Annotated in this window: 52 protein-coding genes (2 of these 52 cut by a window edge); 25 read left to right on the top strand and 27 right to left on the bottom strand. The window is 72.0% G+C overall.

The features are described from left to right. The 4 genes in view from BM314_RS14300 to BM314_RS14315 are tightly spaced (at most 16 nt apart) and all read right to left on the bottom strand, a layout consistent with a single transcriptional unit that may run on beyond the window. Positions 1 to 748, bottom strand: partial view of an acetyl/propionyl/methylcrotonyl-CoA carboxylase subunit alpha gene (locus BM314_RS14300; protein WP_091978543.1) — the start only. 1271 nt of this gene lie to the left of the window's left edge; the window shows 748 of its 2019 coding nt (coding positions 1–748); it begins with the start codon at positions 746 to 748; its stop codon lies off the left edge, out of view. 10 nt (positions 749 to 758) lie between these two features. Next, the gene (locus tag BM314_RS14305; RefSeq protein ID WP_091978544.1) at positions 759 to 1547 is read right to left on the bottom strand and encodes an enoyl-CoA hydratase-related protein; all 789 of its coding nucleotides are present in this window, start codon (positions 1545 to 1547) and stop codon (positions 759 to 761) included. Between the two features lie 10 nt (positions 1548 to 1557). Beyond that, positions 1558 to 3165: a carboxyl transferase domain-containing protein gene (locus BM314_RS14310; RefSeq protein WP_091978545.1), complete on the bottom strand. Its 1608-nt coding sequence runs from the start codon at positions 3163 to 3165 to the stop codon at positions 1558 to 1560. Positions 3166 to 3181: 16 nt separating this feature from the next. Next, on the bottom strand, positions 3182 to 4351 hold the full coding sequence (locus BM314_RS14315; RefSeq protein ID WP_091978546.1) for an isovaleryl-CoA dehydrogenase: 1170 nt from the start codon (positions 4349 to 4351) through the stop codon (positions 3182 to 3184). Positions 4352 to 4523: 172 nt separating this feature from the next. Here BM314_RS14315 and BM314_RS14320 point away from each other — a divergent pair, with 172 nt between their 5' ends. Beyond that, a complete protein-coding gene (locus BM314_RS14320) occupies positions 4524 to 5126 on the top strand; it encodes a TetR/AcrR family transcriptional regulator (RefSeq protein ID WP_091978547.1) in 603 nt (200 codons plus the stop codon). Between the two features lie 30 nt (positions 5127 to 5156). Here the strand turns inward: BM314_RS14320 and BM314_RS14325 are convergent, their stop codons facing one another. After that, positions 5157 to 5354: a hypothetical protein gene (locus tag BM314_RS14325; protein WP_056530425.1), complete on the bottom strand. Its 198-nt coding sequence runs from the start codon at positions 5352 to 5354 to the stop codon at positions 5157 to 5159. Between the two features lie 270 nt (positions 5355 to 5624). Here BM314_RS14325 and BM314_RS14330 point away from each other — a divergent pair, with 270 nt between their 5' ends. Continuing rightward, a complete protein-coding gene (locus BM314_RS14330) occupies positions 5625 to 5843 on the top strand; it encodes a DUF6894 family protein (RefSeq protein WP_020094827.1) in 219 nt (72 codons plus the stop codon). A 636-nt stretch (positions 5844 to 6479) separates the two neighbouring features. Continuing rightward, the gene (locus tag BM314_RS14335; RefSeq protein WP_020094826.1) at positions 6480 to 6848 is read left to right on the top strand and encodes a response regulator; all 369 of its coding nucleotides are present in this window, start codon (positions 6480 to 6482) and stop codon (positions 6846 to 6848) included. Positions 6849 to 6967: 119 nt separating this feature from the next. Here BM314_RS14335 and BM314_RS14340 read toward each other — a convergent pair whose 3' ends face one another. Further along, positions 6968 to 7174: a hypothetical protein gene (locus BM314_RS14340; protein WP_020094825.1), complete on the bottom strand. Its 207-nt coding sequence runs from the start codon at positions 7172 to 7174 to the stop codon at positions 6968 to 6970. 158 nt (positions 7175 to 7332) lie between these two features. Further along, a complete protein-coding gene (locus BM314_RS14345) occupies positions 7333 to 7884 on the bottom strand; it encodes a PAS domain-containing protein (RefSeq protein WP_244539938.1) in 552 nt (183 codons plus the stop codon). A 478-nt stretch (positions 7885 to 8362) separates the two neighbouring features. On the opposite strand from BM314_RS14345, the gene BM314_RS14350 reads away from it, so the two are divergent. Then, a complete protein-coding gene (locus BM314_RS14350; protein ID WP_091978548.1) occupies positions 8363 to 10237 on the top strand; it encodes a hypothetical protein in 1875 nt (624 codons plus the stop codon). 18 nt (positions 10238 to 10255) lie between these two features. Continuing rightward, positions 10256 to 11215 (top strand): UDP-glucuronic acid decarboxylase family protein, encoded by a 960-nt coding sequence (locus BM314_RS14355; protein WP_091978549.1) that lies wholly within the window; start codon positions 10256 to 10258, stop codon positions 11213 to 11215. A gap of 134 nt (positions 11216 to 11349) precedes the next feature. On the opposite strand, the gene BM314_RS14360 is transcribed toward BM314_RS14355, so the two are convergent. After that, entirely contained in the window at positions 11350 to 11706 is a 357-nt protein-coding gene (locus BM314_RS14360) for an ArsR/SmtB family transcription factor (protein WP_091978550.1), read from the bottom strand. A gap of 106 nt (positions 11707 to 11812) precedes the next feature. On the opposite strand from BM314_RS14360, the gene BM314_RS14365 reads away from it, so the two are divergent. Both BM314_RS14365 and BM314_RS14370 read left to right on the top strand, forming a co-directional pair. After that, on the top strand, positions 11813 to 12559 hold the full coding sequence (locus BM314_RS14365; protein ID WP_091978551.1) for a glucose 1-dehydrogenase: 747 nt from the start codon (positions 11813 to 11815) through the stop codon (positions 12557 to 12559). A gap of 187 nt (positions 12560 to 12746) precedes the next feature. Then, positions 12747 to 13256 carry a lipocalin-like domain-containing protein gene (locus BM314_RS14370; protein WP_170868115.1) on the top strand — a complete coding sequence of 170 codons (510 nt, stop codon included), beginning with the start codon at positions 12747 to 12749 and terminating at the stop codon, positions 13254 to 13256. Between the two features lie 145 nt (positions 13257 to 13401). Here BM314_RS14370 and BM314_RS14375 read toward each other — a convergent pair whose 3' ends face one another. Then, entirely contained in the window at positions 13402 to 14142 is a 741-nt protein-coding gene (locus BM314_RS14375) for a 3-oxoacyl-ACP reductase family protein (protein WP_091978552.1), read from the bottom strand. A gap of 207 nt (positions 14143 to 14349) precedes the next feature. On the opposite strand from BM314_RS14375, the gene BM314_RS14380 reads away from it, so the two are divergent. After that, entirely contained in the window at positions 14350 to 14925 is a 576-nt protein-coding gene (locus BM314_RS14380; protein ID WP_091978553.1) for a TetR/AcrR family transcriptional regulator, read from the top strand. A gap of 224 nt (positions 14926 to 15149) precedes the next feature. On the opposite strand, the gene BM314_RS14385 is transcribed toward BM314_RS14380, so the two are convergent. Then, the gene (locus BM314_RS14385; RefSeq protein WP_091978554.1) at positions 15150 to 15563 is read right to left on the bottom strand and encodes a hypothetical protein; all 414 of its coding nucleotides are present in this window, start codon (positions 15561 to 15563) and stop codon (positions 15150 to 15152) included. Between the two features lie 884 nt (positions 15564 to 16447). On the opposite strand from BM314_RS14385, the gene BM314_RS30615 reads away from it, so the two are divergent. Further along, positions 16448 to 18370 carry a hypothetical protein gene (locus BM314_RS30615; protein ID WP_170868116.1) on the top strand — a complete coding sequence of 641 codons (1923 nt, stop codon included), beginning with the start codon at positions 16448 to 16450 and terminating at the stop codon, positions 18368 to 18370. 104 nt (positions 18371 to 18474) lie between these two features. Next, a complete protein-coding gene (locus tag BM314_RS14395; protein ID WP_020094539.1) occupies positions 18475 to 18714 on the top strand; it encodes a hypothetical protein in 240 nt (79 codons plus the stop codon). A 126-nt stretch (positions 18715 to 18840) separates the two neighbouring features. Here BM314_RS14395 and BM314_RS14400 read toward each other — a convergent pair whose 3' ends face one another. Next, positions 18841 to 19143, bottom strand: a complete 303-nt coding sequence (locus tag BM314_RS14400) for a hypothetical protein (protein WP_234083300.1) — start codon at positions 19141 to 19143, stop codon at positions 18841 to 18843. Between the two features lie 130 nt (positions 19144 to 19273). Further along, the gene (locus tag BM314_RS14405) at positions 19274 to 20971 is read right to left on the bottom strand and encodes a methyl-accepting chemotaxis protein (protein WP_091978556.1); all 1698 of its coding nucleotides are present in this window, start codon (positions 20969 to 20971) and stop codon (positions 19274 to 19276) included. A 687-nt stretch (positions 20972 to 21658) separates the two neighbouring features. On the opposite strand from BM314_RS14405, the gene BM314_RS14410 reads away from it, so the two are divergent. The 3 genes from BM314_RS14410 (at position 21659) to BM314_RS14420 (ending at position 24435) form a co-directional block, all read left to right on the top strand. After that, on the top strand, positions 21659 to 22594 hold the full coding sequence (locus BM314_RS14410) for a site-specific integrase (protein ID WP_091978557.1): 936 nt from the start codon (positions 21659 to 21661) through the stop codon (positions 22592 to 22594). 262 nt (positions 22595 to 22856) lie between these two features. After that, entirely contained in the window at positions 22857 to 23849 is a 993-nt protein-coding gene (locus BM314_RS14415) for an alpha/beta fold hydrolase (protein ID WP_244539939.1), read from the top strand. A gap of 166 nt (positions 23850 to 24015) precedes the next feature. Beyond that, positions 24016 to 24435 carry a RidA family protein gene (locus tag BM314_RS14420; protein WP_026605155.1) on the top strand — a complete coding sequence of 140 codons (420 nt, stop codon included), beginning with the start codon at positions 24016 to 24018 and terminating at the stop codon, positions 24433 to 24435. Between the two features lie 41 nt (positions 24436 to 24476). Here BM314_RS14420 and BM314_RS14425 read toward each other — a convergent pair whose 3' ends face one another. Next, on the bottom strand, positions 24477 to 25271 hold the full coding sequence (locus BM314_RS14425; RefSeq protein ID WP_020094533.1) for an ABC transporter permease: 795 nt from the start codon (positions 25269 to 25271) through the stop codon (positions 24477 to 24479). Positions 25272 to 25377: 106 nt separating this feature from the next. After that, positions 25378 to 25959, bottom strand: a complete 582-nt coding sequence (locus BM314_RS14430; protein WP_091978558.1) for a DUF308 domain-containing protein — start codon at positions 25957 to 25959, stop codon at positions 25378 to 25380. Between the two features lie 165 nt (positions 25960 to 26124). Here BM314_RS14430 and BM314_RS14435 point away from each other — a divergent pair, with 165 nt between their 5' ends. Continuing rightward, the gene (locus BM314_RS14435; protein ID WP_091978559.1) at positions 26125 to 27024 is read left to right on the top strand and encodes a helix-turn-helix transcriptional regulator; all 900 of its coding nucleotides are present in this window, start codon (positions 26125 to 26127) and stop codon (positions 27022 to 27024) included. Between the two features lie 51 nt (positions 27025 to 27075). On the opposite strand, the gene uraH is transcribed toward BM314_RS14435, so the two are convergent. Then, the gene (gene uraH / locus BM314_RS14440; protein ID WP_020094530.1) at positions 27076 to 27441 is read right to left on the bottom strand and encodes a hydroxyisourate hydrolase; all 366 of its coding nucleotides are present in this window, start codon (positions 27439 to 27441) and stop codon (positions 27076 to 27078) included. 276 nt (positions 27442 to 27717) lie between these two features. On the opposite strand from uraH, the gene BM314_RS14445 reads away from it, so the two are divergent. Genes BM314_RS14445 through uraD form a run of 3 tightly spaced genes read left to right on the top strand, consistent with a single transcriptional unit; the run spans position 27718 to position 30482 of the window. Continuing rightward, a complete protein-coding gene (locus tag BM314_RS14445) occupies positions 27718 to 28977 on the top strand; it encodes a urate hydroxylase PuuD (RefSeq protein WP_091978560.1) in 1260 nt (419 codons plus the stop codon). Positions 28978 to 29019: 42 nt separating this feature from the next. Next, positions 29020 to 29976 carry an allantoinase PuuE gene (puuE, locus tag BM314_RS14450; RefSeq protein ID WP_091978561.1) on the top strand — a complete coding sequence of 319 codons (957 nt, stop codon included), beginning with the start codon at positions 29020 to 29022 and terminating at the stop codon, positions 29974 to 29976. Continuing rightward, positions 29973 to 30482, top strand: coding sequence for a 2-oxo-4-hydroxy-4-carboxy-5-ureidoimidazoline decarboxylase (gene uraD, locus BM314_RS14455; RefSeq protein WP_091978562.1), 510 nt, complete (start codon positions 29973 to 29975; stop codon positions 30480 to 30482). Before puuE ends, uraD begins: the two co-directional genes overlap by 4 nt. Positions 30483 to 30492: 10 nt before the next feature. Here the strand turns inward: uraD and BM314_RS14460 are convergent, their stop codons facing one another. From BM314_RS14460 to BM314_RS14485, 6 genes are all read right to left on the bottom strand, one after another. After that, entirely contained in the window at positions 30493 to 31422 is a 930-nt protein-coding gene (locus BM314_RS14460; protein WP_091978563.1) for a LysR family transcriptional regulator, read from the bottom strand. A gap of 238 nt (positions 31423 to 31660) precedes the next feature. Then, positions 31661 to 32677 carry a hypothetical protein gene (locus tag BM314_RS14465; RefSeq protein ID WP_091978564.1) on the bottom strand — a complete coding sequence of 339 codons (1017 nt, stop codon included), beginning with the start codon at positions 32675 to 32677 and terminating at the stop codon, positions 31661 to 31663. A 25-nt stretch (positions 32678 to 32702) separates the two neighbouring features. Next, complete coding sequence (locus BM314_RS14470; RefSeq protein WP_010686659.1) at positions 32703 to 34031, bottom strand: c-type cytochrome; 1329 nt, start codon at positions 34029 to 34031, stop codon at positions 32703 to 32705. A gap of 8 nt (positions 34032 to 34039) precedes the next feature. After that, the gene (locus BM314_RS14475) at positions 34040 to 34585 is read right to left on the bottom strand and encodes a (2Fe-2S)-binding protein (RefSeq protein ID WP_020094523.1); all 546 of its coding nucleotides are present in this window, start codon (positions 34583 to 34585) and stop codon (positions 34040 to 34042) included. Beyond that, complete coding sequence (locus BM314_RS14480) at positions 34582 to 37419, bottom strand: xanthine dehydrogenase family protein molybdopterin-binding subunit (RefSeq protein WP_091978565.1); 2838 nt, start codon at positions 37417 to 37419, stop codon at positions 34582 to 34584. The genes BM314_RS14475 and BM314_RS14480 overlap by 4 nt, the downstream gene beginning before the upstream one ends. Before the next feature lie 11 nt (positions 37420 to 37430). Further along, positions 37431 to 38822: a nucleobase:cation symporter-2 family protein gene (locus BM314_RS14485; protein WP_091978566.1), complete on the bottom strand. Its 1392-nt coding sequence runs from the start codon at positions 38820 to 38822 to the stop codon at positions 37431 to 37433. 440 nt (positions 38823 to 39262) lie between these two features. On the opposite strand from BM314_RS14485, the gene BM314_RS14490 reads away from it, so the two are divergent. Then, positions 39263 to 40621 carry an 8-oxoguanine deaminase gene (locus BM314_RS14490; RefSeq protein WP_091978567.1) on the top strand — a complete coding sequence of 453 codons (1359 nt, stop codon included), beginning with the start codon at positions 39263 to 39265 and terminating at the stop codon, positions 40619 to 40621. A 354-nt stretch (positions 40622 to 40975) separates the two neighbouring features. On the opposite strand, the gene bhcD is transcribed toward BM314_RS14490, so the two are convergent. The 4 genes from bhcD to bhcA form a co-directional block, all read right to left on the bottom strand. Further along, on the bottom strand, positions 40976 to 41941 hold the full coding sequence (bhcD, locus tag BM314_RS14495) for an iminosuccinate reductase BhcD (RefSeq protein ID WP_091978568.1): 966 nt from the start codon (positions 41939 to 41941) through the stop codon (positions 40976 to 40978). 145 nt (positions 41942 to 42086) lie between these two features. Beyond that, complete coding sequence (gene bhcC / locus BM314_RS14500; RefSeq protein ID WP_091978569.1) at positions 42087 to 43250, bottom strand: 3-hydroxy-D-aspartate aldolase BhcC; 1164 nt, start codon at positions 43248 to 43250, stop codon at positions 42087 to 42089. Between the two features lie 13 nt (positions 43251 to 43263). Then, the gene (bhcB, locus tag BM314_RS14505; protein ID WP_091978570.1) at positions 43264 to 44223 is read right to left on the bottom strand and encodes a beta-hydroxyaspartate dehydratase BhcB; all 960 of its coding nucleotides are present in this window, start codon (positions 44221 to 44223) and stop codon (positions 43264 to 43266) included. Between the two features lie 11 nt (positions 44224 to 44234). After that, the gene (gene bhcA, locus BM314_RS14510) at positions 44235 to 45425 is read right to left on the bottom strand and encodes an L-aspartate--glyoxylate aminotransferase BhcA (RefSeq protein WP_020094516.1); all 1191 of its coding nucleotides are present in this window, start codon (positions 45423 to 45425) and stop codon (positions 44235 to 44237) included. 187 nt (positions 45426 to 45612) lie between these two features. On the opposite strand from bhcA, the gene bhcR reads away from it, so the two are divergent. Beyond that, on the top strand, positions 45613 to 46473 hold the full coding sequence (gene bhcR / locus BM314_RS14515; RefSeq protein ID WP_091978571.1) for an HTH-type transcriptional regulator BhcR: 861 nt from the start codon (positions 45613 to 45615) through the stop codon (positions 46471 to 46473). A gap of 23 nt (positions 46474 to 46496) precedes the next feature. On the opposite strand, the gene BM314_RS14520 is transcribed toward bhcR, so the two are convergent. Next, entirely contained in the window at positions 46497 to 46742 is a 246-nt protein-coding gene (locus BM314_RS14520; protein WP_091978682.1) for a hypothetical protein, read from the bottom strand. 257 nt (positions 46743 to 46999) lie between these two features. Between BM314_RS14520 and BM314_RS14525 the strand changes: the two genes are divergently transcribed. From BM314_RS14525 to BM314_RS14540, 5 genes are all read left to right on the top strand, one after another. After that, positions 47000 to 47629 carry a phospholipase A2 family protein gene (locus BM314_RS14525; protein ID WP_026605148.1) on the top strand — a complete coding sequence of 210 codons (630 nt, stop codon included), beginning with the start codon at positions 47000 to 47002 and terminating at the stop codon, positions 47627 to 47629. Between the two features lie 105 nt (positions 47630 to 47734). Next, positions 47735 to 50047, top strand: coding sequence for a CHASE domain-containing protein (locus tag BM314_RS14530; protein ID WP_091978572.1), 2313 nt, complete (start codon positions 47735 to 47737; stop codon positions 50045 to 50047). Positions 50048 to 50190: 143 nt separating this feature from the next. Beyond that, entirely contained in the window at positions 50191 to 52230 is a 2040-nt protein-coding gene (locus BM314_RS14535) for a YgiQ family radical SAM protein (protein WP_091978573.1), read from the top strand. A gap of 103 nt (positions 52231 to 52333) precedes the next feature. Next, positions 52334 to 52678, top strand: a complete 345-nt coding sequence (locus BM314_RS30620; RefSeq protein ID WP_170868117.1) for a hypothetical protein — start codon at positions 52334 to 52336, stop codon at positions 52676 to 52678. 11 nt (positions 52679 to 52689) lie between these two features. Then, positions 52690 to 53970 (top strand): hydantoinase/carbamoylase family amidase, encoded by a 1281-nt coding sequence (locus tag BM314_RS14540; protein WP_170868118.1) that lies wholly within the window; start codon positions 52690 to 52692, stop codon positions 53968 to 53970. On the opposite strand, the gene BM314_RS14545 is transcribed toward BM314_RS14540, so the two are convergent. Then, entirely contained in the window at positions 53945 to 54637 is a 693-nt protein-coding gene (locus tag BM314_RS14545) for a winged helix-turn-helix transcriptional regulator (protein WP_091978577.1), read from the bottom strand. The two genes, BM314_RS14540 and BM314_RS14545, sit on opposite strands and share 26 nt — an antisense overlap. Positions 54638 to 54736: 99 nt before the next feature. Here BM314_RS14545 and BM314_RS14550 point away from each other — a divergent pair, with 99 nt between their 5' ends. Next, positions 54737 to 55516 carry the 5' portion of a VOC family protein gene (locus BM314_RS14550; RefSeq protein WP_091978579.1) on the top strand. It continues 12 nt past the right edge of the window, so only the first 780 of its 792 coding nucleotides appear in the window; the start codon lies at positions 54737 to 54739; the stop codon falls past the right edge of the window.

Raw genomic sequence — 55516 nt, forward strand, 5'->3', positions numbered from 1 at the left:
CCGGATCCATCCCCGGGGCGGGCGCCTCCTCGATCACCTTCTGGTGGCGGCGCTGGATCGAGCAGTCGCGCTCGAACAGCGAGACGATGTTGCCGTGGCTGTCGGCGAAGACCTGGATCTCGATGTGCCGGGGGCGGGTCAGGTACGCCTCGATCAGCACCCGGTCGTCGCCGAAGGACGCCCGCGCCTCGCGCTGGGCGCCGGTCAGGGCGGACTCGAACGCCGCGGCCGCCTCGACGACGCGCATGCCCTTGCCGCCGCCGCCGGCCGAGGCCTTGATCAAGACCGGGTAGCCGATCCGGGCGGCCGCCTCCTTCAGCGCCGGGACATCCTGCGCGGCGCCGTGATAGCCCGGCACCAGCGGGACCCCGGCGCGCTCCATCAGCGCCTTGGCCTCGGCCTTGGAGCCCATGGCGCGGATCGCCGCCGGGGGCGGGCCGACGAACACGAGGCCGGCCCCGGCGCAGACGCCGGCGAAGTCCGCGTTCTCCGACAGGAAGCCGTAGCCCGGATGGATCGCCTCCGCCCCGGCGCGCCGGGCGACGTCGAGGATCCGCTCGGCCACGAGGTAGCTCTCGCGCGCCGGGGCGGGCCCGATCGGCCACGCCTCGTCGGCCATCCGGGTGTGTCGGGCGCCGGCATCCGCCTCCGAATAGACCGCGACCGTGCCGATGCCGAGGCGCCGGGCAGTGGCGATCACCCGGCAGGCGATCTCCCCGCGGTTGGCGATGAGGATCTTGCCGAACATGGCCGCCCCCTCAGTCCCGCCGCCACGGGGCTAAGCGCTTGTCGAGGAAGGCGGCGATGCCCGCCTGCCCCTCGTCCGAGGCCCGGCGCCGGGCGATGCGCCGGCCCGTCTCGCGCCCCAGGTCGGCGTCCACCGGCCGCCCCTCGCACAGGAAGACGAGGTCCTTGGCCTCGGCCTGCGCGCCCGGGGCGCCCCGGAGGATGTCGCGCAGCACCTCCGCGCCGGCCGCCTCCAGCCGGTCGTCGGGCACCACCTCGTGCACGAGGCCGATCGCCCGGGCGCGCTCGGCGGAGAAGACCTCCGCGGTCTGGAACAGGCGCCGGGCCCAGCGCGCGCCGATCGCGTTGACCACGTAGGGGCCGATCGTCGCCGGGATCAGGCCGAGCCGCACCTCGCTCAGGCAGAACCGCGCGCTCTCGGCCGCGATGGCGACGTCGCAGCACGCGGCGAGCCCGACGCCGCCGCCGTAGGCCGCCCCGTGCACGAGGGCGAGCGTCGGCTTCGGCAGCCGGTCGAGACTGTGGATCAGCCCCGCGAGCCCGGCGGCGTCGGCGAGGTTGCTGTCGAAGGACTGGCCGGCGATCCGGCGCATCCAGGCGAGGTCGGCGCCCGCCGAGAAGCTCTGGCCCGCGCCCGCCAGGACGACCGCCCGGATCCCGGGGGCGGCGCCCAGCCGGTGCAGGGACGCGGTGAGGGCGGCGATCAGGCCGTCGTCGAAGGCGTTGTGCTGCTCCGGACGGTTGAGGGTCAGGGTGGCGACCCCGCGTTCGTCGACCGTCTCCAGCAAGGTGCCGCTCATCCCGCGCCTCCTACATCCGGAACAGGCCGAAGCGGGTCTCGGGAATCGGCGCGTTGAGGCTCGCCGAGAGACCGAGCGCCAGGACGCGGCGCGTGTCGGCCGGGTCGATCACCCCGTCGTCCCAGAGCCGGGCGCTGGAATAGTAGGGGTGGCCCTGCTCCTCGTACTGCGCCCGGATCGGCGCCTTGAACGCCGCCTCGTCCTCCGCCGACCACGTGCCGCCGCGGCCCTCGATACCGTCGCGCCGGACCGTGGCCAGGACCGAGGCCGCCTGCTCGCCGCCCATCACGCCGATCCTCGCGTTCGGCCACATCCAGAGGAAGCGCGGCCCGTAGGCCCGCCCGCACATGCCGTAATTGCCGGCCCCGAAGCTGCCGCCGATCAGGACGGTGAATTTCGGCACCGCCGCGGTCGCGACGGCGGTGACCATCTTGGCCCCGTCCTTGGCGATGCCGCCGGCCTCGTAGCGCCGGCCGACCATGAAGCCGGTGATGTTCTGGAGAAACACCAGGGGCACGGCGCGCTGGGCGCAGAGCTCGACGAAGTGGGCGCCCTTCAGGGCACTCTCCGAGAACAGGATGCCGTTGTTGGCGACGATCCCCACCGGGTAGCCCCAGATATGGGCGAAGCCGCAGACCAGGGTCTGGCCGTAGAGGCGCTTGAACTCGTCGAAGTCGCTGCCGTCCACCAGCCGGGCGATGACCTCGCGCACGTCGTAGGGCGTCCGGCGGTCGGCCGGCACCGCCGCGTAGATCTCCTCGGCGGCGTAGCGCGGCGGCTCGGGCTGCCGCGGCGCGGGCGCGGGGCGCTTCACCGCGTTCAGGTTGGCCACGATGCGGCGGGCGATGCCGAGGGCGTGCGCGTCGGTCTCCGCCATGTGGTCGGTCACGCCCGAGATCCGGGCGTGCACGTCGGCGCCGCCGAGTTCCTCGGCGCTGACCACCTCGCCGGTCGCGGCCTTCACCAGCGGCGGCCCGCCGAGGAAGATCGTGCCCTGGCCGCGGACGATGATCGACTCGTCGCACAGCGCCGGCACGTAGGCGCCGCCGGCGGTGCAGGAGCCCATCACCACGGCGATCTGGGCGATGCCCTGCGCCGACATCGTCGCCTGGTTGTAGAAGATGCGGCCGAAATGGTCCCGGCCCGGGAAGACCTCGTCCTGGCTGGGCAGATGCGCGCCGCCGCTGTCGACGAGGTAGAGGCAGGGCAGCCGGTTCTGCTGCGCGATCTCCTGCGCCCGGAGGTGCTTCTGCACCGTCATCGGGAAGTAGGTGCCGCCCTTCACGGTCGCGTCGTTGGCGACGATCACGCACTCGCGCCCCGCGACGCGGCCGATGCCGGTGACGATCCCGGCCGAGGGGACCTCGCCGCCGTAGAGGCCGTGCCCGGCGAGCTGGCCGATTTCCAGGAAGGGCGAGAACGGGTCGATCAGCGCACGGATCCGGTCCCGGGGCAGGAGCTTGCCGCGGGCGCGATGGCGCTCCCGCGCGGCCTCCCCGCCGCCGAGCCGGACGCGGTCGGCGGTCGCGCGCAGGTCCGCCACCAGGGCGCGCATGGCCTCGGCATTGGCGCGGGCCTCGGGCGCGCGCGGATCCAGAGCGGATTCGATCACCGGCATGGGGCCCGCTCCCCGCTCAGGCCGTCTCGGCGAACAATTCGCGGCCGATCAGCATCCGCCGGATCTCGCTCGTGCCGGCGCCGATCTCGTAGAGCTTGGCGTCGCGCAGCAGCCGGCCGGTCGGATAGTCGTTGATGTAGCCGTTGCCGCCGAGCGCCTGGATCGCGTCGAGGGCCACCGTGGTCGCGCGCTCGGCCGCGAACAGGATCGCGCCCGCGGCGTCCCGGCGCGTCGCCCGCCCCCGGTCGCAGGCCCGCGCCACCGCGTAGACGTAGGCCCGGGCGGCGTTCGTCGCCGTGTACATGTCGGCGATCTTGCCCTGCATGAGCTGGAACTCGCCGATCGGCCGACCGAACTGCCGGCGCTCGTGGAGGTAGGGCAGCACGACGTCGAGGCAGGCGCGCATGATGCCGAGCGGCCCGGCGGCCAGCACGGCGCGCTCGTAGTCGAGGCCCGACATCAGCACCCCAACGCCGCGCCCGACCGCGCCCAGGACGTTCTCCTCCGGTATCTCGCAGTCCCGGAACAGCAGCTCGCAGGTGTTCGAGCCGCGCATGCCGAGCTTGTCGAGCTTCTGCGCGGTGGAGAAGCCGGGAAAATCCTTCTCGACCAGGAACGCCGTGATCCCCCGCGGGCCGGCCTCGGGATCCGTCTTGGCGTAGACCACCAGGACGTCGGCGTCGGGACCGTTGGTGATCCACATCTTGGTGCCGTTCAGGACGTAGCGATCGCCGCGCCTGTCGGCCCGCAGCCGCATGGAGACGACGTCGCTCCCGGAGCCCGGCTCGGACATCGCGAGCGCGCCGACATGCTCGCCCGCGATCAGCTTCGGCAGGTAGCGCCGCTTCTGCGCCTCGGTGCCGTTGCGGCGGATCTGGTTCACGCAGAGGTTGGAATGCGCGCCGTAGGACAGCCCGACCGAGGCCGAGGCCCGGCTGATCTCCTCCATGGCCACCGCGTGCTCGAGGTAGCCCATGCCGGCGCCGCCATAGGTCTCCTCGACGGTGACGCCCAGAACGCCGAGGGCGCCGAGCTTGCGCCAGAGGTCCGCGGGAAACGCGTTGCTGGCATCGATCGCCGCCGCGCGGGGGGCGACCTCGGCGCGCGCGAAGCGCTCCACCTCGGCGCGCAGGGCGTCGGCCGTCTCGCCCAGGCCGAAGTCGAAATCCTGCAGGCCGATGGGCATCGCGCGTCTCCTCGCCTGAGAATCGGGCACTCGCCTCTTTGAAACGAACGTACGTTCGTTAAGCGGTGCTGGCAAGGCGATTTACGAACGGTTGTTCGTTAGCCTATAGCGGGGGTCGGCGTGAGCATTCCCCGGTGTCTGTTGCGCTCTGAACTGTCTTCGGAGTGTCTTCGTGGGTCGCACCGCCGGATCGAACGGGCCGCGCACGGCCGCCGCCATCCGCCGGGCCGGGCTTCGGCTCATCTATCGCCACGGCTACGAGGCGATGACCCTGCGCGCCCTGGCCGCCGAGGTCGGGATCCAGGCGGCCTCGCTCTACAACCACATCCGCAGCAAGCAGGATCTGCTGTTCGACATCGTCCGCGACCACATGGAGACGCTGCTGGCGCGGACCGACGCGGCGCTGGCGACGGCGACCGGCACCCCGACGGACCGTCTCCGCGCCTTCGTGGCGCACCACGTCACGTACCATCTCGAGAAGAAGCAGGAGGTCTTCATCGCGAATTTTGAGCTGCGCTCGCTCGACCCGCCGCATTACGCGGCGATCGTCGCCCTGCGCCGGGCCTACGAAGACCGATTGGTCGCGCTGCTCGAGCGGGGATCGGAGGCGGGGGAGCTGGACATCCGGGATGCGCGGGTTGCCGGCTACGCGATCCTCGGGATGCTCACCAGCGCCTGCACGTGGTACCGGCCCGACGGCCGGATGACCAAGGCGGAGATCGTCGCCCTGCACACCGACATGGCGCTGCGGGGTTGCGTCAGGCGTCAGCCATAGACCCCGTCGCGCCGGGGAACGGCGGTCGCCTCAGATCAGGCCGCCCGGCGGTGCGGCGGTGAGGGTCCTGCCGGCCCGCGTGACGAGCTTGGCGAAGGCCAGCGCCGCCGCCGAGGCCTGGGCTTCCGAGGGGAAGGTGCGGTCCGATGTCAGGACGGGCATCTGCGTCGCATCGAGGAGGACCCAGGTCCACAGACGGGTGTCGGTCGCGCGGATCTCGAAATGCATGGCGAACTCGTCGGGCAATGGCACATGCCCGCACAATGCGGCGCGAAAAGGCCTGACGCGTTAAGAGCTTGACCAGCGCAACAACCTGCGTCGGCGCGCACCGGCCTTGCCCCCGACATCCTCGCAGATCACAGGCGGGAACCTGCGCCGCCCAGGGCGGATCTCGCCACGATCTGCCCCGACTTGGCATGCCAGCTTGGCTTTATCCGGCCATTCGATGCTACCCTCGCGCGGTCGGCATGCCGTGCCGACGGCGTGAGCAGGAGCGACATGGTAGAGCGGTACCATTTCCGCCTGAGGGGGCCGGACGAGGTCATCGAGGACGAGGAGGGCGTGCTGGCAAACTCGATCGAGATCGCCGTGGCCGAGGCGACGCAGCTGATCGCCGAGATGCACGCACGGGGCGAGTTGCCCGATCCGGACGAGCGCTGGTGCGTGGAGATCCACACCACCGACGGTGTCGTGCTTCGTTCCCTTCAGCTGTACTGAGCGCTGGGCGCGGGGCGCGGGAGCTTGCGCAGGATCAGGCGGATGTGTTCGCGGAGGGTGATCGCCTCAGGCGGCGGACCGGCACCCGGAGGCTCGACCGCTATCTCCGGACCACCCAGCACCGAGGCGTACATCGAGCTCTCCACGCTTTTCGCGAGCAGTAACCATCAGCCGTAGCAAACCGTTGCAAGCATCATAAGTCAGGTTTCGCCCTACAGGACGCGGCCGCTTCTACGTCGACAGGGGCACCCGGCTCGATGGGCGACTTCCGGATATGAAGTCTCTCGCAGACGAGGCACATATTTCGGCGGCCGCGAGGCCGGCTGAGTCAGGTATTCGCCTGGACAGGTCGGCACGGCACTGGAGGCGCGTGCCGCATCGGTCGAGGACGAGGCTGCGGCGGCGCACGCTGATCTCGGCGACGGCGCCCGGAAGCCCGGCAAGCGCGGCGATGACTTGCCGGATCGGTGACCGAAGCGTCCGGCTGGGGTCGCGCAGGGTTGGCCTCGTGCGCCGCGTGCGCGGTCGGGAGGTCGACAGCGCCGCCGGCGAGCCGGATCTGTCGAAAGGGTCGCAGGCGTCGGAAAATCCCCGGCCACGCTGAAACAGGCGACCCGGCGATGCAGTTGCCGCTGCATGTCAGGACCTCGCCCCATCGCCGTCCTCGCCGAGGACGAAGAGTTCAGCCGCCTCGTCGCGGCCGACATGCTGACGGCGTTGGGGTTCGAGGTGCTGGAGGCGGAACACGCCCAGGGCGCGCTCCAGCATCTGGAGGCATGTGACGGGGCCGTCCTGCTCTACACCGACATCAACATGCCCGGCACGATGGACGGCCGCGCGCTCGCGCACGCCGTCCGGGCACGCTGGCCGGAGACCCGGATCATCGTCTGCTCGGGCTGCGATCCGCGCGAGGCGACCGCGCTGCCCGAGGAGGCCCATTTCATCGCCAAGCCCTGCGGGGAGAAACTGGTGCGCAAGGCGCTCAAGGCCCTGCACCTGCACTAGGGCCGCTCCCGACCGGGTCGGGCGAGGGGGCATGTCGCGGCTGTCTCGACCGGCGACACCTGTCCTCCAGCCGTCGCAGCACGGTCGAGAACGGCCCGCGCTGCGCTGTCTGGGCGGCCTCAGCTCGCGAGGAAGGCGGCCAGCCCGGCCAATCCCGAGAGGGAAGCGCGGCTTTCCTCCAGGCACCGCGCGTTCAGGTCCGCGGCCAAACCGTCGAGCTTGGCCTGGAGCAGGCCGATGCTGGCCGGGGACAGGTTGCCGGGGAGCAGGACGATCACGTCGCCTTCGTCGAGGTGTATCGTCTCGCGGATCGCAGCATCAGCCATCGGAGCCTCCACCGGGAATACTGATCTCTCGGCCTGTCGGTAAGCTCTCACGGGCCGAGGCCGCCGACCGTGCTCAGGCACACGCCCTCGAACACTGACTCGCGTCCGTGGCAATCCGGGGAGATCCGCGCCGGCGTCCCGCGGGCAGGACCGTCCGGCTACGCCCGAGCGCGCCGCGCCAGCGCTCGCCCGACCTCGAACAGCGCCAGATCCGACACCTGTTGCAGCCGCTGGTGGCCCATCGCGACGATCGCCGCGCGCGCCTGCAGGAGGTGATCGACCGCGATGACCATCGGGTCGTCCGCCGGCAGATCGCCCGCCGCGCTCGGAAGGAAGGGGCCGCGGTGGCTGTCCGTGGTGTCGATGATGATGCCGCGACCGCGCATCCGTCCCGCCGGATCGGGCGTGAGGCTGCCACGGTCGAGAACCCATCGAACCTCGCCGCCGTCCGTGAGGACGCGGTACTCGGCCGAGACGGGGCCGCCGGTCTGGCGCACCCGGGCGATGCGCGCGAAGACCCAGTCGCGATCGTCCGGATGGGTGCATCGAAGGGCGATCTCGATGGGCAGCGGGCGCCCGGCCAGGGTCGCATCCCCGGCGAGCAGCGCCGCCGTCCCCTCGTCGAGGAGGGATTGTCCCGCCGACACGTCCGCTGTCCAGGCGCCGACATAGCCGGCCGCGCGCAATGCAAGATCAGCCGTAGTCTGCAACAGCCTGGCCTCCTCCGGCGCAAATCGGTTCGCACAAACCCGATCTCTGGTAGCGATATACCAAAATCGATATTCGGTACCAGTATCATACCGCCCGTACCGGAAATTTGGCAACTTCTAGTATCTGCATGACCCGCAGATATACAACTCTCTGCAGCAGATCGTGTCGGCCAGGATCGGCGCGACGCGCGGCAAGAACTCCTCGGCGCCGCCGCAACAATGTGTGAGTGCTCCCGGCGACCCGACAGCGCCGTCAACGATCGAAGCGCGCCGCGGCACCCCGCTCTGCTATGTCGGCGGGACAGGTGATCGCGGGCCGCCTAGCAGCCTTCACCCCGTCGACGGGACGCGGGTCCGCTGCGGGCGCGCCGGGTGCATCCGATCGGATCGGCCTGTTCCGGGGGCGCGCCCACGGGCCTCCTTGTGGCAACGCCCGAACTTCGACAAACCCGGACGGAGCTATCGAGGACGGGCGCCCATGATCATCCGCCACACCCGCAGGCTGCAGCGATCGGGCGAGGCGGTCGCGAGCCGCGATGGTCGGCTCGTCGCGCCTGCCCCGACGGAGCCCGACTGGGATGTCCTGAGTCTGATCGATCTCGGCGGGCGCGTCACGGTGGTCGCGCTCCTGGGTCCGAACGACGCGCGCGCGTTCCGATTCCTGAACCCGGACGGCACACCGCTGGCGTTCTGCGCTGCGGATTTCCTCGCCGCGCCGTGGGACGGCGCCGGCCCGCTCGACTGGCAGGCCGAGGCGCTCCACACCGACGACGGCGACGCGTCGCACACGCGGGCCATGATCGAGGATCTCCACCTCCTGATCGAAGCCCTCGCGCGCGCGGCTGCCGCGAGCCCGGAGCACGCTGTCCGGGTCGTCACGGGCGGCGGTTCCGATCCGCGGGCGCAGGCGATGCACGCGGCGCTGGCACGCCTCAACGCCGCACCGGCGGGGGCTCCGCCCCACCTGCCCGAACTGGTGACGAAGGCGATCGTCGCGCGCGGCGGCCAGGAGACGGCCCATCCGGACGGCGGCGATCTGCGCTTCTCGATCTACCTGCCCATGCCGGGCTTCCGCTTTGTCGGCTACGCGGCGGACAGGAACGAGACGCTGTGCACGCTGATCGGCAAGAACTCGCGCCTCGCGTCGGCCCTGCTGGACGTTCGGGCGAACACGGCCTACGCCCGGCCGAACCTGGGAAGCGTCGGGTTCGACGCCGCGACCCTGGTGCAGGTCCGGTTGTGGCGGCAATACCTCCTGCCGGCGCTGATCGACGGCGCGGCGCGGTCGACGCGCGTCGGGGTGGTCTTCGAGCACGCGCACATCAGTCACGCCATCTGGAACGAGCTGGCCGCGGTCGACGACGTGCTGTCGCTCGGTCGCGCGCCGGCGGTGTTCCTGTTCGCGAGCTGCAACGAGCCGATCTCTCCCGTCGACGCCGTCTTCCCGGAGCTCGCCGGGCACGTGTATCGCGGGATCGAAGGCCCGCTGCCCCTGCTGCAGGCCGCCGTCGCCGGCGCGGCGACCTTCCTGCCCTTCCGGTCCTACCGCGTGAGCCAGCGATTGGCCGATCGTCTCGCGGCCCTGGCGCGGAGCGCGGAACCCGCGCTCGATGCCCGCCTGACGGACGCGGCGCGCCGGGCCACGATCGTCCTGATCGGGCTGCGCCTGGAGAACCGCCAGTGGGTCCGGCAGCTCGACGGCTACGTGGCGCTGATCCGACGCCTCGGCCGGCGGCGCGGCGAGAGATTCCTCGTCATCGTCGACGGGCACAACACGCTCGCGGGCACTGCGGGCGGCTACGTCGAGAGCTACTGCGAGAGCCTCGTGCCCGCGGAGGGGACCGTGCCGTCCATCGTCCGGAAGGAGCTCGACCTGATCGGGGCGCTCCGCGCACGGGTCGCCGATGTCTCGAACGTGGAGTTGATGCCGCTCGTGCCCTGCTCGATGGGGGCGAGCCTCGTGGCCGCGCTCCACACCGACCTGTTCGTGACGCATTTCGGGGCCGGGCTCGCCAAGTATAAGTGGGTCGCCAACGCGCCCGGATGCGTCATATCGAGCCGATCCGTGCTCAGCGGGAAGGACGATCTGCGCATCTACGACACCGAGATCTTTCGCGAGAACGTGTCGGCCTGTCACTACTTCCCCGCCGAGCGGGTGACGGACCTCGACACCTCGACCAACGCCCTGCATGTCCCCGGCAGCCGAGAGCGCGAGGATTTCGATCTCGACCTCGAAGAGTTCGCCAGCTTCGTCGAGCGGAACCTGCCCGAGCGGCGCGCCGCGCGCCCGCACTGGCTGAGACGGCTCACCCTCTTCGGGACCCGCGCCGCCACCGACGCGGCCAGGCTCTGAGCGCCGGGAGCATCACGGATGAGCGATCGGATCCTGATCACCGGCGGCGGCGGCTTCATCGGCTCGCACCTCAGCGAGCGCCTGCTGGAGCAGGGCCACGAGGTGCTCTGCGTCGACAATTTCTTCACGGGCCGGAAGAGCAATATCGCCCACCTGTTCGACAATCCGCGCTTCGAGCTCATACGGCACGACGTCACGCACCCGCTCTTCGTCGAGGTGGATCGGATCTACAATCTCGCCTGCCCGGCATCCCCGATCCACTACCAGTTCGACCCGGTCCAGACGACCAAGACCAGCGTCATGGGGGCGATCAACATGCTGGGGCTGGCGAAACGGCTCCGCGTGCCGATCCTCCAGGCCTCGACCTCGGAGGTTTACGGGGATCCGCTCGTGCACCCGCAGCCCGAGGGCTACTGGGGGAACGTCAATCCCCTCGGCCCGCGCTCCTGCTACGACGAGGGCAAGCGCTGCGCCGAGACCCTGTTCTTCGACTATCACCGGCAGCACCGCGTCCCGATCAAGGTGGTGCGGATCTTCAACACCTACGGCCCGCGCATGCATCCCAGCGACGGGCGGGTCGTCTCCAACTTCGTCGTCCAGGCCCTGCGCGGCGCGCCGATCACGATCTTCGGCGAAGGGCATCAAACCCGCTCGTTCTGCTACGTCGACGACCTGGTCCTGGGGCTGCAGGCGATGATGGCCACGGACGCCAAGATCACCGGCCCTGTCAATCTGGGAAACTCGGACGAGTTCACCATCCGGCAGCTCGCCGAACTCGTCGTCGACTTGTCGGGCTCGCGCTCGAAGCTCGTGCACGCCCCGCTGCCGGTGGACGACCCGCGCCAGAGGCGGCCCGACATCGCCCTGGCCGCGCAACTCCTCGACTGGCGCCCGACCGTGCCGTTGCGGGACGGGCTCATGAGAACCATCGCGTATTTCGAGACGCTGCTGGCCTCGGAGCCGATCGGGCCGCGCTGATCCGGCGCGCGTGACGGCGAGATCGGCCGTCCCGCCGTGTCTCGGCGGGATCGGTCCTGACCGACCGCCGGCCGCTCCGGGCGAGCGGCCGTGCGCGCTCGAGGCGCCCGCGGCGGCCGACCCGGGCCGGGCCCCTATCGCGGTCCGGCAGCCTCTGCGGCGGGGCTGGCCTCCGCCGCGTAGGCGTTGATGATGCCCATCAGCAGGCCGGGAAAGCGCGCCTCCACCTCGGCCCAGCGGGAATGGTTGCGCACCTCGACGCCGTGACGCTCGCTGCGGATCAACCCGGCCTCGCGCAGGACCTTGAAGTGGTTGGACAACGAGGATTTCGGGATGACGCGGTCCCCGAGCGCCGACACGGCCGAGCAGGCCTCGACGCATCCCGCCCGCATGATCCTGGCGAAGATGGCCGCGCGGCTCGGGTCGGCGAGGGCGTGCAGGATGGCCTCGGGTCGCACGTCCTCGATGGCGGGGTGAAACAGCGGTCTCATCTTTCGTCCATATGGGGTCTTGAACGACACTCCGTTAGTTCCGAAGTTCCGAACTATGGGACTCAGGCCGCCATCCCGCGGCCGGCCCATGTCGGAGATAGGACACATGTCGAAGCTTGCGGGCAAGGTCGCCGTCGTGACCGGGGCATCGAAGGGCATCGGTGCGGGGATCGCCAAGGCGCTGGCGCGGGACGGCGCCGCCGTGGTGGTGAACTACGCGTCCAGCAGGGCAGGGGCCGACGCCGTCGTGGCCGCGATCACGTCCGCCGGCGGCCGGGCCGTCTCGGCCCAGGGCGACGTGTCCCGAGCGTCCGAGGCGCAGGATGTGATCGAGGCCGCGATCCGCGCGTTCGGGCGGCTCGACGTGCTGGTCAACAATTCCGGCGTCTACGAGTTCGCGGCGATCGAGGAGGTCACCGAGGAACACTATCGCCGCCAGTTCGACGTCAACGTGCTCGGCGTCCTGCTGGCGACGCGGGCGGCGGCGAAGCATCTCGGCGAGGGCGGGAGCATCGTGAACGTCTCCTCGGCGATCACGCACGTCCACACGCCGGCGGCGGCGGTCTACGCGGGGACCAAGGGGGCGGTGAACGCCATATCGGGGGTGCTCGCCAACGAGCTGGCCCCGCGCAAGATCCGCGTGAACGTCGTCAGCCCGGGCTACGTGGTCACCGAGGGCACGCACGCGGCCGGGATCTCCGGCTCGGAGATGGAGGCCGGGATGGTCGCGCAGACGCCCCTCGGCCGGGCCGGCGAGCCGGACGACATCGCCACCGTCGTGGCCTTCCTCTCCTCGGACGACGCGCGCTGGCTCACCGGCGAGAACATCACGGCCAGCGGCGGCATCCGCTGATCCACGGCGCTGCGCCTGCGCGCGTGTCGGTGCCCGACCGCGCGCCGGGGCAGCGTCGCGGAGACGATGACGCGACGACGATGACGCGACGACGATGGCGTCTTCGTCCACGGGGGCGGCTAGGGTGGAGCGCCGCGCCGTCCATGTCGGTCGCGGTGCCTGCCGCGGGCAGAAGGGGAGGGGAGGGATGATCCGATCGAGATGGGGCCTGGCCGTGCTCGCGGCGGCGCTCGTGACAGCGCTCGCGGCGGCATCGACCGCCAGAGCCGATCCCGCCAACCAGGTGCTGGGGACGTGGCGCATGGTGTCCGCGCGGCTCGATCCGGAGGGGCGCAACGCGCCGGCCTACGGCGCGCGCCCGAGCGGGCTGCTGGTGTTCACGCGCGACATGCACTTCGTCGAGGTGCTCACGGACGCCGACATTCCCCGGTTCGCCTCGAGCGCGCGCGGTCAGGGGACAGCGGAGGAGAACCGGGCGGCCATGGCCGGCAGCATCGGGTTCTTCGGCACCTACACGGTGGACGCCGACGGCGCGTTCAGCGGCAACCGCGTCGAGGGCTCGACCTTCCCGAACTGGGTCGGCGACGTGCGCACGACCGAGCAGCTTCGCCTGACCGTCGAAGGGGACCGGCTGAGCGAGAGCTTCCGGCGCCCGGACGGCACGCGGATCGCCATCACGTGGGAGCGCGTCCGCTGAGCCGAAGCCGTGCGCGCGACCCGGGGCTTCGGCCCGGGAGGGCCGCGCAGGAGGGCCGCGCAGGTGGGCCGCCCCGACCGGGGGCGGGGCGGCCATCGGCGGATCGACGCGACGGAGCCCGCGTCCGGCGGTCCGCCGCGGAGGTTCACGCGTTGGCGCCGCCGTCGACCGTGAGGGTGGTGCCGGTGATCTGGCGCGCGGCCGGGCTCGCCAGGAAGGCCACCGCGGCCGCGATATCGTCCGGCGTTCCGTAATGGCCGAGGGCGGTCATCGCCCGCTGCATGTCCGCCTGCGCCCCGTCGGACGGGTTCATGTCGGTGTCGGTCGATCCCGGCTGCACGAGGTTCACCGTGACGGCGCGCGGCCCGAGTTCGCGCGCCAGACCCCGCGTGAACGAGAGCAGGGCGGATTTCGACATGGAGTAGACCGTCACCCCGGGGAACGGGACCCGCTCCCCGAGACAGGAGCCGATGGAGATGATCCGGCCGCCCTCCTTCAGGTGCGGGATGGCCGCCTGCGACGCCAGCACGACGGAGCGGACGTTGACGTCTAGGATGGCGTCGATGTCGGCGAGGCTCATCTCCGTGACGGGGCCGCCGCGGGCGATGCCGGCGTTGTTGACGAGGATGTCAAGCCCGCCGAGGCTCTCGGCCGCCTCGTCGACCGAGCGCTTCACCGCCGCGGCGTCGGCGCTGTCGGCCTGGATGGCGCGCCCGCGGCGGCCCTTCGCCTCGATGGCGCGGACGATCTCGGCCGCCCGCTCGGCGGACCGCTCGTACGTGATGGCGACGTCCGCGCCCCGGTCCGCGAGCGCCAGGGCGATGGCCGCACCGATGCCGCGTGATGCGCCCGTCACCAGGGCGCGCTTGCCTGCCAGCTCACTCACGTCCGCCTCTTTCTGTAATGAACGACACAGAAATGGCTAGATGCGTTGCCGGCCCGGGTCAAGCGGTTTATATAACGATCGATGCAAAAATCCGCTTCGATCCAGGCAGGGGACCAGGCAGGGGATCAGGCAGGGGACCGGGCCGCGCCCGCCCGCGGTCGCGGCCGGCCCCGCGCCTTCGACCGGGAGGCGGCGCTCGATCAGGCGATGCAGCTGTTCTGGCGCCGCGGCTTCGCCGCGACATCCATCTCGGATCTCACCGCGGCCATGGGGATCGGGTCGCCGAGCCTCTACGCGGCGTTCGGCTCGAAGGAGGCGCTCTACGCCGAGGCGCTGCGCCACTACGGCGACCGGTACGGCGGGATGGTCTGGGCCAACTTCGACGCTGCCGCATCGGCGCGCGAGGCCGTCGAGGCGCTCCTGATGGATTCGGCCGCCGCGCTCACCGGCGCCTGCGGCCGCATCGAGCCGCTCGGCTGCATGGTGACGCTCTCGGCTGCCGGCAGCGAGGGACAGCCGGAGCTCGGCGCGTTGCTGCGCGCGGCCCGCGCCGAGGGACGCCGACGGGTCGCGGAGCGGCTCGCGCGCGCGGTCGCGGCGGGCGAGATCGGCGCCGCCGTCGACGTCGCCGCACTCACCCGCTTCGTGCTCACGGTGCAGAACGGCATGTCGCTCCAGGCCCGCGACGGCGCGACCCGGGAGGAGCTCGAGGCCGTCGCCCGGCTGACGATGGCGGGGTGGGACGCGCGGGTCGGGGGTGAGGGCGACCGTCCGCTCCGGTGACGGTTCGGCACGCGCGGCCCGCCGGCGGCCCGATCGTCTGGGGGAGGGCGTGCGGCGTCCTCAGGCGTCCGGCGGGAAGTCGGCGATGCCGTCTTCGATGAGAAGCTTCGAGCCGCTGAAAGATATTCGCATAACAAACATTATGGAATGCGGCGATGAACGCCGCATTATAGGCACTTATACTACGATCTGACCCCCGGAGTCATCGCGAAGTCATCGCGAAGTCATCGCGAAGGGCGGCTGCAGCCCGCGACCAGGGCGGCGAGACCGGTCCGGGCGCCGGCCAGAGGGATCCGCTGCGTGTCGCCAGAGAGCGTCACGCGAAGGGTCTTGCCGGACAGGATCCGCACCCAGTCTTGCGTCAACGTTGTCGTGGTCTGGAGCACGATCTGGTCGTCGAGTTCCAGCTGTTTCGCCCGCATCGGCAGCGAGAGCGTACCGCCCTCCGAGGCGAACTCGACCTCGGCCCGGGTGCCGTCCCGAGCGCGGTCTCTGTCGTCGTAGTAGTCGACACTCAGCTGTCCGCCCCGCGTGTCGCAGGTGAGCGCGAGGCTCTGCGCGCCGCTGTCCGGAATCTCGTAGGCAAGATGGACGCGACCGTCCCCTTCCCGCTTCTGCCAGCGCATCTCCTGCGCCATTGCAGGGACTCCAAGACAAGACCCTAGAATTGCCACGGTAAGAAAAGTGATCTCACGGCGCATGGCCTTCGATGTCCTCACGCTTCGTCCATGGAGATGCTGCATGATGGGTGGATTCTGTTCCGAGCGTGTATCCGGCCGGTGGCGCGTGCTCGATGATGCTGCGTGCCAGGACGGAAGGCCGTGGAAGCCCCCGGCGCTGTCGGGCGGCCTGTCGTCGCCCGACATGTGACCGTCTTCGTCGACGCCGGGTCGAGCGCCAGCCCTTGTCCGCATGGTCGAAGGCGTGTGCCTCGGGCGATCCGGGGGCCGCCGTCGATCGCGCGGAGCGCCAGAGCCGTCACGATCGCGTCCGGGAATGCGCCGAACCCGTCTTCATTCCTGTCACACGCGCCCTGCGGCCGTACGGCTGCGCGCCGGCGTTGCCTCACGGTGGCGCTCCCTCTGTCATGCGAACCGCAGCCAGCAGAACAGAGCCACGGTGCCCAAACCTGTCCGATGGCATCGTCGGAGCCGGTGGCCCTGTCCAGAGGACTAGCTCATCGCCGCGCCGTGACGTTCGCTGCAGCGCGGGGTACCATACGAGGGCGCTAGACATGGACAAGCCCCGTGCTCTTCCGGCGCAACACCGGCCGGACCCGGAGCCGACGGCACGGATGCTGCCGGCGCGCTGTGCGAGATGGATGAAGTCTTTGGGAAGCGTCCGGGACGCGTCGGCGGGATCTCGACAACGGTGCAGGACCGGCTCGACCGCCCGCCCCTCGATCCGTGCGAGGCACGGGGAGATGCGGGTCACAGCGCCCTCCCCTCTCCGCGGCCATCGGGCGTCTCCGGAGGGCGGCGTGCCCGCCGACCGAACGTTCCGGCGCTGACGAGGATCGAGCATGCCCCGTTTGGCGATCACCGGCACTGAGCAGCGATACAACACGGTCGCGGCCGTCGAAGACGGCGGGCGGTGGCGCATGATCCTGCCCTTTCCGCAGGACTCGATCCGGGCCGCCGCCCTGGTCGGCGCCGCGGGGCTGGTCTGCCTGTCCGATGACGGGGAACTCTGCCTGATCGACTGGCGGGCGGGCCGGGATCGCGTGCGGCGCCGCTTGCCGGGCGAGGGACCCTTCAATCACAAGCTGTTCGTCACCCGCGATGCCGACCGGATCGCGGTCTATCGGAGCCATGGTCCGAAGAACGACGAGCAGTACCTCGACGACATCGTCGTCCTGCGGGCGTCGGATCTCGAGATCCTGCAGCACGGGCGCGGACTCGTCTGGCATGCCGATGGCCCTGTCGGGTCCCTGTCGCCCGAGGAGGCCTATCCGCCGCGCCCGGACGGGCCGACCATCCTGACCATTCACGGCGACCTGTTCGAGGATCCCGGTGGGCGACTGGCCTTCATCGGCTTCCGGTGCGGGCCGGGCGGGTCGGCCTACGGGCTGTGTCGGCTCGAACGGGCCGGCGCGACGCTGGGCTACGACCCGCTGCCGGACGCGGTGAAGCCCTACTGGTTCAGCCCCAGCGGCCGCTACGCCGTTACGCCGCACTCCGATCCCGCGCGCGGGGGCCCACCGGAGGCAGCGGCCGATACGGGGGACGCCGGCCCTCCCCGCCTCGGACAGGCCGTCGAACTCTGGACGACCGGGCCCGTCGCCCGCGCGGCGACGCTCGTCGCGCGGCCCGGCTCCGAGCCTCCGCGCGCGATCACCGAGGTGGCCTGGGAGCCCGACGAGCGGGCGTTCTGGATCAAGTCGGGGTATTTCTGGGATCGGACCACGGACTTCCAGCGCATCGGCCTGGACGGCACGCGCTCGCCCGTCTTCTCCTTCGCGCGCTACGACGGCGCGAAGGCCGTCTCCGCCTTCGCCGACGTGGCGGATGCGGAGCGGGTCGAGATCCGCTTCTTCAGCGACTCCGTCTACATCCCGCGCGCTCGGTGCGCCGACGCGGCGCCCGCCCGGACGATCACCCCGGAGGAGGACGGCTATCGGCCCCGGCCGTCGGCAGGCCCGAGCGCGTCGGCGGTCCGGCGCTTCCTGGCGCGCTCGCAGCCGGTGGTCACCGTCGCGGCGTTCTCGGCCGCCGCCATCGCCGAAGCCCTGGACGCGCTCACCGGCCGGATCCGAGCGGATCTGGGGGGGCTCCTGCGGGGTGACGTGCTCGCGTTGACCTTCGAGGTCGGCGGGCGGGCGATGACGGAATCGGCCTTCTTCGCGCGCATCGCCCGCGAGCGCGTTGCCGTGGTTCCGGCGCTGCGCGCACTCCTCACGACTTATCTCGCGGTCCAGCCGGGGGTGGTGGAGGCCAGGAAGCTGTATCGCCAGCTCTGGGGGCCCGAGGACGATCAGGGTGCGCTGGCACCGGCCATGCAGGCGCTGCTCCACCTCGATCCGACGGCCCACGACGTCTTCCGCGACTACCTCGCCCAGCGCGACGGGGAGCACGAGGTCTACTCCACCGACGTGATGATGAGGACCTACATCGCCGAGGCGGGCTGGCGCGACCGGGCCATGATCCGGTTCGGCGTCTATTTCGCGCTGATCCGGTACAGGGATGGCCTGATCACCCTGAGTGGCGGATTCCTGGAGGAGTACGGCGTCCTCGATGCCGCCGAGGGCCTGCTGGAGCCCGCCGAATTCGCCGCGCTCATCCTCGAGGAACTCGACGGGTTCGCGGCGCGCCCGGATCTCGACTGTCGCCTCGGGAGGGACGACCTCTACCGCGAGCTCCGCGCGAGCCTCGCGACCACCGCTTACGGGCGAACGGTCCTGACGGCGCTCGCGGCCCGATCCGCCGCGTCGTCCCGCCTCGCGTGAACGACCCGCGCGCATCGCGCGGCGGTCCAGCACCCGCGGGGCTGCCGGCCGAACCGACCTGTCCCCACTGACGTCCGGGCCGACAATCGATACGGTGGCGGGCGATGTACAAGCTCCCGCCCGGCAGCCTCTACCGGCTCCGCACCCTCGCGCAGACCGGCGCCCGCTTCTATCAGGTCAGCGGCTACATGCGGCGCATGGAGGTTCTGGGACTGGTTCTCGCGACGGGTCGGACGGATCCGGACGCGAAGACCGTCGAGTACCGCATCACCGAAGCCGGCCGAGCCGAACTCGAGGAGCGTCACGGTCCGGCCTGGCCCGGCTCGGCCGAGGACGAGGCCTGACGCGCGGCGACGATGCGACCCGAGCGCGATGGCCGGTGTCGCAGCCGCCGCGCGGCGCGAGCGGTTCAGGGAGAGGCCGCCGGCAACGGGGCCGTGACCGGGGCCGTGCCGGCGGATCGTCGACGGCTATCGGCTGCTGCCACCGCTGCCGCCCTGCGGCGACGGGCGCTCCGGCTGGTTGGCGTTGCCCGCGGCTGAGGAGCTGTTGGAACGCGTGTCGGCGGCTTGCCCGGTCGGCGACCCCGTCACCGCGCCCGGCGCGCCGGTCGCGCCCGATTGAGGCGTGACGACGCCCGAGGAGGTCGGCGGCGCGCCCGGCGCGGTGGCCGGCGCCTGCGCGTAGGCTGTCCCGGCGAGGACGGCCGCGAGCGGCGCAGCGGCCGAGAGAGTACGCAAGAGAGTACGGTGTTTCATCGGGACCTCAATCATGGATTGAAGTCTTCAACGCCGGATGCGGGAAGAAGGTTCAGGGCGGACGAGAGCCGCCTTCGCGGATCTCGGTCCTGAAACGGCCCCGTCCGGCGATGAGCCGGACGGGGGCTCGCGGGTCGCCCCCGGATCAGGCGGCTCGGACGGTGGCCATGAAGCGCCCCACCTCGGCAGCGAGATGCTCGGATTGGCGCGACAGCTCGGAAGCCGCTCCCAGAACCTGGCTCGCCGCCGCGCCCGTCTCCTCGGCCGCGCCGGCCACGCCGGCGATGTTGCTGGTCACTTCGCCGGTGCCCATCGCGGCCTGGCTGACGTTGCGGACGATCTCCTGCGTCGCCGCGCCCTGCTGCTCCACGGCCGCGGCGATCGAGGTGGCCACGTGGCTGATCTCCTGGATCCGCACGGTGATCGACCCGATGGCCGATACGGCCTGACCGGTGGAGGCCTGAACCCGGGCGATCTGCCCGGTGATCTCCTCGGTGGCCTTGGCGGTCTGCTCGGCCAGAGCCTTCACCTCCGTCGCCACGACCGCGAAGCCGCGGCCGGCGGCACCCGCGCGGGCCGCCTCGATGGTGGCATTCAGGGCGAGCAGGTTGGTCTGTCCCGCGATGGTCGAGATCATGCCGACGACGTCGCCGATGCGCGCGACCGACGCGCTCAGTTCCTGCACCAGCGCGCCGGTCTGGTCGGCCTCGTTGACCGCCACCCGCGCCATGTCGGCGGAGCCGTCGACCTGCCGGCCGATCTCCTGAACCGAGGAGCCGAGTTCCTCGGCGGCGGCGGCGACCGTGTTGACGTTGCTGGCGGCCTCCTCGGCCGCGGCCGCCACGGTGGTCGACCGGCCAGCCGTCTCGGTGGCCGTCGCCGTCATCGTCTGCGCCGTGGCCTGGAGTTCGGTGGCCGAGGACGAGACCATGCCGATGATCCCGCCGACCGCGCGCTCGAAACCGTCGGCGAGCTCGACCATCGTCCGCTTGCGTTCGACGGCCGCCGCCGCGTCGGCAATGCGCCGGATCTCGGCCTGCTCGGCGGCCTTCTGGGCCACCATGGCCTTGATGCCCTCGACCGCCTTGCCGACGGCACCGATCTCGTCGCCGCGGGCGGCCTCCTTGATCTCGGCGTCGACCTCGCCCCTGGCCATCCGCTGCAGCACGCCGACGAGGCTGGCCAGCGGCCGGTTGATCCCGAACAGCACGATCCCGCCGAGAATCCCGAATGCGACGAGAAGGCCCGACGCGGCGATGACCGTGAGCGTCAGCTTGATCTGCTCGGCGACGGCGACGGCGTGGTCCCTGGAGGCTCTGAGCTCCCTGGCGTTCGTCTCGGTCCGCATCTGGACGCCTTCCAGCACTTTGGCCCGCGCGGGGCGGCCCTCGTCGACCGAGATCGTCCGCGCCCCTTCGGCATCGTTCTTCATGCCCAGGGCGATGGCGCGGTCGGCCGCCGCGAAATACGCGCCCATATCGACCTTGATGGCTGCGTTCGCCGAATGCCGAGCCGGGGTGTCCGCGAGGGTGATGAGGCGGTCGATCGCCTCGTAGGCGAGCGTCCGCTCGCGCTGGAAGTGCTGACGCTCGGCAGCCATCGTGGCCGCATCGGTCTGTATGATGATGTTCTTCTCGGAGATCGTCGCGTTGCTCATGGCCAGCGCCATCTGCAGCGCTGTGACGGCACGAACGGCGGCCACGTCGACGATCTGCTGGGTGTTCTTCTCGAGCTCGTCGATCGCCGACCGCGCGAAGAAGACGATGCCGACGGCGGTCGCGAGCAGTAGGGCGGCCGGTATCGCGATCTTGGTGCCCAATCGCAAATTGCGAAACCGACCCATGACATCCCCTCCAGTGTTCAGGATCGCAGAGAGCTCCGCAGCTTGCTCAATGCGGAAGGCGTTGAGCCAAGATGCGGGTGCGAAACTAAATGCAGGTTAATGATCGCGGTCTTCTTGCCAGGGATATCCAATAGTGATTTGAGGTTGCGCGCTCGGCGTCAGAGCGTGATCAATAAAAACCGCGATCGTCCGGGATTAAAGTTCCGCGGCGTGCTTCACAACCACTGGATGAACTTCCGTCGAGCGCGTGACCGCACGCACGGACACCTCCCGCGGCGGTGTTCCAACGTCGCGACCCTTGCGCAGCGACGCTGTCGGAGGGTGACCATCCGGACGAACCGGAGAAGCACTGCCGGCGGGCCGGGCGGCTGGCTCGGACCGTTGGCGGACCGTCTGCCCGGATGCGGAGGCGATGGGGCGCCACCCCGATCCGATCACACGGTTCCGATGGACGCTCCGACTCGCCGCGGCGGGTGATGCCGGGCCGCAGGTCCGCGCGATCGCGCGCCGTTCCCGACCTGCCGCGGAGCGGGAACGTCCCGTCCGCGCGTGGACCGTTCGCGAGGCACGCAGCCCACCCTCCTCCACGTAGCGGGGAGGCCCGGGCCGCGCCGCATCGGTCAGCGTCTGATAACCCTTTCTTATCAGACGTAGCGTCACGCTCAGGCGCGACCGAGGGAGAGAGCCATGACGCTGCCCGCCACGCTTGCCGCCCGCGCCCGCGCCTTCGCCGACGAGGCCCTCTCGGAGAATTCCCGTCGGGCCTACCGCGCCGACTGGCAGCACTACGCGCGCTGGTGCAGCGGCCACGATCTCGCGCCCCTCCCCGCGGGTCCAGATCAGGTGGCGAGCTACCTCACCTCCATGGCCGAGACCCACAAGCGCGCGACGATCGAGCGTCGGCTCGTCACGATCGGTCAGGCGCACAAGCTCCAGGGGTTGCCGTGGGTCCCGGCCCATCCGGCCGTCCGGGCGGCGCTGCGCGGGATGTTCCGGCGCTACGGCAGGCCGAAGAAGCAGGCCGCCGCGCTCGGCGTGCCCGAAACGCTCCGGATCGTCGCCGCCTGCGAAGGGACGGTGGCCGCGCTCCGGGACCGCGCCCTGTTCCTGTTGAGCTTCGCCGGCGCGTTCCGGCGCTCCGAGGTCGCGCGGATCCGCCGCGAAGATCTCGCGTTCCGGGACGGCGCCGTCGATGTCTTCCTGCCGCATTCGAAAGGTGATCAGGACGGCGAGGGCACGGTCGTGACCGTCCTGGCGGGCGGGAGCCCCGCGACCTGTCCGGTTGCCGCGCTCCGGCGCTGGCTGCAGGCGGCGCCAGCCGACGGCTACGTCTTCCGGGCCGTCCGAGCGGACGGCACCGTGATGGACGACGGGCTGCATCCGGACTCGGTGGGCCGCATCGTTCAGAAGCGCGCGGCGGAAGCCGGCCTCGTCGCCGGACCGCGCGAGCGCATCTCCGCCCACGGGTTCCGCGCGGGCTTCATCACCGAGGCGTACAGGCGCGGATCGCGCGACGAAGAGATCATGGCGCATTCCCGCCACCGGGATCTCAAGACGATGCGGGGCTACGTCCGCCGGGCCAAGCTCGCCGACGCGCATCCGGGCCGCAACCTCGGCCTCTAGCGCCGGGGCGGCGCTTCGGGCCTTCGGGAAGCCCGCGGTCGCCGCCGCGGCGGCCGTCGACCGTTTCACGGCAGGGAATGGTGAATTGCGACGACTCGCTGTTCCGGAGCGCGCCGCGTCCCTGCATCATGGTCGCGCCGTCGGGTTCGCGCGTCCGGGCCGCGGCCCGGTCAGACCGATCGCCGTCCCGCACGACGGTCGCGCCGTCCGACCCGGCGGTGACGATCCCGACGCATGCCGTCCCGCCAGGATGAGGCGCGCCATGACGCGACACACGCACGGAGACGAGATGACGGGGCGCGGACCGGCCCGCGCGACGCGGCGGCGTGTGCTCGCCGGCGGCGTGCTGGCGACGGGCGCGGCGGCGTCGGGCACCGTGCGGGCGGAGGTCCACCCCGCGCGGGCCGGAGAGGTCCGCCACGGCACGGTCCGGGCCGACGGCGTGGACGTCTTCTACCGGGAGGCCGGTCGCCCCGACGCCCCGGTCATCCTGCTGCTGCACGGCTTCGCCAACTCGTCCTTCTACTTCCGGCACCTCATGCCCAAGCTGGCCGATCGCTTCCGCCTGATCGCGCCGGACCTGCCCTCCTTCGGGTTCACGCACGTCCCGGAGGATCGCGCCTACGCCTACGACTTCGCGTCGCTGTCTCGCACGACGGAGGCGTTCGTCGGCGCGCTCGGCCTCGACCGCTACATCCTCTACACGTTCGATTACGGGGCGCCGGTCGGATGGGATCTGGCGCTCGCCCATCCCGACCGCGTCGCCGGCATCGTGTCCCAGAACGGCAACGCCTATCTCGACGGGCTCGGCGACGCGGCCTGGGCGCCGCTGCGGGCCTACTGGGCCGCGCCGAACGCGGCCGCCGTCGCGGCGATCCGCGCCCGCATGACCCTCGACGGCGTCAGGGCCGCCTACGTCCAGGGTGTGCCCGACCCGTCCCGCATCGAGCCCGAGGCCTACACGCTCGACGCGGCCATCCTGGCGCGGCCGGGCAATGCCGACCGGCAGGTCACGCTCAAGCTCGACTACAAGCGCAATCTCGAGCGCTACCCGCTGATCCAGGCCTTCTTCCGCGCCCGCCGCCCGAAGCTCCTCGCCGTCTGGGGGCGCAACGACGCGTTCTTCATCCCGCCCGGCGCCGAGGCGTTCCGGCGCGACATCCCGGAGGCGCGCGTCACCTTCCTCGACACCGGGCACTTCGCCCTGGAGACGGACGGCGACGCGATCGCGGAGGAGATCCGGCGCTTCTTCTGACCCTCTCCACCGGGCATGGCGCGGACCGGATCGGACCGCCGCATCCGACACTATCCCCGGCCTGATCGTGACCCTACGGTCGCGGACCTGGATCACGGAGATCGGGCGGGTCGCGCCCGTCGAAAGGGAGATCGCGGTGCCGCAACCCCAGTCCGCCTCGTCGGCCATGCTGTTCCACATGGTCTCCGGAGGGCCGCAGCCGGTCGCCCCCTTCAGCCACGCGGTCGAGGTCGACGGCTTCGTCTTCGTCACGGGTCAGATGCCCGACACGCCGGACAGGCCCGGCGTCCTGCCCGACGGGATCGAGGCGCAGACCCGCAACGTGATGGCCAATCTCGCGACGGTCCTGGCCGGCCTCGGCCTGGGCCTCGAGAACGTCGTCGTCGCGCGCGCGTTCCTGACCGAGTTCAAGCGCGACTACGCCGCCTTCAACGCCACCTACAGATCCTTCTTCCCGCCCGACCGGCTGCCGGCCCGCACCTGCGTGGGCACGACCGGGCTCGCCTACGACGCCCTGGTCGAGATCGACCTGATCGCCCACCGCGGCGGCGCGACGTCGCCGTCGTCGGACGCGCGATCGGGCTGAGCCGCGTCCTCCGCGCCCGGGCCGATCGGACGCGTCCGCGCTCAGCCCCGCAGCTGGCCGCCGCCGCGCACGACCAGGCCCAGGCCGACACACGCGGCGGTCAGGCCGAACACGACGACGTAGAGATGGTCGACCTGCAGTCCGGCAGCCGGGTAGTAGGCCGACCTCATCCATTCCGCCACCTGCAGGGCCGGATTGAACTTGGCCCAGTAGTATAGCCGTTCCGGCAAGTAGCTCGGCAGGAAGAGGACGCCGCTGGACACGTAGAGGATGATGCTGAACAGGGCGTAGCCGATCAGCCATCCGGGGAAGAAGCCGATGATCGCGACGTTGATCGTGCCGATCCCGATCCCGAGCGCGATCGCGGCGAGATAGCCGCCCACCGCCGTCAGCGGGTCCGCCGGGACCGGGTTCGTGCCGAGCGCGACCAGGACACCGCTCACGACCAGCAGGGCCAGGAAGCCGGTGACGATCTCGACGAGCACGCGGGAGAACACCAGGTCGAACAGCCTGACCTGCGGGTAGTAGGTCAGCGGCCGGTTGACGATCACGGACTTCATGACTTCGCGCGAGATGTACTGGAAGACGAGCACGGGCACGGCGCCCGTCGCAAAGAACAGGGCCCTGTCGTCGCCGAGCGGCGCGGGCAGCTTCTGAACCGTGTAGATCGTGATCAGCACGAAGACGTGCACGCACGGCCAGAGAACGACGACCCCGTAACCCCACATCGACGCGCCGAAGCGGGTGCGCATGTCGCGCAGCATCAGCGCGTGCAGGACGTGGAGGTAGGCCTCGACCGCGTTCCTCCGCGGCTTCACGCTCGTTCGCGCGCCCATGGAGCATGGCCTCTGCTGTCCGACGGCGGTCGGGAGGGGACGACGATGCGGATGTCCGGGGGCCGGGGCGATGATCGAGGTCGGATCCGCCCGGCCGCACCGGCGCCTAGGCGGCGCGCGCCCGCGACGCGTCCCGCAGGCGCGTCGCCGTCAGCCAGGCCGCGGAGACGAGGAAGTAGAAGGCGCCGAACGCCGCGTAGGGCGCGACATCCACGATCCCGGGGACCGCGGCGCCGGCCGCCTGCCGGATGAAGAAGCCGCCGGCGAGCGCCGATTGCGCGCCGCTCAGGACCATGGCCCACTGGGCGCCGGCCCGCCAGCGGCGCGCGCCGGTCAGAAGCTGGAGCAGTCCCGAGAGGATGGCCCAGGCGCCGAACACCGCGAGCACCGCGTTCGGGCCCCGTCCGAGGGCGACCGCGACCGCGAGCGCGGTCGCCGCGCTGATCGCCGCGTTGAGGGCCTGGCTGGGACTGCCCGCGAGGCCGCCGTTGCGCCGGGCGTCGGCCAGGTTGGCGAGCGCGTCCCAGGCGGGATAGGCGACCAGGAGCGTCGCGGCGACCGCCGGCATGCCTCTCCCGAGGCCGAGCGCGGCGGCCACCCAGGCGGCGGCGACGCCGGCACGCACGAAGTAGTAGGCGGTGAGCCAGGGCAAGGCAGGACCGCGATCGCGCTGCGGGTCGGTTCTCATCGTCGGCTCCTTCGTGTACTGAGCGCGGCTCGACGGACCGGATCTATTCGTGAACAAGGTAGATGGACACGATAGATGCCGATTTATAGCTTCGTAGATCCGGACGCGCCGAGCGAATACGCGCTTCGATGGGCCCACGTTTAGGATCGGGAGCCGGGGCCAGCCATGTCGGAAACGCTGGAAAACTTGACCGATCTTCCGGAGGGCGGGCCGCGCAGCGCCGCGTCCGGCGACCTGCTGTCCCACGTGCTCGCGCAGATCCGCCTCACCGGGGACCGCGTCGAGTCCCGGCCGGTCGCGCCGGGCGAGCGCCTGGATCTGGATGCCGGCGCAGGCCACGTCCTCGTGGTGATCGCGGGCGCCCTCATCCTCGAAGGCGACGGCGAGTCCCTCGCGGTCGGCGCCGGCGACCTGCTGTTCCTGCCCCACGGCCTCGGAACCGGGCGGTTGGTCGCCGCCGAGGGCGCGGACGTCGTCGCCTGCCGGTTCTGGTTCGATCCCTACACGCTCCGCAGCATGATCGCGCTCCTGCCGCGGCACATCTGCATCCGGCGCGAGGAGGGCGCCGGATGGCTCGACGGCCTCGTGCATTTCCTGCTGGTCGAGACGACCGACGCCGAACCCGGCGCGGCCCTGATGATCTCGCGCATCATCGACCTCGCGGTCATACGCACGCTGCGGACCTGGGTTCATCTCGGCCGGACGTCGGGGTGGCTGGCCGGCCTGGCCGATCCCCGCATCGCCCGCGCCCTCAAGGTCATGCACGAGAGGCCGCTGCAGCGCTGGAGCGTGGAGGCCCTGTCGGACGTCGCCGGCATGTCGCGGTCGAGCTTCTGCGAGCGGTTCAACGCGCTCGTCGGTCGCTCACCCCTGCGCTACCAGAACGAGTGGCGCCTGAACCTCGCGCGGGACATGCTCGCCGCGGGCGACGCCCGCGTCGGCGAGATCGGCCTGCGCGTCGGATACGAGTCGGAGGCGGCGTTCAGCCGGGCCTACAAGGCGCTGTTCGGCCACTCGCCCCGGGAGGCGACCGGTCGCGCCGCCGGGGCGCGGCCGGAAGGCTGAGGTCCGGCGCTCCGGCAGGCTCCGCCCGGGCCGATGCCGGCCGATCCCGTGTCAGCTCCCGCGATAGGTGGAGTAGCTCCACGGCGTGATGAGCAGCGGGACGTGATACTTGGCGTCTGGGTCCGAGACGCAGAAGCGCACCGGCACGCGGTCGAGGAACGGCCGCTCGGCGCCGGCACCCGTCCCGGCGAAATAGGCGCCGACGGCGAAGACGAGCTCGTAGGTCCCGGGCGTCAGGGCGTCGCCCGCGAGCAGGGGGGCGTCGGTCCGCCCGTCGCCGTTGGTCGTGGCCGACGCGACGGTCTCCCCGGTGCCGTCCCCGCTGCCGTCCCCGGCGAGGCGCCGGAGCTCGACGGTGACCCCGGCCGCCGGCTTGCCGGCGGCCGTGTCGAGGACGTGTGTCGAAAGATGGCCCATCGGCGTCCTCCCGGACGGAAAGGCCCGCGCCCGCGGCCCGAGGCGGGCGAAGGTCTGTCGGGCCGAAGGAGACGGTGGAGACGAGCACGGGGCGGGGGGCTCGGACAACCCGGAAAGCGTCCGGCATTTCCCGAATGATTTTGAAGGTCCTTGGCGCCGCGGCGGGTCGCTGCCGGCCGCGGTTCGGGGCACACCCGGGGTCGCGGCTCGGGCCGAACCACGAGCCGACATCGAGGCCGAACCCGGCCCCACGACAGATCGCGGAGGATCCGTCCCATGTATCCGATCCTGCACGAATGGGGCGGGTTCCTCATTCGATGGACCCACGTCGTCGCCGCGATCGCCTGGATCGGCGCGTCGTTCTACTTCATGCATCTCGACGCCAGCTTGCGCGCCATTCCGGCAATCCCGACCGGCAAGGGCGGCGAGGCCTGGGAGGTGCACGGCGGCGGCTTCTACCAGGTGCGCAAGTATCTCGTCGCGCCCGACCGGATGCCGGAGCACCTGATCTGGCACAAATGGCAATCCTACGCGACCTGGCTGTCGGGCTTCTCGCTGCTGTGCTGGGTCTATTACGGTCAGGCCGACCTCTACCTGATCGATCCGGCGGTCCGCGTGATCACGCCGATGACCGGGGCGGCCATCGGCCTCGGCGCCCTCGCCCTCGGCTGGCTGATCTATGACGGGCTCAACCGCTCGCCCCTGGCCAACCGGCCGCCGCTGCTCGCGGCCGCCGTGTTCCTCACGGTCGTCGCCTTCGCGTACGGCTTCCAGCAGGTCTTCTCCGGCCGGGCCGCGATGCTGCACACGGGCGCGGTGATCGCGACCTGGATGACCGGCAACGTGTTCTTCGTCATCATGCCCAACCAGCGCAAGGCGATCGCCGAGCTGGTCGCGGGCCGGGTCCCGAACCCCGCCTGGGGCAAGCAGGCGAAGAACCGCTCGTCCCACAACAACTACCTGACGCTGCCGGTGCTGTTCTTCATGCTGTCCGGCCACTACCCGATGGCGTGGTCCTCGCCCTACAGCTGGACCATCGTCGGCCTCGTGGTGATCGCGGGCGGCGTCGTCCGCCACTACTTCAACGTGCGCAATGCCGGCGGGGGCGACCGCTGGTGGACCTGGGGCGTCGCGACGGCCTGCGTGGCGGTGGCGGTCGCGATCAGCGTCGCCTCGTCGCCGGGCGCCCGCGAGCGGATCGGCCTGTCGGCCGCCGCCGAGGCGGCCCCGGCTCCGGCCCCGGCGATCAGCCTCGCGGCGGCCGGGACGGGCGCGCTCGAGGGCCCCGCGGTCGACGACGCCGTGATGGCCGTGGTCGGGACGCGCTGCGCCATGTGCCACGCCGCCGAGCCCCTGTGGCCGGGCCTGACGAGCCCGCCCAAGGGCGTGCTCCTCGACAGCCCCGAGCATGTCGCGCGCTTCGCGCCGGCCATCCGCCTGCAGGCCGTCCTGACGCACGCGATGCCGCCGAACAACATCACCGACATGCAGCCCGAGGAGCGCGCGGCGCTCGCCCGCTGGCTCGCCGCGCGATAACCGTCGGACCCCGTCTATTCGCGCCAACGCAGGATCCCGCCCGTGACCGCACCGGATACAGACGGCCCCCCGCGCGACTTCGTCGGCTACGGCGAGGCGCCGCCCGACGCCCGCTGGCCCGGCGGCGCCCGCGTCGCCGTCCAGTTCGTGCTGAACTACGAGGAGGGCGGCGAGCGCTCCGTCCTCGACGGCGACCCCCACGCCGAGATCTTCCTCTCCGAGATCGCCGGGGCCACGCCCTTCCCCGCGCGGCACATGAGCATGGAGAGCCTCTACGAGTACGGCGCGCGCGCGGGCGTCTGGCGGATCCTGCGCCTGTTCCGCGAGCGCGGCGCCCCCCTCACGGTCTTCGGCGTCGCGCAGGCGCTCGCCCGCAATCCGGCCGCCGTGGAGGCGTTTCTCCGCGACGGCCACGAGATCGCCGGCCACGGCTGGCGCTGGCTGCCCTACCAGGACGTCCCGGAGGCGATCGAGCGGGAGCACCTCGCCCGCGCGGTCGAGACGATCCGGAGCCTGACCGGCGAGATGCCGCTCGGCTGGTACACCGGCCGCGACAGCCCGAACACCCGGCGGCTCGTGGTCGAGCAGGGCGGCTTCCTCTACGATTCGGACAGCTACGCCGACGACCTGCCCTACTGGGTCCGCGTCGCCGGCCGGGACCACCTCGTGGTGCCCTACACCCTCGACACCAACGACATGCGCTTCTCGATCCCCGGCGGCTTCCCGTCGGGCGAGCAGTTCTTCGCGCACCTGCGCGACGCCTTCGACTGCCTCTACGAGGAGGGGGCGAGCGCCCCGAAGATGCTGTCGATCGGGCTGCATTGCCGCCTCGTCGGGCGCCCGGCGCGCCTGCCGGCCCTCGCCCGGTTCCTCGACCACGTCCTGGCCCGTCCCGACGTCTGGGTGACCCGGCGGATCGACATCGCCCGGCACTGGGCGGCCCACCATCCTCCCGGCGCCCCGGCGGCGGGACCGACCCCGGAGAGGACAGGTCCGTGATCACCATCGCCGCGCTCAACGCGCTCGCGCGCGACGCCTTCGTGGACCTCCTCGCCGAGGTCTACGAGCATTCCCCCTGGGTCCCCGAGGCGGCCTTCGACCGCGGGCCCTTCGCGGGGCGCGCGGACCTGCACGCGGCGATGGAGGCGACGGTGGCCGGCGCCGACCGGGTCCGCCAGCTCGCCCTGCTGCGGGCGCATCCCGAACTCGCCGGGCGGGCCGCCCAGCGCGGCGAGCTCACCGCGCATTCCAGCCGCGAGCAGGCGGGAAGCGGATTGCTAGGCTGCCCCTCCCCCGCGGTGGCGCGGCTGCAGGACCTCAACCGGGCCTACGCCGAGCGCTTCGGCTTCCCGTTCATCATCGCGGTCCGGGGCCTCGACCGCGACGCGATCCTCGCCCGCCTGGAGCAGCGGCTCGGCAACCCGCCGGAGACCGAGCGGGCCGAGGCCCTGCGGCAGGTCGGACGGATCGCCGCCCTGCGCCTGGAGGCCCTCGTCGCGGCCTGAGGCGCCCGCCTCAGACCGCCCGGCCGCCGACCAGGGCGAGCTGCTCGCTCACGTGCTGGCGCAGGGCCTCGTGCGTCATGTCGACGAAGGTCTTGGTCCGGGCCGACAGCATCTTGCGGGACGGGTAGAGCAGGCCGAGCGTCACGCTGGTCGGCGGGGTGTGCTCCAGGACCGGGACGAGCCGGCCCTCGGCGAGGTGCGCCGCGACCTCGAACAGCGGCTTCAGGACGATGCCCTCGCCGGCCAGCGCCCAGGCGGTGAGCGTGTCGCCGTCGTCGGCGTCGATGTGCCCCGAGACCGGCAGGGTCACGGTCTCCTGGCCGTCGACCAGGGTCCAGCGGAACTGCTCGGCGCCGGGATAGCGCAGCAGCAGGCAATCGTGCTGCAGCAGGTCCGCCGGCTCGGCGGGCGCGGGGTGCTCGGCCAGGTAGGCCGGCGCCGCGCACAGGACCCGCTCGATCTCCGCGACCTTGCGCAGGGTGAAGGTGGAATCGCGCATCTGCGACAGGCGGACCGCGACGTCGACCGCCTCCTGCACGAGGTCGAGGAGGTGCTCCGACAGGCGCAGCCGGACATCGGTCTCGCCGTGGCGGGCGCGGAAGCGCGGCACGAGCGGCGCGACGACCCGGCGGCCGAGACCGAGCGGCGCCGTCACCTTCAGCACCCCGCGCGGCACCGCGCCCGCGGTCTCGACGCTCTTCTCGGCTTGCTCGACCGCCGCGGTGATGTCGAGGCAGCGGTCGTAGAAGATCCGGCCGGCCTCCGTGAGGCTCATGCGCCGCGTCGTCCGGGTGAGCAGGAGGCAGCCGAGATGCTCCTCCAGGGTCTGGATCCGGTAGCTCACCACCGACGGTGACAGCCGCAGCGAGCGGCCGGCGGCCGAGAAGCTCCCCGTCTCCGCCGAGCGCAGGAAGATGCGGATGCTTTCCAGGGAAATCATGAGCGGGGATCGTCAGGAGCAGTTCGGACCTGTCAACGGACTGTCCCGACAATGTGAACTCGGCGTCCGACCCGATCATCCCCCGCGGCGTGACGCGTCGGTCGGTGCAGCCCGCTCCGTCATTGCGAGCGCAGCGAAGCAACCCAGGGCTGCAGGACATCGGGGAACGTGGTGCCGGCTGGATTGCTTCGCTCCGCTCGCAACGACGGCGGAACCGATCTGATCAACCGAAACGGCATCAGAAGACGTGGAACGCGACGCCGGCGAGGAAGCTCTTCTCCTCGGTGCCCTTGAAGGTCGCGGTCTCGACGTTCCCGAACTTGTTGTGCCAGTATTGGAACCCGACGAAGACATCGACCCGGTTGGGCTGGTCGTAGACGAGCTTGCCGAGATCGAGCACGAGGTTGGTGCGCGACAGGAATTCGAGCCCGCGGGGCGGGTTGAAGGCGAAGGCGGCCGGGTTGCTCACGCCCCGCCCCTTCGGCAGCACGATGTTGTTGAAGCCGACGAGGCTGAGCGGCAGCCCCGTGAAGGTCAGGGGAAAGTTGTAGACCAGCTCGAATTCCGGGACCGTGTCGAAGCTCTGGTCGCGGTCCGGCTGGAGATTGAACCCGTTCCGGTTCCACTCCTTGTAGGCTTGCACGGAGAGGTTGAGAAAGCCCGCCGGCACGTCGAAGGCGAAGTTCAGGCCGCCGACGATGTCGCGCTTCTTCGAGCCGAAGGCGTCGTTCTGGGCGTTGGCGTCGAAGCCGAAGGCGAGCGACACCTCCTTGACGAGGCCGGGAACGGTGAAGGCCTTCGTGCCCGTGAGCGCGTTGAGGCTCAGCGTGCCGCGATACAGCCCGTAGGCTTCGGTGTTGCCGAAATCGGCGAAGAACGGGGCGGCGACGGAGCCCGGCGCGTTGGTGGTGCCGGCCGGGAACTGGGACCCGGACTTGAGGATGTCGAGGGAGAAGAAGTTCGTCCCGTAGGCCCAGGCATCGGCGTGGGAGATATTCAGGATGTGCTTGGGCGCCGCGCGGGAGACGAAGCTGCCGTCGGGGCGCTGGATCTGGATTCCGGGCGAGACGGTGGGGAACTGGTAGCGGTAGCTGATCTGGGTGTCGGCGAAGAGGAAGAACGGGCCGTCCTCCACCACCGTCGTGGCCTCGGGGGCCACCGGCGCCGAGGAGGCCGTCCCGAGGTCCTGCGCCCCCGCCGCGCACGTCATCCCGAGCGGCAGCAGCGCGGCCGCGATCCGACAAGCCATGGTCATGTCCGCCCCCTCCTCCCGGCCGCCTTCAGTGCGAAGCGTCGGCCCGCAAACCCGCGCGCTGGCGCGCGACCTCGTCCGGCGTGACCGCCTGACCCTGCCCGCCCCATTCGGCCCGCATCCAGGTCGCGAGGTCGGCGAGCGCCGCGTCGTCGATCAGGGCGGCGAAGGGCGGCATGGCCTCCATCCGCTCGTTGCCCGGGAAGCGCTGCGCCGGGAGCCCGACGAGGATCGCCCGCAGGAGACCGCCCGCGCCCGCGACCCGCATCGCGGTGTTCGTCCGCAGCGGCACGGAGACGTGGGGGATCCCCTCCCCCGCCCCGCCGTGGCAGCCGGCGCAGAGGCCGGCGTAGCTGGCCCGACCCCGGGCCGCGACCGCCGCCGGGATCGCCGCGGGGGTGGCGGCGACCGGCGTCTCGGGCTCGGCCGGCAGGGCGTCGCGGTCGAACAGGTAGGCGGAGAGCGCCGTGAGGTCGGCCGCGTCCATGTGCTGCGTCGAGAAATGCACGACGTCGAACATCTGGTGCGTCGCGCCGCCCTGGGCCGAGAGGCCCGTGCGCATGAACCCGACGAGCCCGTGCGGGGTGAAGCCCATCCGCGCGAGGCCCGCGGGCGTGATGTCGGGCGCCTCGACGCCCTCGATCGTGGCGCCGTGATAGACGGCGTCCGGGCGCATGGCTTGGAGCGCGTTGCGCGGCGTGTGGCACTCGCCGCAATGGCCGAGGGCGTCGGCGACGTAGCGGCCCCGGTTCCACAGGGGTGAGCGGCCCGGATCGGGCGCGGCGACGGTCGCCGGCAGGCTCAGGAGGTTCCAGGCCGCCAGGGTCCAGCGCTGGTCGAACGGGAAGGCGAGGGTATTGGCCCTGTTCTCCACCGCGACCGGCGCGCGGGTCATCAGGTAGGCGTAGAGGGCGTCGACATCCTCCGGCGTCAAACCGCGATACGACGTGTAGGGCATCGCCGGGTAGAGGTGGCGGCCGCCCGGCGCGATCCCGTCGCGCAGGGCCCGGTGGAAGTCGGCGCGGCTCCAGCCGCCGATGCCCTGCGGGCTCGGAGAGATGTTGGTGGCGTGGATCGTGCCGAAGGGCGTCTCCAGGGGCAGTCCCCCCGCCCAGGGGGCGCCGCCCCGGGCCGTGTGGCAGGCGAAGCAGTCGGCCGCGGCGGCGACCTTGGCGCCGCGGGGGGCGAGGCCGCGCACGGCCTCCGCGCTCAGTGGGGTCTCGACGTCGCGCGCGACGACGCTGCGCTCCAGGGCGCCGGAGGCGACGAGGCCGGCCGCCGAGACGGCCACCGCGAGGGCGGCGGCGAGCCCGGCGCCGACGCGCCGCGCGGGGGTGGTGAGGGACGGGATCCGCACGGCGCGCCTCAGGCGGTCACGAGACCGGGGGTCGCCAGCACGAGGTCGCGCACCGCCTGATGGTAGCGGACGTAGCCCGTGCAGCGGCAGATGTGGCGGTCGAGCGCCTCGGTGACGACCCGCTCGACCTCGTCGCGGCGGATCGGCTCGCGGCGCAGGCGCTCGATCAGCACGCTCGCCCCGGTGACGAAGCCCGGCGTGCAGTAGCCGCACTGGAAGGCGAAATTCTCGATGAAGGCCTGCTGGACCGGCGAGAGCACGACGGTGCCGTCCGGCGCGGTGCGGGCATGGCCCTCGACGGTGCGGATGCTCCGCCCCTCGAACCAGTGCGCGCCGGTGATGCAGGCGCGGATCTCCCGCGGGCCGGCCGCCTCCTCCAGCATCACCGTGCAGGCGTGGCAGATGCCCTGCCCGCAGCCCATGCGGCTGCCGGTGAGGCCCAGCCACTCGTGCAGGACGTCGAGCAGGCTCGTGCCGACGGGGACGGGGATCGGACCGACCGCCGCGCCGTTCACGCGGAGCGAGAGGTCCTTGATCTCGATGGCGGCGCTCATGCCAGTGCCTCGCGGATGCGCTCGGGCCGGATGGGGAGTTCGTGGAAGCGGTGGCCGATCGCGTGCGCGACGGCGTTGGCCAGCGCCGGGACGACGGCGATCATCACGACCTCGGCGATGCCCTTGGGCGGGTCGGTCTCGGAGAGCGGCGGCAGGATCTCCACCGTCTGGTTCCACGGGGCCACGTCGCGGGCGCGGGGGAGCTCGTAGCGGTTCCAGTTCCACGTGCCGTCGCCGGGGCCGTCCTCGTAGAGGGGCAGCACCTCCTTGAGGGCGTGGCCGATCCCCATGGCGAGGCCGCCCTGCACCTGGCCGGAGACCAGCTCGGGCACGATCTGGCGGCCGCACTCGAGGATCGAGTGGTGGGACAGGATCGTCACGTCGCCGCTGGCGGTATCGACCGCGACCTCCGCCAGGGTGGCCATCGGCGCGTAGTAGGTCGTGCCGACATTGTTGCGCTGGGTCGGCGGGTAGAAGACAGCCGCGCGGGGCACGAAGTGCCAGCCCGCATCCGCCATCAGGGCGCGGCGCTCGGGCGGGGCCCCGGCGCCGTAGCGCACCGCCAGGGCGTCGATCGGCAGGCGCGTCCGGCCCGTTGCGGGCAGGTCGAACTCGGCCTCGGCCCATTGCCAGCGGTTGAAGGTGTGGAGGGTCACGCCCACCGGCAGCCCGAGCCGGTGCGCCTCGGCGGCCACCGCCTCCAGGGACAGCGGCGGCAGGCCGCCGCCCAGCACTTGCCCGTCCACCAGCCGCAGCTCATCGCGGGCGACCACGTGGTAGGAGGCCAGCGCCCCGCCGCCGCCGCCCCGCGCCCAGAGCGCGCGGGCGGCGGGCCAGACGGCGTGGTCGACGAGGAACCGCGCGGCCGTCCGGGTGGCGTGGCCGAGGTAGTAGGCGGAGTTGGTCGCGCTCATCGGCGAGGTGAAGCGCGGCGTCCAGCGGGGGTTCTGCGCCCGGCGGTCCTCCTCTTCCTGGGACGTCGTGTAGGGCTGGTCGGAGGTCTCCAGCGGCATCTCGGGCCAGCGCACCACGCCGAACGCGGTCTCCGAAGGCACTCGGCCGAGGATCTCGGCCACCATGACCGCCTGCGAGGTGGTGACGCCCGGGCCCATCTCGTGGGCGACGTGGCGCAGGCTCAGGCGGCCCCGCGGGTCGAGCTCCAGCGACGCGACCGCCGCCTCGGCGCCCGTGCCGTAATCCTTGTGCACCTGCGCGAAGCCGACGCCGTAGCGGCGGCCGGGATGGGCGGCCTCGTAGGCGGCCTTGCGCGCCGCCCGGTCCCGCCAGAGCGGGTGCGCGGCGGCCTTCGTCAGGATCTCCGCGCTGCGCAGCGCCCCGGCCGGGACCGCGCCCTGGCTGTTGCGCTGGCCCGAGCGGAGCACGTTGCGCAGGCGCAGGTCGATCGCGTCGATGTCCAGGAGCGCCGCCGCCTCGTCGACCATCATCTCGGTGGCCGACATGGTCTGGAGCGTGCCGAAGCCCCGGGTCGATCCGGCCTCCACGGCCCGCGAGGCCAGGGCGATCGCCTGGAAGTCGCTCTTCGGCAGGTAGTAGATCGACTGCGCCGCGGTGGCGCCGACGAAGGAGACCGCGACGGAGTAGTTGGGGCGCCCGCCGCCGTCGCAGGCGAAGCGCCCGGTCATGGCCCGGAACCGGCCGCTGGCCCGGTCCACCAGCAGGACGTTGTCCATGCGGAAGGCGTGGCGCTTCAGCCCGTTCTGGAACTGCTCGAACCGGTCGTTGGCGAGGCGCACCGGCCGCCCGCCCGCGTAGAGCGCGGCGACGACGCAGAGGAACGGGAAGATGTGGTGGTCCTTCGTCCCGTACCCGACCGTGTAGCCGACCTTGAGATCGACCTCCCTGAGCGGGAACCGGGATTTCGAGACCAGCGCGGCGGCGGCCTCGGCCACGTCGTAGGGCGACTGCGTCGCCATCATCAGGCGCAGCGTGCCGGTGGCCGGATCGTACCAGACGTTGCCGTTGTCGGCCTCCATGGCCGAGGCGTCCGTCGACTGCGACCGGTAGGTCCGCCGCATCACCAGGGCGTCCGCGCCGGCGCCGTCGATCTCGGCCGCGATGGCGGCGGCCGCCGCCATGCCCCGGGCGAAGGGGCCGTCGTCGCCGGCCTTCGGCCAGGCGGGCTCGTCCCCGGAGAAGCCGGCGAAGATCGGGGACTGCGCGAACGGCGAGAACCGGTCGGGCGCGTCCGGCGCGTCGCCCTCGATCCGCACCCAGCGCGAGGCGCCGTAATGGGCCGGCGGCCTGGGACCGGTCTCGGCGCCGTACTGCACGACGTCGTCGGCGAAGCGCAGGGCGCGCTTGGCCGCGGCGAAGCGCGGGAAGTCGGCGTAGATCAGGATCGCCACCGGCTGCCCGAGCAGGCGCGGCGTCTCGCCCTGCGGCACGAGGAACCAGTCGCCGAAGAAGTCGGCGTGCGGGACCGAAACCCCGTCCGCCACCAGGTCCTCGTGCCGGACGATCCGGTCCGGCTGCAGGGCGGCCGGGAGCCGCGACAGGTCGATGCCGGTGAAGCGGCGGTCGGCGCGGGTCGCCGCGACGAGGAAGGCGTGGGCTTGGCCGTCGGGCCAGCCGGCGAGGTCGCGGGCCCGGTAGTCGCGGGAGAAGGTCTTGGCGCCCGTGACCTTGGCGACGGCGTCAAGGCGGTAGCGGGGCCGGCCCGGCGCGGCCCACGGGGAGCCGGCGGACAGGCCGGTCTCGGCGAGCTGCGCCCGGGCCGGGGGCGCCAGGAAGGAGACCTTCACGGCGACGCCCGCCGCCGCGCCGGCCTTCAGGAAGTGGCGCCGCGAGAGCGCCTTGGTCGCTTCGGCCGACATGGCTTCTCCCCTCAGGCCCGGTCCAGGACGGCCGCGTGCGGGAAGGCGGGCTCCGCGTCGGCGACGCGGTGCTCGGCCCCGGCACCGAGACGGTCCGAGTTCAGCAGCAGGTTGAGGACGATCGCCCCGATGGCGCCGAGGGTGATCCCGCTGTGCAGGATCGGCCCGGCCCAGTCCGGCGCCGTGGCGGCGAAGAGCTTCGGCGCCGCCATCGGGATCAGGCTCAGTCCGATGCTGACCGCGACGACGATCTGGTTCCGGCGATCCCCGAGATCGGCGCCGCCCACGATCTTGAGCCCCGCCGCCGCGACCATGCCGAAGATCACGATGCCGGCGCCGCCGAGCACGGCCGGCGGGATCGACGCCACCGCGAAGGCGACCTTGGGCAGGAGGCTGACGCCCAGGATGATGAAGCCCGCCGCGACCGTGACGTAGCGGCTGCGCACCCGCGTCATGTTCACGAGGCCGACGTTCTGGGAGAACGAGGTGTGCGGGAAGGTGTTGAGGCAGCCCGCGATCAGCGTCGAGAGCGAGTCCGCCATCAGGCCGCGGGTCAGGGTCCGCTTGTCCACCGGGCGCCCGACGATGTCGCCCACCGCCAGGAACATGCCGGTCGACTCGACCAGCGTGACCATCATGACGATGCACATCGCCGCCACGGCCGTCAGGTGGAAGGTCGGCCAGCCGAAGTGGAACGGCGTGACGAGGGCGATGAGCGGGCGCTCGGCCAGCCCGTCGAGGCGGAACAGGCCGAGCGGCCAGGCGAGGCACAGGCCCGCGACGAGGCCGATCAGCACGGCGACGTTGGCGACGAAGCCGGTGGCGAAGCGGCTGACCACCAGGATCACCGCCAGGACGAAGGCCGCGACGCCGAGATGGACCGGGGCGCCGAAATCGGCGGCCCCGAAGCCGCCGCCCGCCCAGTTGATCCCGACCGGCAGCAGCGTGACGCCGATGATCAGGATGACCGTGCCGGTGACCAGCGGCGGGAAGAAGCTCGCGAGCCTGGAGAAGAACGGCCGGAGCAGCAGGCCGAACACACCCGCCCCGATGGTCGCGCCGAAGATGCCCGGCAGGCCGATCGTCGGATCCTGCGCCATCGCCACCATCGGGCCGACCGCCGCGAAGCTGACGCCCATGATGACCGGCAGGCGGATGCCGAAGATCCCCAGGCCGAGGGACTGGATCAGGATCGCGATGCCCGTCACCAGCAGGTCGCAGTTGATCAGGTAGGCGACCGTCTCGGTCGGCAGGTTCATCGCCGCGCCGAGGATGAGCGGCGGCGCGACAGCCCCCGCGCTCATCACGAGCACGTGCTGCATGCCGTAGGCGAGGAGCTTGGGAAGGGGCGGGATCGCGTCGACCGCGTCCACCTCGCGCGTTGTCCTGTCGTGAGACGTCATGGGCGTGTCCTCCGCCAGCCGGGACCTGTCGAGGCGTCGTCCCGTGATGGTGTCGTCGGGGACCCGGCAGCGGTGGCCGGACCTCTTCCGGGTCCGGGCCGCCAGGAGCGGGTGTGGGGCCAGTCGCAGGGCGGGCCGTGGCGGCCCACCCGGGGGCGGGGGAGCGGGCTCTCGGCGGCCGCTCCGGGGTCATGCGCTGCCGACTTGGCTGGCTCTCAAACCTTGCATGGCTGGCCGCGAATGCCATGCCGGGATTTCGGAAGCACTTTGCGAAAAATCGCCAAGGTGACCGGTGGCGGCTGCCGTATGCTGCGGCCCGCTGACGGCCCCGAGACGGTGCGCCCGGCACGGCGTTCCTGCTGCCAGAGGGCGGCATCTGGCCGTGGGGAGGCGTCGCGGCCCGTCCGGCGCGGCCTCCAGGGCGTACCCGGAGAGACGCGATGACCTCCCTGCTGCTGACGAACGCCGACATCCTGGTGACGATGGACGCGCAGCGCCGGGAGATCCCCGGCGGCGCGGTCTACGTGGAGGACAACCGCATCGTCGCCGTCGGCCCCGCCGCCGAGGTGCCGCAGCGGGCCGACACCGTCCTCGACATGCGCGGCCACGCGGTGATGCCGGGCCTCGTGAACACCCACCACCACATGTACCAGACGCTCACCCGCGCGGTGCCGGCCGCGCAGGACGCCGAGCTGTTCGGCTGGCTGAAGGCGCTCTACCCGATCTGGGCCCGGCTCACGCCCGAGATGGTCCGCGTCTCGACGCAGACCGCGATGGCGGAGCTGATCCTCTCGGGCTGCACCACGTCGAGCGACCACCTCTACATCTACCCGAACGGCTGCCGGCTCGACGATTCCATCGAGGGTGCCGAGGAGATCGGTATGCGCTTCCACGCCGCCCGCGGCGCGATGAGCGTCGGGGAGAGCGCGGGCGGACTCCCGCCGGACTCGGTCGTCGAGGACGAGGCGGCGATCCTCGAAGACACGCGCCGTCTGATCGAGCGCTGGCACGATCCGGAGCGCTTCGCCATGCGCCGGATCGTGGTGGCGCCCTGCTCACCGTTCTCGGTCAGTCGCGGCCTGATGCGCGATGCCGCCGAGCTGGCCCGGCACTACGGCGTCTCGCTCCACACCCACCTCGCGGAGAACGACGACGACGTCCGCTACAGCCTGGAAAAATTCGGGATGACGCCGGCGGAGTACGCCGCCGACCTGGGCTGGACGGGCCCCGACGTGTGGCACGCCCACTGCGTCAAGCTCGACCGCGCCGGAATCGCGCTGTTCGGCCGGACCGGGACCGGGGTGGCGCACTGCCCCTGCTCCAACATGCGCCTCGCCTCGGGCATCGCGCCCGTCCGGCAGATGCGGTGCGCGGGCGTGCCGGTCGGGCTCGGCGTCGACGGCTCGGCCTCCAACGACGGGTCGCACATGCTGGGCGAGGCGCGGCAGGCCATGCTGCTCGCCCGCGTCGGTTTCGGACCGGCGGCCATGAATGCGCGGGAGGCGCTGGAGATCGCGACGCTCGGCGGCGCGAAGGTGCTGAACCGGGACGATATCGGCGCGCTGGCCCCCGGCATGGCGGCCGACATCGTCGCCTTCGACCTGCGCGGCCTCGGCATGGCGGGGGCGCTGCACGACCCCGTCGCCGCCCTCACCTTCTGCGCGCCGCAGACGGTGGCCTGGAGCGTCATTAATGGGAAGATCGTGGTGCGCGAGGGCCACCTGACGACCCTCGACACCGGGGCGCTGGCCCGCCGCCACAACGCCCTCGCGGCGGCCCTGGTGCGGGGCGAGGCGTAGGCCACACTACTCATCCTCCGCAGAGGGGCTCGCGGATCCAGACATCGAGTTCGGCGGCGCGGCTCTAGGATCGGGCGCGCGTCCCGATCAGCGTCGATGTCCGCTGGAGATTTGAGAAGATCCTGGTACGCAGAGATAGAGGCTGGAGTAATGCCCTCTTATAATCCCTTCGATTGATAATTCATGCGCGGCCGTCTTTGCGAGCGGAGCGAAGCAACCCAGAGCAGCGCAACGCCTATAAAGGTCGCGCGACCCTGGGTCACTTCGCTTTGCTCGTGATGACGGCGAGGAATGCGTCGGCCGCAGCTTTCGGCCGGAAACTGTATTGCCCTCGGGCCGCGCCCGTCGAGCCTGTCAGACATCCACCTCCGTCGCCAGCCCCTTGGCCACCGCGCGGTCGACCGCCACCGCGGCGACCGCGAGGTCCTGCAGCCCGACCCCGGTGCCGTCGAACAGGGTGATCTCGGACTCCGAGACGCGGCCGGGGTGATCGCCGTTGATCACCGCCCCGATCTCCACGATGGAATCCGCGGCGAGGAGCCCCCGCGCGACGGCGTGCTGCGCCTCGCCGATGCTGACCGACTGCGCGACCTCGTCGGTGAAGACCGTCGCGCCCGCGAGCAGTTCGGCCTCCACCTCCTGCTTGCCGCGCGTGTCCGTCCCCATGCAGGCGAGGTGCGTGCCCGGCCGGACCTGCGCGGCCTTCAGGATCGGCGCGAACGAGGACGTGATCGTCACGACGACGTCGGCCTCGGACCCGAGCCGGTCGAGGTCGACCGCCTCGAACGGCACGCCGTGCTCCCGCGCCACCGCCTCCATCCGGCCGAACATGCCGGGATGCAGGTTCCACGCGAGGACCCCCTCGAACGGCCGCTGCGCCAGCGCGGCGCGCAGCTGGAACGCCGACTGGTGGCCCGCGCCGATCATGCCCAGCACCCGCGCATCTTTGCGGGCGAGGTGCCGGACGGAGATGGCGCAGGCCGCGGCCGTGCGCAGCGCGGTGAGGAGGTTCCCTCCGACGACGGCCCGGCAGCGGCCGGTATCGGCGTCGAACAGGAACACCGTCGACTGGTGGTTGGTCAGGCCCTTCGCGGCGTTGCCGGGCCAGAAGCCGCCGGCCTTGAGGCCGAGCGCGAGGCTGTCCCGGTCGAAGCCCGACTTGAAGCCGTAGAGCGCGTCGGCGTGGCCGATGGCTTCCCGGACGACCGGGAAGTTGCCGGCTCGCCGCCGCGCCATGGAGGCGAAGACCTGTTCGACGGCGGTAAAGCACTCCGCCTCGGTCAACAGCCCGTCGATCGCGTGCTCGGGAACGATGATCATCGCGGATGTGTCCTCAATTCGTGAGCCGGCATGTCGTCCCCGTCATCGCGGGCGTCGCGAAGCGACCCAGGGCAGCGGGCCCCGTCGAGGCGCGTCCTCGGATCGCTGCGCCGCGCTCGCGATGACGGACGGCGTGCAGGGTGCGTCAGTAGGCCTTGCCGCGGGCCGAGACCGGCCAGAGCGTCTCGACCCGGCCGTTGCGGACGCCGACATACCAGTCGTGGACGTTGCAGGTCGGATCGCAGTGGCCGGGGACGAGGCGCAGACGGTCGTTGACCTTCAGCCGGCCCTCGGGATCCTCGATCACCCCGTGCTCGTCCGAGCACTTGATGTATTTCACGTCGTCGCGGCCGAAGACGAAGGGCAGGCCGGAATCGACCGACTGCACCTTCAGGCCCGCGTCGCAGATCGCCTTGTCGGCCTTGGCGTGGCTCATCACGCTGGTGAGGATGAACAGGGCGTTCCTCCACTCGCCCGCGTCGATGCGGTTGCCGTCCCGGTCGCGGATGCGCCCGTAATCGGCGTCCATGAACGCGTAGCTGCCGCATTGCAGTTCGTTGTACACGCCGGATCCGGCCTCGAAATAGTAGCTGCCGGTGCCGCCGCCGCTGACGAGCTCCGGCTCGAGGCCCTCCCGGTTCAGCGCCGCGACGGCGTCGCGCACCTGGGCGATGGCCGCGTCGAGCTTGGCCCGCCGCTCCTCGTAGCCGTCGATGTGCTGCATGGCGCCCTGGTAGGCCTGGAGGCCCGCGAAGCGCAGGTTCGGCGCGGCCGCGACGGCCTGGGCGATCGCCACCACCTCGGGGGTCGTCCGCACGCCGCAGCGGCCGGCGCCGCAATCGATCTCGACGAAGCAGTCGAGCTGCGTGCCGTGCCGCTGCGCCGCCGCCGAGAGGTCGGCGACGTTCGCCACGTCGTCGAGGCAGACGATGATGCGGGCACCGTGCAGCGGCAGCCGCGCCAGCCGGTCGATCTTGCCCGGGTCGCGCACTTGGTTCGAGACCAGGATATCCTTGATGCCCGCGCGGGCGAAGACTTCCGCCTCCGAGACCTTCTGGCAGCAGACGCCGCAGGCGCCGCCGAGGCTCTGCTGAAGCTTCAGGATGTCGACGGACTTGTGCATCTTGCCGTGGGCGCGGTGGCGCATCCCGTGCGCCTTGGCGTAGTCGCCCATCTTGCGGATGTTGCCTTCCAGCGCGTCGAGATCGACGATCAGGCAGGGCGTCTGGATCTCGTCCTCGCGCATGCCGGGCAGCGCGGGGACGTCGAAGCCGACCTCGAGATCCGCGGATCGAGCGTTCATGTGCATCTTGGGCCTCCCGTTATTGCCAGGGCAGCGCGTCGAGATCGACGTTCCCGCCGGTGATGATCACGCCCACCCGCTTGTTCGCGAAGACGGGGCGATTCTTCAGCACTGCCGCCAGGGCGACGGCGCTGGACGGCTCCATGACGATCTTCAGCCGCTTCCAGATCAGCTGCATCGCCGCGACGATCTCGGCCTCGGAGACCGTGAGGATATCCGCGACGTGGTGGCGGACGAAGTGCCAAGTGAGGTCCTTCAGCGGCACCTTCAGGCCGTCCGCGACCGTCACCGGCGCGTCGTCGGCGATGATCCGTCCGGCCTTCAGGCTGCGATGGGCGTCGTCGGCCTGCTCGGGCTCCGCCGCGTAGACGGCGATGTGCGGGGCGAGCCCGGCCAGCGTCAGGCAGGTGCCCGACACCATGCCGCCGCCGCCGATCGGGGCGATCACCGCGTCGAGATCCGGGACCTGCGCGATCAGCTCGCGGGCGCAGGTCGCCTGCCCGGCGATGACGCGGGGATCGTTGTAGGGATGCACGAACTCCGCGCCGGTCTCGGCGACGACCTCGGCGAACACGGCCTCGCGCGATGAGGTGGACGGCTCGCACTCCACCACCCGGCCGCCGTAGCCGCGCACGGCGTCCTTCTTCGCCTGGGGCGCGGTGCGCGGCATCACCACCGTGCAGGGGATGCCGCGCCGGCCCGCCGCGTAGGACAGGCAGGTGCCGTGGTTGCCTGACGAGTGGGTCGCCACGCCCCGGGCGGCCTGCGCCTCGGTGAGGCTGAAGACGGCGTTCGAGGCGCCCCGCGCCTTGAAGGCGCCGGCCTTCTGCAGGTTCTCGCACTTGAAGAACAGCTGCGCGCCGGCGGCTTCATCGATGATCCGCGAGGTCAGGACCGGCGTCTCGTGGATGTAGGGCCGGATGCGCTCGTGGGCGGCCAGGACGTCGTCGAGGGTGGGCGTGATCAGGGCGCTTTCCATGGCGCGCCCCCTCAGGCGGCGGCGCGCAGGGCGGCGGCCGGGGCGCGGCGGTACACCGCCTGCGCGGCCGCGACCCCCGATCCCAGCGCGATGCGCAGGCCGAGATCGACCATCGCCATCTCGGCGGCTGCGATCCCCGACAGCGCCATCACATCCGTGAGGCTGCCGAGGTGGCCGATGCGGAAGACCTTCCCGGCGACCTCGCCGAGGCCCACCCCGAAGGCGACGTCGTAGTGGCGCGCCGCGTGGGTGACGATCCGCGTGGCGTCGAAGCCCTCCGGGGTGCGGATCGCGCTCACCGTGTCCGAGTAGAGGTCCGGGCGCGCGGCGCAGAGTTCCAGGCCCCAGGCGGCGACGGCGGCGCGGATCCCGTCCGCGATGCGGCGGTGCCGGGCGAAGACGGTCTCGAGCCCCTCGGCCAGGAGCAGTTCCGTCGACAGCTTCAGGCCGTTCAGGAGGCCGACCGCCGGCGTGTAGGGATAGGCGCCGTTCGGGTAACCCTTCGCCATGTCGCGGATGTCGAAATAGGTCCGCGGCAGCGTCGCCGTCGCCGTGGCGGCCATGGCCTTGGGCGAGAACGCCACGATGGCGAGGCCCGCGGGCAGCATGAAGCCCTTCTGCGAGCCCGTCACGGCGACATCGACGCCCCACTCGTCCATGCGGAAATCCATGGACGCGATCGAGCTGACGCCGTCGACCAGCAGCAGAGCCGGGTGGTTGCTGGCATCCAGCGCGCGGCGCACGGCGGCGACGTCCGAGCGGACGCCGGTCGCCGTCTCGTTGTGCGTGACGAGCACGGCCCGGATGCGGTGCGCCTTGTCGGCCGCGAGGGCCTCGGCGAAGCGATCCGCCGGAAGCCCCTCGCCCCACGGGGCTTCGATCATCCGGACATCAAGGCCGTGGCGGCGCGTCATGTCGATCCAGCGGTGGCTGAACATGCCGTGGCGCGCCGCCAGCACCGTGTCGCCGGCGCTGAGCGTGTTGGAGAGCGCGGTCTCCCAGCCGCCCGTAGCCGTCGACGGGAAGATGAACACCTCGGCGTCCTCGCTCTTCAGGACCTTCTTCACGCCGGCGAGCGCCGGATGAAGGATCTGCGCGAAGAGCGGCGACCGGTGATCCAGCGTCGGCATGTCGGCCGCGCGGCGAAGCACTTCCGGCATGTTGGTCGGGCCGGGAATGAAGACGGGATTCTGTGCGAACATCGGCGGCGCTCTCCTCCAATACGGGAACGATAGCACCGCCGATCCCGTATTGATATTTTCTTGAAAAACTTTTTCATACGGGGTCGGAGCGCGGAAACGCGCGCCGCGACAACGCCTTACCTTTTTCCGTTGTGAGAAAAATTTTTCCATCCTAGGGATGGGTTGGGTGGGCTAGGGCGAGGGCGCCATGGATTCGGGAAACCGGCGGCGCGGGCGGCCGAAGGGGTTCGGCGGCGCCAAGCCGGCGGCGACCATCCAGGCGCTCGACCGCGCCCTCGATGTCCTCGACGTCCTGGCGGGCGGCGATGGGCTGACGCTCTCGGAACTGGCCGGCAGGCTCGAGCAATCCGTGGCGACCATGCACCGGGTCCTCGCGACGCTCGAGCGCCGCGGCCTCGTCGAGATCAGCGCCGACAAGCAGGAGTGGCACGTCGGTGCGGAGGCCTACCGGCTCGGATCGGCGTTCCTGCGCCGCCACAACGTCGTCGAGCGGAGCCGGTCGATGATGTGGACGCTGATGCAGGAGACCGGCGAGACCTCCAATCTCGGCGTCGAGAAGGACGGCAACGTCCTGTTCGTCAGCCAGGTGGAGACCCACGAGACGATCCGCGCCTTCTTCCCGCCGGGCTCCCTGTCGCCGCTGCACGCGTCGGGCATCGGGAAGGCTCTGCTGAGCACCTACGCGCCGGCCCGGACCGAGCGCCTGTTCCGGGGAAAGACCTTCGCGCGGTTCACCGACAAGACCATCGGCTCACTTGACCAGCTGCGCGACGACGTCGAGGCGACCCGCCGCCGGGGCTACGCGATCGACGATGAGGAGCGGAGCATCGGGATGCGCTGCGTCGCCGCCCCGATCCTCAACGTCCACGGCGAGGCCATCGCGGGGATCTCGGTGTCGGGGCCGACGCACCGGCTGTCCGACGAGAAGCTGCGCGCGATCGGCGAGCGGGTGCGGAGAGGCGCCGCCGCGGTCTCGCGCGCCCTCGGAGCGCCCGCCGCGACGATGACCGCGACGCCCGACGCGCCGGGCGCGCCCGACCGGGACTGACCAGCGGTGCGGCGAGGCGTGTCCTAGCGCTCGGGATGCGGGCGGCGCGGATCGACGGTGCCGACCGCCGACGAGGGCCTGCCGTCGCCGTCGAGGATACCGGCGCGCCCGTCCGGCGCCGTCCGCGGTTCCGCGAGCGCCGCGCGGCCCTGGACGCCGCCGGGGGCGGTGACGGCCGGGATGCCGGCGGGGGCGGTGAAGCTCTGCGCCAGGGCGGGCCCGGACAGGCCGATCCCGATCACGGCGCCGATCAGAAGACGAGAGGTCATGGCGGAGGTCCAGCTCAGGTCTGTCGCCGGGATCATCCCGGCCGCGTTACGCCTCGATGTGGGATCCGCGACCCCGGGGTCCAACACGCGGGACGAGCCCCCGTGCGCCCGCGCACGGCGCCGCGTGCCGCGCCGCCCGGACGGTGCCGCCCCGCGGCCCGCGTCCGCCCCGCAGGGCTCCGTGACCGTGGCGGGCGAAAGTCCGGAACGGAGAAGCCGAGCTTCGAGTTGAGGGGCCGCTGAATCAGGGGCCATCCGTGAGACCGTCTCTCCTCGCCACGCTCGGGCTGCTGCTCGTCGCCTACCCGCACGCGTCCGGGGCGCAGGGCGTTCCGGACTCGCGAGGCGTCCAGAGCGTCCAAGACGTGCAGGATGTCCGGGACCTGCCGGCCGCGACCGTCGAGCCGGGCGAGCCCCGCCCGGGACCGCCCCCGCCGCTCCCGGACATCTCGGACCCGAACGGCCGGGCCGGCGAGGCCCTGAACGAGCCCGGCGAGCGCTCCGGCATCCCGAAGGCCCTGCGCTCCTCCGGATCGAAGGCGGGCGGGCCAGCCAACGACCTCAATCCGAGCGGGCAGGCGGAGGCGCCGGCACCGCCGAAGGGCGACCTGGGCCGGGTCATCGCCGGCAAGGAGCTGTTCCACGGCAATTACTGCGGCACGGGCCAGCGCGGCGAGGGGCTGCCGCCGACCGACGCCCTCGATGCCGCGTGCATGCGCCACGACGCCTGCTACGACGCGGCGGGCTACCGTTCGTGCGCCTGCGACGCGACGCTGAGGCGCGAGGCCTCCACCGTGTCGGACAGCCCGGACGCGGCGCTGGAGGTGCGGCGCCGGGCGCTGAGCGTGATCGAGGCTACCGCCGCGATGGCGTGCCGCGCGCCCTGAGCGCCCGCCGCGATGCGGGGATCTCGCCCCGGTGACGCCACCATGGACTTGCATCCCGGCGCATGCCTGCTTTGACGGGCCGCAGTCGAAGTCCGGTCTCGCCCCTTGTCCCACCGCACCGCATCGCAGGGTCCTGTCGCGCCCGCCGCCCGCCGCGGGGCGGGCGCGGCGCGCTGGATCCCGCCCGCGATCCTGGCCGCCGGCCTCCTCGCGACCGGGCTGAGCACGGCCCTCACCTGGCAGGCGGCGGCGCTGCGCGACCGCCTGACCTTCGAGCACGCCACCGAGATCGAGCTGCGCACGGTCGAGGACCAGTTCCGCACCTACACGGCGCTCCTGCGCGGCGCCGCCGGCCTGTTCGCAGCCGACGGCGACGCCGTCACGCTGGCCCAGTTCCGGGCCTACGTGCAGCGGATCGAGTTCCAGCGCCTCTACCCCGGCTTCCTCGGCATCGGCTTCACGCCGACCCTGCCCGCCTCCGCGCGCGAGACGTTCGCCGCGCGCGCCGCGGCCCTGGGCGTCGAGAATGCCCGGGTCCGGCCGCCGACCGACAACCCGATGATCAGCCCGGTCCTGTTCGCCGAGCCGCCGAACCCGCGCAACCTCGCCGCCATCGGCTACGACGTGATGTCGGACCCGGTGCGGCGCGACATGGTCGAGCGGGCCCGCGACACCGGCCAGCCGGCCGCCTCGGCGCGGATCCAGCTCGTGCAGGAGATCGACGCGAACAAGCAGGCGGGCTTCCTCGTCGCCATGCCGGTCTATGCCGGCGGCGCCGTGCCGCCGGACCTCGAGGACCGTCGGCGACGCTTCCTGGGCTTCGTGTTCGGTGCCTTCCGGGCCGACGACCTGTTCAACAGCATCGTGGCGGCGGAGGCCGAGGAGGACGCGGCCTTCGCCATCTACGACGGCGCGCCGAGCGAGGCGAACCTGCTGCACCGGTCCGCGCAGGCCTCCGCCACCGGGGCGGGGCGCCTCACCCGCGAAGCGCATCTGGAACTCGGCGGCCGCACCTGGACCGTGGCGTTCGCGCAGCGCGTCTCGCCCCGGCGCGGCTCGGCGCTGCCGGAGATCTGGCTCGTCTGCGGCGGCGGCCTGTTCGCCACCGCCCTGCTGGCCTTCGCGGCCTACCGGCAGCGCCGCACGCAGGACGAGATCCGCCAGCTCAACGCCTCGCTGGAGGCCCGCGTCGAGGAGCGGACGCGCGATCTTCGGGCGGCGGCCGACCGTCTGCGGCAGGCCGGGGAGGAGCGGGCGCGCATGGAGGAGGCGCTGCGCCAGTCGCAGAAGATGGAGGCGGTGGGCCAGCTCACCGGCGGGCTGGCGCACGACTTCAACAACCTTCTGGCGGGCATCTCGGGCTCGCTGGAGCTCATCGAGGCCCGCATCGCCCAGGGGCGGTCGAAGGATGTCGGCAAGTACATCGCCGCCGCCCAGGGCGCCGCCCGGCGGGCCGCGGCCCTCACCCACCGCCTGCTCGCGTTCTCGCGCCGCCAGACGCTGGCGCCCAGGGCGATCGACGCCGATCGGCTGGTCCGCGGGATGCTCGACCTGATCCAGCGCACGGTCGGGCCGAGCGTCGAGGTGCGGCACGTCGGGGCGGACGGGCTCTGGGCCGCGCTCGCGGACCCGTCCCAGCTGGAGAACGCGCTCCTGAACCTCTGCATCAACGCGCGGGACGCGATGCCCGGGGGCGGCCGGATCACCATCGAGACCGACAACCGCTGGATCGACCGGCAGCAGGCCGACGCCCAGGACATGCCGGAGGGGCCGTACCTGTCGCTGTGCGTGTCCGATACCGGCACCGGCATGCCCCCGGAGGTTGTCGCCCGGGCCTTCGACCCGTTCTTCACCACCAAGCCGATGGGCGAGGGCACCGGCCTCGGCCTGTCGATGATCTACGGCTTCGCCAAGCAATCCGGCGGGCAGGTCCGGATCACCTCGACGGTCGGCCAGGGCACGAACGTGTGCATCTACCTGCCGCGGCACTTCGGCGAGGCGGACGCGGACGGGCCCGACCCGGGCAGGGGCTTGATGGCGCAGGCCGAGGCGGGCGAGACCGTGCTGATCGTGGACGACGAGCCGACGGTGCGCATGCTGGTGACGGACGTGCTGAGCGACCTCGGCTACACGGCGATCGAGGCCGCGGACGGCGCGGGCGGGCTCAGCGTGCTGCAATCGGGCGCGCGGATCGACCTGCTCGTCACGGATGTCGGCCTGCCCGGCGGCATGAACGGGCGCCAGATGGTCGACGCCGCCCGGGTCGGCCGACCGGAGCTGAAGGTGCTGTTCATCACCGGCTTCTCCGAGACCGCGCTGCCGGGCGACGGGCGTCTCGAGCCCGGCATGGCGGTGCTGACCAAGCCCTTCGCCGTGGAGGCCCTGGCCGCCCGCATCCGCGAGCTGATCGCGCGCTGAGCCGGGCCGGCCGCGACGGCGGCGCATCGCCGGTCTCGAGGTGCGCCGGATCGGCGCAGGGCGCCCTCGGGCGGCACGGCCGCGGCCACCGCCGCCCTGCCATTCGTTGAGATCGCGGCCCCGGAGGCCTATGCAGGGACACCATGGAACTTCAAGCGTCCTCCGCCCGTCCCCCGGCGCCCCCCGTCCGCACGCCGTCGCCGCGCGGGCCCGCTGCGCCGTTCCTGCCCATGAGCCGCGCCGAGATGGCGGCCCTGGGATGGGAGTCCTGCGACATCGTGCTGGTGACCGGTGACGCCTACGTGGACCACCCGAGCTTCGGCATGGCCATCATCGGCCGGCTGCTCGAGTCGCAGGGCTTCCGGGTCGGCATCATCGCCCAGCCCGACTGGCACTCGGCGGAGCCGTTCAAGGCGCTCGGCAAGCCGAACCTGTTCTTCGGCGTCACCGGCGGCAACCTCGATTCGATGGTGAACCGCTACACGGCGGACCGGCGGCTGCGCCACGACGACGCCTACACGGCCGGCGGCGAGGGCGGCCGGCGCCCGGACCGCTGCACCATCGTCTACACGCAGCGCTGCCGCGAGGCCTTCAAGGACGTCCCGGTCGTGCTCGGCGGCATCGAGGCGTCGCTGCGCCGGATCGCGCACTACGATTACTGGTCCGACAAGGTGCGCCGCTCGATCCTGGCCGACGCCAAGGCGGATCTGCTGATCTACGGCAACGCCGAGCGCGCCGTGGTCGAGGTGGCGAACCGCCTCGCGGCCGGCGAGGCGCCGCACCAGCTCGACGCGATCCGGGGCGTCGCCCTGTTCCGCCGCGTGCCTGCCCACTACACCGAGCTGCCCGCCGACGACCTCGACTCGACGGACGAGGCCGCCACCCGCCGGCCCGGCGAGACCGTGATCCGGCTGCCCGCCTACGACGAGGTCAAGGACGACAAGGAGGCCTACGCCCGCGCCTCGCGCGTGCTGCACCGGGAGGCCAATCCCGGCAACGCGCGCCCCCTCGTCCAGCGCCACGGCGACCGCGACCTGTGGCTCAACCCGCCGCCGATCCCGCTGACCAGCGACGAGATGGATGCGGTCTACGACCTCCCCTACGCCCGCGCCCCGCACCCGTCCTACGGCGACGCGAAGATCCCCGCCTGGGACATGATCAAGTTCTCGGTGACGATCATGCGCGGCTGCTTCGGTGGCTGCACCTTCTGCTCGATCACCGAGCACGAGGGCCGCGTCATCCAGAACCGCTCGGAGGGCTCGATCCTGCGCGAGATCGAACGGATCCGCGACAAGACCCCGGGCTTCACGGGCGTGATCTCGGATGTCGGCGGGCCGACGGCGAACATGTACCGGATGGCCTGCAAGGACCCGAAGATCGAGGCGGCTTGCCGGCTGCCCTCCTGCGTCTTCCCGGACGTCTGCCCGAACCTGAACACCTCGCACGACGACCTGATCCGGCTCTACCGGAAGGTCCGCGAGGTGAAGGGCGTCAAGAAGGTGATGGTCGCCTCGGGCGTGCGCTACGACCTCGCGGTGAAGAGCCCCGAATACATCAAGGAGCTCGTCACCCACCACGTCGGCGGGCGCCTGAAGATCGCGCCCGAGCACACCGAGCGCGGCCCCCTCGACAAGATGATGAAGCCGGGGATCGGCACCTACGACCGGTTCAAGGAGATGTTCGACGCCGCCGCCAAGGAGGCGGGTAAGAAGTACTACCTGATCCCGTACTTCATCGCGGCGCATCCGGGCACGACCGACGAGGACATGATGCACCTCGCGCTCTGGCTCAAGAAGAACAACTACCGCGCCGACCAAGTCCAGACGTTCCTGCCCTCGCCGATGGCGACGGCAACCGCGATGTACCACACCGAGATCAACACGCTGCGGGGCGTGAAACGCGGCGGCAGCGAGTCCGTCGAGGCGATCAAGGGGCTGCGCCAGCGCCGGCTGCACAAGGCGTTCCTGCGCTACCACGACCCCAAGAACTGGCCCCTGCTGCGCGAGGCGCTGCGGGAGATGGGCCGCGCCGACCTCATCGGGCCGCGGCCGGACCAGCTGGTGCCGTTCTCGCAGCCGCAGGGGACCGGCGCCGGGGCGGGCCGGACGGGCGGCCAGCCGCGACCCCGCTACACGGGCGGCGGCCAGCGCTTCACCACGAAGGGCGTGCCGCTGCGCAAGTGACGGTTCGTGACGGGTTCGGCGCGCCGTAACGAATTGTACGCGCCGGCCATATTGCCGCGCGGCCGGCCGGTCAGCCTCACCGGCGATCGACACGGAGGTCGCGATGGCTGTCGCCTGCCCTGTTCTGACGCCCGAAGAGCGCGCGGCGTCCGAGATCCTGGACGCCGCGCAGCGCGCGATGATGGAGACAGTGCACGCGGCGGTGGCGGAGGCAGCTGCGCGGGTGCGCCAGCAGAATCTCGACGCCGGCCTCGATCTCGCCCCGCCGCCCGAGGCCTATTTCGAGTCCGTGGTGCACCAGCGGATGTACCTGACGCTCTGCGGGGCGGCGGTCGGCACGTTCGCGGGCGGCGATGCCAGGACGGCGATCGGCCTCATCCGGAATCAGCAGCTGATCGCCAACCGCTACTGGGGGGCTGGGATCGCGGTGACGCCGCGGGCGCCGTGACGGCGGCGCCCTTGAGCGCCGCCGGGATCGTCCTGGCGCGCGTCGATCGGCTCGCCGGGATCAGCGCCTACCCGTGGACCCTGACGCGGCGCGTCTTCAGCCCGCAGCAGGCCGAGGCCGAGGCGCTCGTCCTCGGCTGGATGGCGGAGGCCGGCCTGTCGGCCCGGCGCGATCCCGCCGGCAACCTCGTCGGCCGGGTCGAAGGCGCGGTCCCGGGCGGCCCGGCCGTCGTCGTCGGGGGCCACGTCGACACGCGCGAGGATGCCAACCGCTACGACGGGACGCTCGGCGTGTTGATCGGCATCGCCGCCGTCGAGCGCCTGATCCGGCACGGACCGCCGCCGCGCCACGCGGTCGAGGTCGTCGCCTTCGTCGCGGACGCGGCCGGCCGGTTCGGTCCCCGGCAGCTCGGCAGCCGGGCCGTGGTCGGGCGGCTCGCCCCGGACGCGCTGGACTGGGACGACGCCTACGGCGTCACCCTGCGTCGCGCCCTGGAGGCGCACGGGCTCGACCCGGCGTACCTCGCGAGCGCGCGCCGGGCCTCGAACGCGATCCTGGCCTATCTCGAGGTCGCCGCCGAGGCCGGCCTCGTGCTGGAGCGATCGGGAGCGCCGGTCGGGATCGTGCCGGCCCTGTCGGAATCGACGATGCTCCGGGTCACGCTGACGGGCGCCGCCGTCGACGCGACGGCGAACCCGATGCCGGGCCGGCGGGACGCCCTTGCCGGGGCGGCCGAATGCGTCCTCGCCGCCGAGCGCGTCGGCCTGGCGCGGGAGGGGGTCACCGTCACGGTCATGCGCCTCGACGTCGCGCCGGTGCCGACCTTCGTGGTCGCGGGTTCGGCGACACTGGGCGTCCGCCTCGCTTCCGCCGACGACGGCGCGCGGCGCGCGGCCGTGGCGGAACTCGCCGCGGCGCTCGAGGCGGTCGCGGCGCGGCGCCGGCTGGGGATCACCGTCGAGCGCAGCGTCGATCCCGATGCCACCCGGTGCGACCCCGGTCTGGTCCGCCTGTTCGAGGAGGCCGTCGAGGCCGCGGGGCACCGCGCCGTGCGGCTGGCGCAGGGCGTGACCACCGACGCGTCCCACATGGCCCTGCTCGGACCGATCGGCCTCGCGCTGATCCGCTGTCGGGGTGACGTCGGCTGGGGGGCGGCGGGGACCGTCGACCCGGCGGACGTCGCGGTCGGCCTCGACGTGCTCGCCGGCGTTGTCGGCGCGCTCGCGGGCGGCGCGCCCTCGCCGCGCGAGCCGCGGGACGGGCACCTCAGCCCGCCTTGGCCGGCAGGGTGAAGAGGTCGATGAAGGACCGCGCCAGGTCGGCGGGGCCCGCGACGGCGAGCGTCCCGCCGGCGCCGTCCCGGTCCAGCGGCGCCTTGCCGTAGACCGTGCGGCGCATCGCCATCGTGTCGCCGGTGAAGGCGAGGTCGGGCGCCTCGGCGACGCCTCGCCGCACGCGGATCCCGCCGCCGGCCACCGTCGCGACGAAGTCCTCGCCGGGGAAATGGAAGGCGACCGTCGCCGACAGCGCCGCCGCCCGCCCGCGGTCGACCAGGGCCTCGAGCGACATCATGGCCGACGCCCCCGACATGAACAGGCTCGGATCGTGCCGCGGCGAGCGGGCGGCCCAGCGGCCCAGGTCGCGCATCAGCGGCGCGGCCTCGCGGCCCCAATCGGTGAGATCGTAGACCTGCACGTTGGCCGGCGACGGCAGCCGGTACCGCAGGGCGATGCCCGCCGCTGCCAGGCTCTCCAGCCGCTGCGTCAGCACGTTCGCGCTGATCCCCGGGAGGTTTGCCCGGATCTCGCTGAACCGCCGGGGGCCGTAGACCAGCTCGCGCATGATCAGCAGTGACCAGCGCTCGCCGATGAACTCCAGCGCGAGGGCCGTGCCGCAGGCGTCGTCGTACAGGCGCTCGCGGGGCCGGGATGCTAGATCGGTTATTTTTTCTGACTTCATGGTTGCTTTGTGTAACCGAGAATGCGAGCCTGGGCAAAGCGGGGCCGAAGGGGGCGCCGCGCAGCGGCCGCAGCGCCGATTGTCACGGAGGAGCGCCCGATGCCACCCGCCGAGGGGACACCCATCTGGTTCGAGCTGAACGCGTCCGACCCGGACGCCGCGCAGGCCTTCTACGAGGCGGTCGCCGGCTGGCGCGTCGCGCCGTCGCCGATGCCCGAGCACGGCGGCTACCGGATCGCGGAGGCCGACGGGGCGCCCGTGGCCGGGATCCGGCGGCCGATGCCCGAGGCCCCCGGCCTCCCCGGCTGGGCGGTCTACCTCGCGGCCTCGGACGTCGACGCCCTGGCTTCCCGCGCGGTCGATCTCGGCGGCGCGGTCCGGTTCGGGCCCGTCGACATCCCCCATGTCGGCCGCTTCGCCATGGTGAGCGACCCGCAGGGCGTGGTCTTCGCCGCGATGCATCCGGCCCGTCCCGGCGCGAGCCGGGCCTTCGGGCCGGTGCCGCTCGAGACGGAGCGGACGCGCGGCCACGGCGTCTGGATCGAGCTCGCCACCCCCGATCCCGCGGCGGCCCTCGCCTTCTACGGAGCGCTGTTCGGCTGGGAGAAGCTCGGTGCCATGCCGATGGGCGACTTGGGCGAGTACGCCTTCATCGGGCGGGGCGACCTGCGCCCCGGCGCGGTGATGTCGAGCGCGGCCACCGGCGCGCCGGCCCGCTGGAACTGGTACATCCACGTCGCCGACATCGACGCCGCGCTCGCGACCGTCCGGGCGGCGGGCGGCACGGTCCTCCAGGGGCCCGACCCGATCCCCGGCGGCAGCTACGCGGCCAACATCGCCGATCCGGCGGGCCACCAGCTCGGCCTCGCCGGCCCTCGG

Origin of the sequence: Methylobacterium sp. 13MFTsu3.1M2 (assembly GCF_900112625.1) — a bacterium.
In the GTDB taxonomy this organism is placed as follows: domain Bacteria; phylum Pseudomonadota; class Alphaproteobacteria; order Rhizobiales; family Beijerinckiaceae; genus Methylobacterium.

What these genes read in the sequence shown, in the direction of transcription:
- BM314_RS14305 (WP_091978544.1), bottom strand. Translation starts at nt 1,547, where the DNA reads ATGAGCGGCACCTTGCTGGAGACGGTCGACGAACGCGGGGTCGCCACC.
- BM314_RS14310 (WP_091978545.1), bottom strand. Translation starts at nt 3,165, where the DNA reads ATGCCGGTGATCGAATCCGCTCTGGATCCGCGCGCGCCCGAGGCCCGC.
- BM314_RS14315 (WP_091978546.1), bottom strand. Translation starts at nt 4,351, where the DNA reads ATGCCCATCGGCCTGCAGGATTTCGACTTCGGCCTGGGCGAGACGGCC.
- BM314_RS14325 (WP_056530425.1), bottom strand. Translation starts at nt 5,354, where the DNA reads ATGCATTTCGAGATCCGCGCGACCGACACCCGTCTGTGGACCTGGGTC.
- BM314_RS14330 (WP_020094827.1), top strand. Translation starts at nt 5,625, where the DNA reads ATGGTAGAGCGGTACCATTTCCGCCTGAGGGGGCCGGACGAGGTCATC.
- BM314_RS14335 (WP_020094826.1), top strand. Translation starts at nt 6,480, where the DNA reads ATGTCAGGACCTCGCCCCATCGCCGTCCTCGCCGAGGACGAAGAGTTC.
- BM314_RS14340 (WP_020094825.1), bottom strand. Translation starts at nt 7,174, where the DNA reads ATGGCTGATGCTGCGATCCGCGAGACGATACACCTCGACGAAGGCGAC.
- BM314_RS14350 (WP_091978548.1), top strand. Translation starts at nt 8,363, where the DNA reads ATGATCATCCGCCACACCCGCAGGCTGCAGCGATCGGGCGAGGCGGTC.
- BM314_RS14355 (WP_091978549.1), top strand. Translation starts at nt 10,256, where the DNA reads ATGAGCGATCGGATCCTGATCACCGGCGGCGGCGGCTTCATCGGCTCG.
- BM314_RS14360 (WP_091978550.1), bottom strand. Translation starts at nt 11,706, where the DNA reads ATGAGACCGCTGTTTCACCCCGCCATCGAGGACGTGCGACCCGAGGCC.
- BM314_RS14365 (WP_091978551.1), top strand. Translation starts at nt 11,813, where the DNA reads ATGTCGAAGCTTGCGGGCAAGGTCGCCGTCGTGACCGGGGCATCGAAG.
- BM314_RS14370 (WP_170868115.1), top strand. Translation starts at nt 12,747, where the DNA reads ATGATCCGATCGAGATGGGGCCTGGCCGTGCTCGCGGCGGCGCTCGTG.
- BM314_RS14380 (WP_091978553.1), top strand. Translation starts at nt 14,350, where the DNA reads ATGCAGCTGTTCTGGCGCCGCGGCTTCGCCGCGACATCCATCTCGGAT.
- BM314_RS14385 (WP_091978554.1), bottom strand. Translation starts at nt 15,563, where the DNA reads ATGGCGCAGGAGATGCGCTGGCAGAAGCGGGAAGGGGACGGTCGCGTC.
- BM314_RS30615 (WP_170868116.1), top strand. Translation starts at nt 16,448, where the DNA reads ATGCCCCGTTTGGCGATCACCGGCACTGAGCAGCGATACAACACGGTC.
- BM314_RS14395 (WP_020094539.1), top strand. Translation starts at nt 18,475, where the DNA reads ATGTACAAGCTCCCGCCCGGCAGCCTCTACCGGCTCCGCACCCTCGCG.
- BM314_RS14400 (WP_234083300.1), bottom strand. Translation starts at nt 19,143, where the DNA reads ATGATTGAGGTCCCGATGAAACACCGTACTCTCTTGCGTACTCTCTCG.
- BM314_RS14405 (WP_091978556.1), bottom strand. Translation starts at nt 20,971, where the DNA reads ATGGGTCGGTTTCGCAATTTGCGATTGGGCACCAAGATCGCGATACCG.
- BM314_RS14410 (WP_091978557.1), top strand. Translation starts at nt 21,659, where the DNA reads ATGACGCTGCCCGCCACGCTTGCCGCCCGCGCCCGCGCCTTCGCCGAC.
- BM314_RS14415 (WP_244539939.1), top strand. Translation starts at nt 22,857, where the DNA reads ATGACGCGACACACGCACGGAGACGAGATGACGGGGCGCGGACCGGCC.
- BM314_RS14420 (WP_026605155.1), top strand. Translation starts at nt 24,016, where the DNA reads ATGCTGTTCCACATGGTCTCCGGAGGGCCGCAGCCGGTCGCCCCCTTC.
- BM314_RS14425 (WP_020094533.1), bottom strand. Translation starts at nt 25,271, where the DNA reads ATGGGCGCGCGAACGAGCGTGAAGCCGCGGAGGAACGCGGTCGAGGCC.
- BM314_RS14430 (WP_091978558.1), bottom strand. Translation starts at nt 25,959, where the DNA reads ATGAGAACCGACCCGCAGCGCGATCGCGGTCCTGCCTTGCCCTGGCTC.
- BM314_RS14435 (WP_091978559.1), top strand. Translation starts at nt 26,125, where the DNA reads ATGTCGGAAACGCTGGAAAACTTGACCGATCTTCCGGAGGGCGGGCCG.
- uraH (WP_020094530.1), bottom strand. Translation starts at nt 27,441, where the DNA reads ATGGGCCATCTTTCGACACACGTCCTCGACACGGCCGCCGGCAAGCCG.
- BM314_RS14445 (WP_091978560.1), top strand. Translation starts at nt 27,718, where the DNA reads ATGTATCCGATCCTGCACGAATGGGGCGGGTTCCTCATTCGATGGACC.
- BM314_RS14460 (WP_091978563.1), bottom strand. Translation starts at nt 31,422, where the DNA reads ATGATTTCCCTGGAAAGCATCCGCATCTTCCTGCGCTCGGCGGAGACG.
- BM314_RS14465 (WP_091978564.1), bottom strand. Translation starts at nt 32,677, where the DNA reads ATGACCATGGCTTGTCGGATCGCGGCCGCGCTGCTGCCGCTCGGGATG.
- BM314_RS14475 (WP_020094523.1), bottom strand. Translation starts at nt 34,585, where the DNA reads ATGAGCGCCGCCATCGAGATCAAGGACCTCTCGCTCCGCGTGAACGGC.
- BM314_RS14480 (WP_091978565.1), bottom strand. Translation starts at nt 37,419, where the DNA reads ATGTCGGCCGAAGCGACCAAGGCGCTCTCGCGGCGCCACTTCCTGAAG.
- BM314_RS14485 (WP_091978566.1), bottom strand. Translation starts at nt 38,822, where the DNA reads ATGACGTCTCACGACAGGACAACGCGCGAGGTGGACGCGGTCGACGCG.
- BM314_RS14490 (WP_091978567.1), top strand. Translation starts at nt 39,263, where the DNA reads ATGACCTCCCTGCTGCTGACGAACGCCGACATCCTGGTGACGATGGAC.
- bhcD (WP_091978568.1), bottom strand. Translation starts at nt 41,941, where the DNA reads ATGATCATCGTTCCCGAGCACGCGATCGACGGGCTGTTGACCGAGGCG.
- bhcC (WP_091978569.1), bottom strand. Translation starts at nt 43,250, where the DNA reads ATGCACATGAACGCTCGATCCGCGGATCTCGAGGTCGGCTTCGACGTC.
- bhcB (WP_091978570.1), bottom strand. Translation starts at nt 44,223, where the DNA reads ATGGAAAGCGCCCTGATCACGCCCACCCTCGACGACGTCCTGGCCGCC.
- bhcA (WP_020094516.1), bottom strand. Translation starts at nt 45,425, where the DNA reads ATGTTCGCACAGAATCCCGTCTTCATTCCCGGCCCGACCAACATGCCG.
- bhcR (WP_091978571.1), top strand. Translation starts at nt 45,613, where the DNA reads ATGGATTCGGGAAACCGGCGGCGCGGGCGGCCGAAGGGGTTCGGCGGC.
- BM314_RS14520 (WP_091978682.1), bottom strand. Translation starts at nt 46,742, where the DNA reads ATGACCTCTCGTCTTCTGATCGGCGCCGTGATCGGGATCGGCCTGTCC.
- BM314_RS14535 (WP_091978573.1), top strand. Translation starts at nt 50,191, where the DNA reads ATGGAACTTCAAGCGTCCTCCGCCCGTCCCCCGGCGCCCCCCGTCCGC.
- BM314_RS30620 (WP_170868117.1), top strand. Translation starts at nt 52,334, where the DNA reads ATGGCTGTCGCCTGCCCTGTTCTGACGCCCGAAGAGCGCGCGGCGTCC.
- BM314_RS14545 (WP_091978577.1), bottom strand. Translation starts at nt 54,637, where the DNA reads ATGAAGTCAGAAAAAATAACCGATCTAGCATCCCGGCCCCGCGAGCGC.